Origin of the sequence: Mycolicibacterium septicum DSM 44393, assembly GCF_000455325.1 — a bacterium.
GTDB lineage: Bacteria > Actinomycetota > Actinomycetes > Mycobacteriales > Mycobacteriaceae > Mycobacterium > Mycobacterium septicum.
In genome coordinates this window covers 2,258,347-2,316,017 of sequence record NZ_HG322951.1, presented here as the reverse complement: position 1 = coordinate 2,316,017, position 57,671 = coordinate 2,258,347, and the positions used below count along the sequence as shown (strand labels likewise).

The following is a 57,671-nucleotide window of genomic DNA, read 5'->3' as shown; positions in this document are numbered from 1 at the left end:
GCTCAGCGCGGCGTTGGCATCGGCGCCCAGGAGTTCGGCCACCCCGTCGGTGGTGAATCCGGCCGAACGAAGATCGGCACCGATCGCATCGACAAGACCAGGGTCGACGACTCCCCCAGTCCCGCTCAAAACAGCCCCATCTCTTCGGGTTCGGCCGGCTCGATGAGCTCCGGGCCGTTGTTGCGGACACTGTTGACCAAGCGCGACACCTCGCGAACCGCGATCCGGTCCAGATCGCCGTGCCCGCGCAGTAGGCCCTCGTCGATCGGGGCGTCGGGATCCATCCAGCGGTCCCAGTCCGGTGCGCTGATGGTCAGCGGCATCCGGTCGTGGATGTCGGCGAGCGGACCGGCCGCGTCGGTGGTGATGATGGTGCAACTGAGCAGCGGCGGCGCATCCTTCGGCGCGCCCTGGGGGCGCCACGTGGTCCACAGTCCGGCCATGAACAGCAGCTCACCGTCGGCGCCGTACATGTAGAACGGGGTCTTGGCAGTCTTCTTTCCGTCGCCACCGGGATTCGGTTTCCACTCGTACCAGCCGTCCATCGGGATCAGGCAGCGCTTGTTCTTCGCGGAGTTGCGGAATGCCGGCGAGGTGGTGACCTTCTCGGCGCGCGCATTGATCAGCAGCGGGCCCTTGGTGTCCGGGCCGCCACCCTCGGCGGTTTTCACCCACGGTGGGATCAGCCCCCAGCGCATGGAGCGGACCCGCCGCGTCGACTCGTCCTCGGGTTCGGAGTGCCGTTTGACGACGCTGCTGATGGTCGTCGTGGGCGCGACGTTGTAATTGGCGCCCGTGACGTCCTTGTCCCCCGAACTCGACGCGCTCTCGTCAATCGCCTGGATTTTCTGCGCCAGCAGCGCCGGATCGGTGGTCACCGCGAAACGTCCACACATAGTGCCCATGGTTGCAGAGTCCGCGGACAAGGCAGGATGTACAGCGTGAGCGGACGTCAGGAGCAATTGGAGCACTGGCCGGCGCCGTCGGCGACAACCCCGGTCGATGCCACGGTGACGGTTCCCGGTTCGAAGTCTCTGACCAACCGCGCGCTCGTGCTGGCCGCGCTGGCCACCCCGCAGGGCCCCTCGACGGTCCGGGGCGCGTTACGCAGCCGCGACACCGATCTGATGATCGACGCGATCCGCGGCCTGGGCGTCACCGTGCAACCGGCCGAACACGACGACACAGAGTTGACCGTGAGCGGCGGTATCGCGCCGGCGGCCGATGCCCGGATCGACTGCGGACTGGCCGGCACGGTGCTGCGGTTCGTACCGCCGGTCGCCGCGCTGAGTACCACCTCGGTGACGTTCGACGGGGACGAGCAGGCCCGGTCCCGGCCCATCGCCCCGCTGCTCGACGGGCTGCGCGGTCTGGGCGTGGATGTCGACGGCGACGGGCTGCCGTTCGCGGTGCGCGGCCGCGGCGCCGTGGCCGGCGGCACGGTCGAGATCGACGCGTCAGGTTCCTCGCAGTTCGTCTCCGGGCTGTTGCTGTCCGGTGCGACATTCGCCGACGGGCTCACCATCGTGCACACCGGCACCTCGGTGCCCTCGGCCCCGCATGTGGCGATGACGGTGGCGATGTTGCGAGACGCCGGCGTGCAGGTGGACGACTCGGTCCCCAATCGCTGGCGGGTGTCCCCCGGCCCGGTCGCCGCACGGGACTGGGACATCGAGCCGGATCTGTCCAACTCCACGCCGTTTCTGGCCGCCGCGATCGTCACCGGCGGAACGGTGCGGATCGCCGGCTGGCCGACCGTGAGCATCCAACCGGCCGACACGATCCTCGACCTGATCACGAAGGTGAATGCGACCGTCCACCAGCGTGATTCACATCTGGAAGTCAGTGGCGCCGAAGGCTACGACGGGTTTGACGCCGACCTGCACGATGTGGGCGAGCTGGCCCCCACGGTCGCGGCCCTGGCTGCGCTGGCCCGCGACGGCGCGACATCGCGGCTGCGGGGCATCGCGCATCTGCGCGGGCACGAGACCGACCGGCTGGCGGCGCTGACCACCGAGATCAACGGGCTCGGCGGTGATTGCGCCGAAACCGAGGACGGCCTGCTCATCACGGCGCGGCCGCTGCACGGCGGGACCTGGCGCTCGTATGCCGATCACCGGATGGCCACGGCCGGGGCGATCATCGGTCTGCGGGTGCCCGGTGTGGAGGTGGAGAACATCGAGACCACGGCCAAGACCCTGCCCGATTTCCCGCTGATGTGGGTGCAGATGCTGGCGGGCGACGCCCAGGCGAGGGGGAAGTAAACCACCTTGGGAGCGCGGGAGTACGACGAGTCCGACGTCCGGATCAGGCCGGGTAAAGGCTCGCGTCCGCGCACCAAGACCCGCCCCGACCACGCCGACGCCCAGTCGGCGATGGTGGTGACCGTCGACCGCGGCCGCTGGGGCTGCGCGCTCGACCGCGACCCGCACCACCGCGTGGTCGCGATGCGGGCCCGCGAACTGGGCCGCACCCCGATCGTGGTCGGCGACGACGTCGACATCGTCGGCGACCTGTCCGGGCGGCCCGATACCCTGGCCCGCATCGTGCGCCGGGGCGAGCGCCGAACCGTGTTGCGCCGCACCGCTGATGACACCGATCCGACCGAACGCGTCGTGGTCGCCAACGCCGATCAGCTGTTGATCGTGGTGGCACTGGCCGACCCGCCCCCGCGCACCGGGTTCGTCGAACGCGCACTGATCGCCGCGTACGCCGGTGGGCTGAAACCGGTGCTGTGCCTGACGAAATCCGATCTGGCCGACCCCGAGCCGTTCGCCGCACAGTTCGCGGATCTCGACCTGACCATCGTGACCGCCGGCCGCGAGGATCCGCTCGACGTGGTCGCACCCATGCTGAGCGATCAGGTCACCGTGTTCCTCGGCCATTCCGGGGTCGGCAAGTCCACCCTGGTGAATCGTCTTGTCCCAGAGGCAGACCGGGCAACAGGTGAGGTTTCCGGGGTGGGCAAGGGCAAGCACACCTCCACCCAGTCGATCGCGCTGCCGCTCGACGGAACCGGCTGGGTGATCGACACCCCCGGGATCCGCTCGTTCGGCCTGGCCCATATCCAGCCGGACGACGTGATCCAGGCGTTCTCGGATCTCGCGGAGACCATCGACGACTGCCCCCGCGGCTGCGGCCACATGGGCCCGCCCGCCGACCCGGAGTGCGCCCTGGACACGTTGTCCGGCCCGGCAGCCGGCCGCGTCGGCGCGGCTCGGCACCTGTTGGCGGTCCTGAACGAGAGCTGACCGTTTCCCGCGTACCGCTGGGCGGCACATCGCGTCGATCGGCGACCGCGCGGCGCTAGGGTCGCTGATTATGGCTACTTACGTTCTCACCGGCAGCGCCTCGGGACTCGGCGCTGCGACCAAGAAACGGCTGGAGTCCGACGGACATCGGGTGATCGGCGTCGACCTGCGCGATGCCGACGTGAACGTGGACCTGAGCACCCCGGACGGGCGCGCCGAGGCGATCGCGAAGGTCACCGAGCTGGCCGACGGCGGCATCGACGGCTTCGTCCCGTTCGCCGGGCTGGCCGCCGCAACCGGCCGTCCCGCGCATCTGCTGATCGCCGTCAACTACTTCGCCGCGATCGAGCTGCTGGAAGGCCTGCGCCCGCTGCTGGCCAACCGCGAGAACGCGTCGGTGGTCCTGATCAGTTCGAATTCGACCACCACTCAGCCCAATTGGCCGGTCGAGCTGGCAGACGCCTGCCTGGCCGGCGACGAGGTGGGCGCCAACACCGTCGCCTCCACCTACGGCGACTTCGCGGCACTGCAGGCCTACCCGGCGACCAAGGCCGCACTGGCGTACTACGCGCGCACCAAGTCCGCGGAGTACATCGCCGAGGGCATCCGGCTCAACGCGATCGCACCGGGGCTCATCGATACCCCGATGACCCAGGAGGGCCGCAAGGATCCGTTGACCGGTGCGGGGATGGAGCAATTCCTCAAGACCATTCCGGCCGGGCGCGGCGGGCGGCCCGAAGAGGTGGCCGCACTGGTGGCGTTCCTGCTGGGTCCCGAGGCGAGCTACTTCGTCGGGTCGGTCATCTTCGTCGACGGCGGCATCGACGCCGCGGTCCGCGGCAGGGACTGGCCGAAGGTCTGGGAGCTGAACATGTGACGCGAAGCGTCAGTGCTTGGCCTTGGCCTGATCGGCCTCCGCCTGCTGTTGCTCCTCCTCGGCTTGCTGCTTGGCCGCCGCGATCGCGGCGCGGCCCTCGGGGCTGGCGGCCGAGTTGCCCGGTGTCTTCGCCGATGCCACACCCGCGCTGCAGTTGAGGTTGAGCAGCACGGTGTCGGTGACCGGCGAGAAGTTGTCGCCCTTGAGCCACGGCGCCTTCTCGGAGCTGGCGACGACGCAGTCGTCGTCGGCCTCCGAGTCGCCTGAGCGGGTCGCGACGACACCCTTCATCCCGGCGTCTGCCAATGCCGATTGCGCGTCGGAGTACTTCTGGCCGGCATAGTCGTCGGCTGCGGCGACCCCGGTGGCCAGCACACCGATCGGTACGGCGGAAGCGCCGAGCACCATGGCAGCCGCGAGCAGCTTCCTCATAACAACCTCCGATTCGCCTGTCCCCGCCCTGTGAGGCAGAAGGTTATTGGCGGCGTCTGCGAGGACCCTGGGAGTACGGCGGGTGGTTGCTTGGAATTCGGGCAATCGGCCCACGAACGAATGTGGGCTTGTGTTCTCAGATCTCGGCGGATCCTCGGACACAAGCCCACATTCGTTTGAAAAGCCGGGTGAGACTACTTGCGGCGCCAGCCCCGCACCGTCTCGATGGCCGTCTTCAGGCCACGTCGACGCCCGGTCGCGGGATCGGTGACCCCGTACCCTTCGAGCTCGGTGAACATCCGCTCACTGCGGGTCTCGGGTGCGTTGTCTGCCGTGTCCTTCAGGAACTTGTCGGGAAGCGACAGTTTGGCGATGGTGCGCCACGTCTTGCCGTACTGCACCAGGAACGGTCCCGTGGTGTAGGGCAGGTCGTACTTGTCGCACAGCGCCCGCACCCGGACCGCGATATCGGCGTACCGATTGCTCGGCAGATCCGGGAACAGGTGATGCTCGATCTGGAAGCTCAGGTTGCCGCTCATGAAGGCCAGCGCCGGACCCGAGTTGAAGTTCGCGCTGCCCAGCATCTGCCGTAGGTACCACTGGCCGCGGCTCTCACCGACCATGTCGGTCTTGGTGAATTTCTCTGCGCCATCGGGGAAATGGCCGCAGAAGATCACCGCGTTGGCCCACACGTTGCGGATGACGTTGGCCACCGCATTGGCCTTCAAGGTGGACTTGAAGGTCGCGCCCGGCGACAGCGACGTCAGCGCCGGCCACACCACGTAGTCCTTCGCCAGCTGATGCCCGGCCTTGACGCCGAACTCACGCACGCGGACGAGCGTGGCGTTGCGGTTGTCGCGGCCCTTGAAGATCTTGCCGAGCTCCAGGTGCTGCAGGCCCACGCCCCACTCGAAACCGATCGCGAGGAGGGTGTTGAACAGCAGGTTGCCGTAGAGGTTGAACGGCTTCCACTTGGCATCCCGGGTCACGCGGATGACGCCGTAGCCCACGTCGTCGTCCATGCCGAGGATGTTCGTGTACTTGTGGTGCATGAAGTTGTGGGTGAACCGCCAGTGCTTGGACGCCCCGCTCATGTCCCACTCCCACGACGAGGAGTGAATCTCGGGATCGTTCATCCAGTCCCACTGGCCGTGCATGACGTTGTGGCCGATCTCCATGTTCTCGATGATCTTGGCCACGCCCAGGGTTACGGTGCCTGCCCACCACGCGGAACGCTTGGAGCTCGCCGCGAGCATGACGCGGCCGGCGACGTCGAGCGCACGCTGTGCCGCGATGGTGCGGCGGATGTAGCGCGCATCGCGCTCACCGCGGGAGTCTTCGATGTCCTGCCGGATCGCGTCGAGCTCTATGCCCAGGTTCTCGACATCGGCATCGGTGAGATGCGCGAATGCAGGAACGTCGGTAATTGCCATCGTCAGCCTCCTCTCTCAATTACCTACGGTAGCGTAACCTACGATACCGTAGGTTACTAGCCAGTAAAGTCTATACGTCCAGAACACAGTCGCCGGAAGCGGCGGAAACACATGTCTGGATCCGGGTGCCCGGGTCGTGCTCGACACCGGTGCGCAGGTCGCGCACATGGCCGTCGACCAAGCCCACCACACACGACTGGCAGATCCCCATCCGGCAGCCGAACGGCATCCGGATCCCGACCTGCTCCCCCGCGTCCATCAACGGCGTCGCGCCGTCGACGGTGACCTCCTTGCCGCTGCGCTCGAATGTCACCGTGCCCCCGGCGCCGTGCGGGGCAGCCCGCGACACCGCGAACCGTTCCAGGTGCAGACTGTCGGCGACACCCGCGCCCGCCCATACCCGTTCGGCGTCATCGAGCATGCCTTCCGGCCCGCACGCCCAGGTTTGACGCTCACGCCAATCCGGGACGACGTCGCCGATGTGCGCCAGATCCAGCCTGCCTTCGGTCCGGGTGCTGCGCAACAGCAGCCGGTAGCCGGGGTGCTCGTCGTGCAGCGTGGCCAGCTCCTGGCCGAACATCACATCGGATTCCGTTGGCGCGGAATGCACATGCACGATGTCGGTGATCTGGTCGCGGCGCACCAGGGTGCGCAGCATCGACATCACCGGGGTGATCCCCGAGCCGGCCGTCACGAACAACACCGTCGCGGGCGCCGGATCGGGCATGACGAAGTTGCCCTGCGGGGCCGCCAACCGCACCACGGTGCCGGGCCGCAGACCATCGACCAGGTGCGTCGACAAGAACCCCTCGGGCATCGCCTTGACCGTGATCGCGATGGTGCGCGCACCATCGGCGGAGGTCTTCTCCGGAGTCGAGGTGAGCGAATACGACCGCCAGCGCCAGCGCCCGTCGATCAGCACCCCGATGCCGACGTACTGGCCGGGCTCGTAGTCGAACGAGAATCCCCAGCCCGGTTTGATCACCAGCGTCGCCGAGTCCGCCGTCTCCCGCCGCACCTCCACCACCCGGCCGCGCAACTCTCGCGCCGACCACAACGGGTTGGCGAGTTTGAGATAGTCGTCGGGCAGCAGCGGTGTGGTCACCTGGCCGACGATCCGTCGGACAACATTCCACGCGGGACGCCGCTCGGCGCCGGCAACGGCGGGACGGAGCGTGTCGGCCACATTGGCCGAGACCTTGATATCGTTCTTGGCCATAAACCTACGGTACCGTAGGTTACTGCCACGTAGCTAGTCGCACGTCTGCTGTAGCAGGTCAGGAAGCCAAAGTGTTCTTGAAAGTTTTCCCGTCCTTCATGATCACTTTGAAGTTTCGTTCCGGATCGGCGACCAGGTCCAGCCGTGCCAACGGGTCGCCGTCGACCAGCAGCAGATCCGCCAGAGCACCCTCCTGAACCACACCCAGCTTTCCGGCGTACGGGTTGCGCTTGCCCGACATCGCCAGCAGTTCGGCATTGGTTCCGGTGGCCATCGTCAACGTCTCGGCGGGCGAGAACCACTTGCCGAGCCCCGCCAGCAACGCCCCCTGTTTCGGCGCCAGTTGCGGCGAGAACAGGATGTCCGTGCCGAAGGCCGTCTTGAGCTTGTACTTGCGGGCCAACTGGTAGACGTTGTTGACGCCGTCGACGATCTCCTTGGCCTTGGCGGCCTCGTCGGAGCCCGGCGGGAACGCACCGATCATCTCGGCCGGGATGGGCTGCGTGCTCAGCCAGATGTTCTTGTCCGCCATCTCCTTTGCCGTCGCCTCGTCCATCAGATGAGCGTGCTCGATGCACGTGACGCCGGCGCGGATCGCCTGCTGGATGGTCTGCGGGGTGTAGGCATGCACCGCCACGTACGTGCCCCAGTTGCCCGCGGCTTCGGTGGCCGCCCGCAATTCGGGTTCGGTGAAGGTGGTGACGTCGAGCGGGCTGTGCGGGGAGGACACCCCGCCCCCGGCGGTCAGCTTGATCTGCGACGCGCCCTGGAACAACTGCTCGCGGGCGCGCATCCGCACCTCGTCGGGGCTGTCGGCGACCATGGCGGCGCCGAGCTCCTCCTGGCGCGACTGCGGGCCACCCGGATTGCGCGGAAGGTCCGCGGGCGTGCGGAAGTCACCGTGGCCGCTGGTCACCGTGATGATCGCGCCGGACGGGTAGATGCGCGGTCCGTCGATGACGCCTTCGTCGATGGCCTGCTTGAGACCGAAGCTCGGGCCGCCGAGATCGCGGACCGTGGTGAACCCGCGCATCAGGGTGTCGCCGGCCTCGGCGCCGGCCAACAGGTTGAGGTACCCCGGGTCCAACGTCGTCAACTGTGTCACCGGCGGCCTCACCAGCATTGTGTGCCAGTGGTTGTCGATCAGCCCCGGCATCAACGTCCGGCCGCCGCCGTCGATCACCGTGGCCCCCGGCTCGTCCGGCAAGGCCTCGGTGGAGATCCGCTCGATCCGGTTGCCCTTGACCCGCACGTTCGACGGCGCCGACAGCCGATCACTGTGCCCGTCAAAGATTTTGACGTTGCGGAAGTCCGTGGTGGCCACCCCGCCGGCGGGAGGTACCGGAGGCGGCGGAGCCTGCGCGGAGTCCGCGGGGCGGCCGGGCTCTGACGAGCCGGCCGATGAGGTGTCTCCGTCGCCGGCCGAACACGACACACTGGCCAGGATCACAGCCAACGACGCCAACAGCCCGAATGCGCGCATCAAGATCCTTGTCTGGTCGGTCAGAGCAGTTCGAGCAGGAACGGCAATTCTTGCGGGGCGTACCACGCGAGGTCGTGATCCTGGGCGTCGCCCACCGTGAGTTCGGCGTCCTCGTCCCCCAGATCCGCGTCGTCGATGGCGTCGACAGCGGCCAGCACCGCCGGCTCCGCGTCGGCGTTGTCGACGTACACCGCGACGACCGTGTCGAGCGGCAACGGCCCCGACAACCGCACGACGGCGTCGTCGAGGTCGGGCCGGATCGTCACCTCCACGTCGGCCCCGGTATCGGCCACCACCACGGCACGGCGCGGCGGCAGGCCGGAGCCCGGCTGCAAATCCGTACCCCCGAGCAAGCGCAGCGAGGCCAGCGCGGCCTCCCGCAACGCCACCTCGGCGAGTTCGTCGTCGTCGCCCTCGGCGTAGGCCTCCCGCAGCGTCGGGGTGACCGCGAAAGCGGTCCCGTTCACGACGAGCAGGTGGCGGTCGGCGACAAGCTGCTGCAGGGCGACCAGGGTCGTCGGGATGTAGACGCGCACACCGCGACACTAATCGGCTTCGGCGTCCTTTCGGTCGTCGGCTTGCGGATCCTTCTCCACCGAAATGACGAAGTCGTCGCCGTGCTGGGTGACACCGGCGACCACGGCATCGTTGACCGCCTCCACCGCGTACTGGCGGCGGACCACCAACGGGTCGTTTCGCAGGTCCCGGACCAGCGCCACCGCCAACCCGATCATCACCAGCACGAACGGCACCGCGACGATGATGGTGATCGACTGCAGACCGTTGAGCGCGTCGGCGCCGCCGACCAGCAGCATCACCGCCGCGACCGCACCGGTGGCGACACCCCAGAAGATCACCGTCGGGCGGGTCGGTTTGATGGTGCCGCGCTCGGACAGCGAACCCATCACGATCGACGCGGCGTCGGCGCCCGACACGAAGAAGATCGCGACCAGCACCATCACCACCACACTGGTGACGGTCGCGATCGGATACTCGCCGAGCAGGCTGAACAACTGCCGCTCCTGGCTGCCCATACCGGCCAGATCCACACCGTTCTGTTGCTCGAAGATCGCCGCACCACCGAACACGCAGAACCAGACCACCGACACCACGCTGGGCACCAGCAGCACCCCGGTCACGAATTGCCGGATGGTGCGGCCGCGGGAGATACGGGCGATGAACATCCCGACGAACGGGGTCCAGGAGATCCACCACGCCCAGTAGAAGATGGTCCAGTCCTTCAGCCAGGCACTCACGTCGGGGCCTTCGGCGCCCGTCCGGGCTGCCATCTGCGCCAGCTGATCCACATAGCTGCCGATCGAGGTCGGGATCATGTTCAGCATGAACATCGTCGGGCCGACCAGGAAGATGAACAGCGCCATCGCCAGCGCCAGCACCATGTTGATGTTGGACAGCCACTGAATCCCGCGCGCCACGCCCGAGACCGCCGACAGCACGAACGCCACGGTGAGGACCGTGATGATGAGGATCAGAACGGTGTTTCCGACCTCGCCGATCCCGGCCACGATGTGCAGACCACTTCGGATCTGCAAGGCACCGAGCCCCAGCGATGCGGCCGAGCCGAACAGCGTGGCGAAGATCGCCAGCATGTCGATCACTTTGCCCCACCGGCCGTTCGCGTGTTTGCCCAGCAGGGGCTCGAATGCCGCGCTCACGAGTTGCAGCCGGCCCTTGCGGTAGACGCCGTAGGCGATGGTCAGGCCGACGACCGCGTAGATCGCCCACGGATGCAGGGTCCAGTGGAACATCGTGGTCGCCATCGCGGTCTCGGCGGCCCGGGGATTGCCCGGTCCCCCGGTTCCCGGCGGCGGCGAGGCGAAATGCGACAGCGGCTCTGACACGCCGAAGAACATCAGCCCGATGCCCATGCCTGCGCTGAACATCATCGCCACCCAGGACACGGTCCGGAACTCGGGCTCATCGTCATCGCGGCCCAGCGGGATGTTGCCGTACCGGCTCATCGCCAGCCAGATCACGAACACCACGAATCCAGACGCGGTCAACACGAACAGCCAGCCGACGTCGGCCATCACCCAGTCGAGGGCTCCGGCCGAGGCTGCGGCGAGCGAATCTGTGCTGACGAAACCCCAGATCAGAAATGCGACGGCGATCGCGGCGGTGACACCGAAGACCACCCAGTCCACACCCGCCCGGCGGGTGTAGGCCTTCTGCTCCACCGGCACATCGAGGATGGGATGGTGCGGCACCACTTCGCCGGTCGGCGAGGCGATGACCCGCTGCGTTTTCGACCCCGTATCCGTTTGCTCGTCGGACCCATTTTTTCGTATCTCAGAAGTCATGGTGAATTCATCAGACCGTGAATGGGTGCTGAGGTCAAATACCCCCGGGCCTTATTTGGCCGCCTCCAGGAGTTCATCGAGCGATTCGCGGAGCAGGCTCGGCAGGACGTCGACGTCGCTCATCGCGTCCCGGTCGGCGTTGATCCCGAAATACAACATGCCGTCGTACGACGTGACCCCGATGGCCAGAACCTGGTTCTGCAGCAGCGGCGGCACCGCGTAGGTTTCCAGCAACTTGGTGCCCGCGATGTACATCTGCTTCTGGGCGCCGGGCACGTTGGTGATCAACAGGTTGAACAGCCGCGCCGAGAAACCTGTCGCGACGCGAATACCCATGGCGTGCAACGTCGGCGGCGCGAACCCGGACAGCGTCACGATGGTGCGCGCGTCGACCAGGCTGGCCGCGGTGGAATGCGATTCGGTGGCATGGGCGATCTGCGACAACCGCACCACCGGGTTGCCCTCACCGACAGGGAGATCGACCAGGAACGGCGAGACCTCGCTGATGGCCTGCCCCGGACCCGAGGAGTCCAGTTCGGCGTCCGGATACACCGACATCGGCGCCATGGCCCGCACCGTGGTGGTCGGGGTCACCGGCTCGCCACGTGACAGCAGCCAGTTGCGGAGCGCGCCGGCCACCACGGCCAGCACGACGTCGTTGATGTCGCAGTTGTAGCGGGCCCGCACCAGCCGGTAGTCCTCCAACCGATGCTGGTCCACCGAGAACCTGCGGTTGCGCGAGACGGTGGTGTTCAGCGGGCTGCTCGGCGCGGTGCCGCGCGCCACCGTGCGGGCCACATCGGCGACCCGGCGGCCCACCGCGGCCAGTTCGCTGGCACTGGTGGCCACCTCGGTCACCGTGTCCCGCAGCGCGGCCAGTTGGCTGGTCGGCCGGGCGATCCACTCGCCGATCGCGCCGAGCACCAACTGGCGGTCGCTGGGTTCGCGCGCCGGAATCCAGATGTCCTCGCCGAACTCCGGCGGCTTCTGCGCGCGGTCGGCGATCACATGCCCGATCTCGAGTGCGGTCATGCCGTTGACCAGGGCCTGGTGCGTCTTGGTGTAGATCGCGAGGCGGTTCTTCGTCAGCCCTTCGACCAGGTACATCTCCCACAGCGGCCGGGTCCGGTCCAACGGCCGCGATCCGAGCCGGGCGATCAGGTCGTGCAGCTGGGCATCGTTGCCCGGAGACGGCAGCGCCGAGCGCCGGATGTGGTACGTGATGTCGAAATCCCGGTCGTCCACCCACACCGGCCGGGCCAGGCCCAGCGTCACCTCACGCACCTTCTGCCGGTAACGCGGAATCTGCGGCAGACGGCGCTCGACGGTCTCCAGCAGGCTCTCGTAACTCAACCCGGCACGCGGCTTGCGCAGGATCGACAAAGACCCGACGTACATCGGCGTCGCGGTGTTCTCCAAGTGGTAGAACGCTGCGTCAGACGCCGACAGTCTGTTCACCATGCGGCGCCAACCTCCCCTTCTCACTCCCCCTGAACCCCGTCACGTTAACCGGCGATTCGGCCACCGCGCATCACGGGTGCTGCCGCGCGTCAATTTCGTGCCGGCGCTCATGCCGGAGGTCCCGATCGTTCATGCCGAAATCGCCGAGAGCTCCCATCGCCCATCGCCCTCCAGGCTCAGCCGGGACCGGTGATGACGATCGATCGTGGACCTGTGCCCCACACTGACCACCACACACCCGGGTAACCGCTCACGCATCAACTCATACATGGCGTCCTCAAGTCCCTCGTCCAACGCCGACGTGGACTCGTCGAGGAACACCACCCGCGGGCACACCAGCAGCACCCGCGCGATCGAGACGCGCTGTTGTTCGCCCAGCGACAGCACCGATGCCCAGTCGGCCTCCTCCTCCAGCCGTTGCGTCAGATGTCCGAGGGCCACCGCGCGCAACGTGTCCCGGAGTTCGCTGTCGCTCACGTCGGCTATCGGAAGCGGGTACACCACCGCAGCGCGCAGGTCGCCGAGCGGCAGGTACGGCAGCTGGGGCAGGAACAGCGTCGCCCATCCGGGCGGATACTCCACGAGACCCGATGTTCGCGGCCACAACTCGGCAAGGCTCCGCAACAGGGTGGTCTTGCCGCACCCCGACGGACCCTTCACCACCACGCTGTCCCCCGGGTTCAGCATCATCGTGAGGTCGGTGATCAGCGGGCGCCCCTGCAGGTCACCGACCTGCACATCGGTCAGCCCGAGCGCATCTCGCGTGGCGCCCACCGAGATGCGGGGCAGCTCCCTGGCCCGGTGATCGCTGTCGAGCATCTGATCGATGCGCATCAGGGCGGCCCGGTACACCGTGAACTCGTCATAGCTGTCACGGAAGAACGCCATTGCGGCACAGACATTTCCGAACGCCGCGACGGTCTGCAGCAGACCGCCGAGAGTGATCTGGCCGGTGAAGAACCTGGGGGCCTGCACGATGTAGGGGATCATGCCGGTCGTCACGTCGCCGACGCCGCGGTTCCAGCCGTTGAGCCGGAGCTGGGCGAACACGATGCGCCACATGTTGGCGATCACCTCGGCGAACCGGGAGTGCAGCAGTTGGCGCTCCCGCTCGGAGCCCCGGTAGAAGGCCACCCGCTCGGCGCTGTCCCGCAGCCGCACCAGCGCATACCGGAAACTGGCGCTGAACCGTTCGTTGAGGAAGTTCAGCCGCACCAGCGGGCGGCCGATCCAGAAGGCGATGACGGTCACCGTGATCGAGAAGATGAACGCCACGAACACCATGGCCCGTGGAATCACCCAGCCGCCCAACTGCAATGGGCCGGATAGTTGCCACAGCACACCGGTGAACATCACGATCAGCAGTGACTTGCTCACCGCCCCGATGCTCAGGTCGACCGACTTGGTGGTGAAAGTCTCGACATCGGTCTGGATGCGCTGATCGGGGTTCTCCACCGGCGGGTCCAGAAAGCGGTTGCGGTAGAACGCGTCGCCGGCCATCCAGTCGTCGACGAGTCGGGCGTTGAGCCAGACCCGCCAACGGATCGAGAAGACCCGGCGCAGGAACAGGTCGACCACCGTATAGATCACCGTGAGCGCCACCAGGATCCCGCTGATCGCGAACGACGTCATGAACGCGCTGCGCGCGGCATCCAGTTTGGCCGGGTCGTGGGTGGCCAGCGCCTCCGAACCGGCCTGCACCGCATTCATCAGATCCGCGTACTGGTAGGTGAAGATCACCACCACCCGCGCCGCATACACGGTGTGCCACAGCATGAACGCCAGCAGCGCCCAGGTGCGCCAGCTGGCCCGCCCGCTGAAGAACGGTGCGTTGACCCGCCAGAACTGCCGTCCCCACCGGGTGAACCTCGCGACGAGCACCGCCACGGCGAGGAACACCACGAGCGTGATCACCCACGCCTGCAACGTCCACATCAGCGAGCGCAGCGGCTCGGCCGGCCAATCGATGCTGGGCTGAACCATGTGTCCCCCTGGTTCGACGACTCTCGCCACGCTAACCGGCGAAACTGGGTGCCCGATGATCCGTGCTTCCAGCACGCCGAACCCATGCGATCATGAGGAGGTCTGCACCTCTCCAGCAGATGTCGTCCGCAATGCCGACCGCTGGAGGTTGCCTGTGCCCATCCCGAAACCCGTCGCGCTGACCTCGCCGGTCATCGACTGCGAGCCACCCGCGCTGCCACTGGGAGCACCGCCGGCCGCCTGTCCGGCACCGACCGTGCTGCGCGGGCATGCCCCGCGCCGGTTGCGTCTGGTCGGCCCCGAACCGGAACGGCAACTGCAGCCCAGTGCCGCGCAGTTCGCCGACATGGCACTGCGCCGGGTCCTCGAAGTCGTCGACCGGCGCAGGCCGCCGGCCCAGCTGAGGTCGTTGATGAGCCAACTGCTGGTCGATGCGGTCGTCGCCGCTGCCGGGGCACGCCACCGGACCACGGCGAGCCTGCGCCGGGTGGGGCTACGCCCGGCAGCCTCGGCCGAGGCTGCCGAGCTGTTCGCCACCTACACCCGCGGGGCGCGGGTGCGCGCCATCGCCGGGCGTATCGAATTGCGCAGTGGCCGTTGGCAACTCACTGCGCTACAGCTGGGCTAGCTCTTACGGTGCGATTTCGCCGGCCGGCCGGTCTTGGCCTGCTTGCGGCCGCTTCGCGACGCTCACGCCGGGTGCCACCGGAGGAGGCGGAATGCCGTCCACTTCCGCCCGAGCGCTGCACCTCGGCGGTGCCGTCCTCGGACGGTCCGGTGTAGGTCAGCGGGGGCGCGTCGTTCTCGATGCCCTTGGCACGCAACGCAGGCGCCGGCCGCTCCTTGGTGGCCACCGCACCCGAATCCGCGTCAGCTGCCGTGGCCTCACCGGCCTTCGCCGCGGCGGCCGCGGCGAACTCGGCCAGACCACTGGGCGCGGCCACCGGTGCGACGGCAGGTGCCGGCGCGGCCTCGACCTGAACGTTGAACAGGAATCCGACCGACTCCTCCTTCAGCGCATCGAGCATGCCGACGAACATGTCGTAGCCCTCGCGCTGGTACTCGACCAGTGGATCGCGCTGCGCCATCGCCCGCAGGCCGATGCCCTCCTTGAGGTAGTCCATCTCGTAGAGGTGCTCGCGCCACTTGCGGTCGATCACGTTGAGCAGGACGTTGCGCTCCAACTGACGCATGGCGCCCTCGCCTGCCAGTTCTTCGAGCTGCTTCTCACGCTCGGCGTAGGCGCGGTCGGCGTCCTTGATCAACGCGTCGAGCAGTTCCTCACGCGTCAGCTCGCCGGGCTCGCCCACCGCATCGGTGTCGACCAGGTCGTGGTGATCGATGCCGACCGGGTACAGCGTCTTGAGCGCCTCCCACAGCTTGGCCAGGTCCCAGTCCTCGGCGTAACCCTCGGCGGTGGCACCGTCGACGTACGCGGTGATCACGTCGACCAGCATGTCGTGGGCCTGCTCCTGGAGGTTCTCCCCCTCCAGCAGCATCCGGCGTTCCTTGTAGATGACCTTGCGCTGCTGGTTCATCACCTCGTCGTACTTGAGGACGTTCTTACGGACCTCGAAGTTCTGCTGCTCGACCTGCGTCTGGGCGCTCTTGATGGCGCGGGTGACCATCTTGGCCTCGATCGGCACATCGTCGGGCAGGTTGAGCCTGGTCAGCAGCGACTCAAGCGTCGCGCCGTTGAACCGTCGCATCAATTCGTCACCCAGCGACAGGTAGAACCGGGACTCGCCCGGGTCGCCCTGGCGGCCCGAGCGGCCGCGCAGCTGGTTGTCGATACGCCGGGACTCGTGGCGCTCGGTGCCCAGCACGTACAGCCCACCGGCGTCGACGACCTTCTCGGCCTCCTTGCCGGCCTCATCCTTGATGGTCGTGAGGGTGTCGTCCCAGGCGGCCTCGTACTCCTCGGGGGTCTCCACCGGGTCCAGGCCCTTTTCGCGCAGCCGCTTGTCGGCCAGGAAGTCGGCGTTGCCGCCGAGCACGATGTCCGTACCGCGGCCGGCCATGTTGGTGGCGACGGTGATGGCGCCGAGCCGGCCGGCCTCGGCGATGATGTTCGCCTCTTGCTCGTGGTACTTCGCGTTGAGCACGTTGTGCGGAATCTTGCGCTTGGTGAACTGGCGCGACAGGTACTCCGAGCGCTCGACGCTGGTGGTACCGATCAGCACCGGCTGACCCTTCTCATAGCGCTCGGACACGTCGTCGACGACCGCGATGTACTTGGCTTCCTCGGTCTTGTAGATCAGGTCGGACTGATCCTGGCGGACCATCGGCCGGTTGGTCGGGATCGGCACCACGCCCAGCTTGTAGATCTCGTGCAGCTCGGCGGCCTCGGTCTCGGCCGTACCGGTCATGCCCGAGAGCTTGTTGTAGAGGCGGAAGTAGTTCTGCAGCGTGATGGTGGCCAGAGTCTGGTTCTCGGCCTTGATCTCGACGTGCTCCTTGGCCTCGATGGCCTGGTGCATGCCCTCGTTGTAGCGCCGGCCCAGCAGCACACGGCCGGTGAACTCGTCGACGATGAGCACCTCGCCGTCGCGGACGATGTAGTCCTTGTCGCGCTGGAACAGCTCCTTGGCCTTGATGGCGTTGTTGAGGTAGCTGACCAGCGGCGAGTTGGCGGCCTCGTAGAGGTTCTCGATACCCAGCTGGTCTTCGACGAACTCCACACCCAGCTCGTGCACACCGATGGTGCGCTTGCGGATGTCGACCTCGTAGTGGGTGTCCTTCTCCATCAGCGGGGCCAGCCGGGCGAACTCGCTGTACCAGTTGGACGCTCCGTCGGCGGGGCCCGAGATGATCAGCGGGGTACGGGCCTCGTCGATGAGGATCGAGTCGACCTCGTCCACGATCGCGAAGTTGTGGCCGCGCTGAACCATTTCCTCGACCGAGTGCGCCATGTTGTCACGCAGATAGTCGAAGCCGAACTCGTTGTTGGTGCCGTAGGTGATGTCGGCGGCGTACGCCGCGCGGCGCTCTTCGGGGGTGAGCCCGGACAGGATGACGCCCACGTCCAAGCCCAGGAACCGGTGTACGCGGCCCATCCACTCGCTGTCGCGTTTGGCCAGGTAGTCGTTGACCGTGACGACGTGCACGCCCTCGCCGCTCAGCGCGTTGAGGTAGGCGGGCAGCACCGCGGTCAGGGTCTTGCCCTCACCGGTCTTCATCTCGGCGACGTTGCCGAAGTGCAGGGCCGCGCCGCCCATGACCTGGACCTCGAAGTGCTTCTGGCTCAGCACGCGCCAGGCGGCCTCACGGGCGACGGCGAACGCCTCGGGCAGCAGGTCATCGAGGTCTTCACCGTCGGCGATCCGCTTCTTGAACTCGTCGGTCTTGGCTCGCAGCTCGGCGTCCGAGAGCTTCTCCACGTCGTCGGACAAGGTGTCGACATAGTCGGCCACCTTCTTGAGGCGCTTGACCATGCGGCCTTCACCGAGACGGAGCAACTTCGACAGCACGCTATTTCCCCTGTGGGTTCGATGGATCCCGTGGGTGGGATCGGTCGGGCTTGTTGGCCTCCATCGTAGGTGACCGGTCGAAGTCGCTGGTTCTGCTGGCGCGAAGAAACAAAAACGCACCCCGGAATGCTCCGAGGTGCGGTTTTGTTTCTTGGTCTCTGGCCGAGACGCGCTAAGCCAGGCGGATCAGCCCGTAGTCGTAGGCGTGGCGGCGATACACCACCGTCGGCCGGTCACTCTCCTTGTCGTGGAACAGGAAGAAATCGTGCCCCACCAGCTCCATCTCGTAGAGGGCGTCGTCGACGGTCATCGGCTTCGCCGTGTGTTCCTTGGTCCGTACGATCCGGCCCGGCTCATGGTCGTCCAGGCCGTCGGCCAGTCCGGCGTCGGCGGTCGCCGTCGGCTGGTTCTCGAAAAGAGTCTCGTGTGCCGTCGCTTCGGCCAGCGAGACCGGGGTTTTGTCCCCGTAGTGGATCTTGCGGCGGTCCTTGCTCTTGCGCAGCCTGCTCTCGAGTTTGCCGGCCGCTGACTCCAAAGCGGCGTAGAAGCTGTCGGCGCAGGCTTCGCCGCGCACCACCGGTCCGCGGCCGCGGGCCGTGATCTCGACGTGCTGGCAGTTTTTGCGCTGACGGCGGTTGCGTTCGTGGTCGAGCTCGACGTCGAACAGGTAGATGGTGCGGTCGAACCGCTCGAGGCGCGACAACTTCTCCGAGACGTAGATACGGAAGTGGTCCGGGACTTCGACGTTTCGACCCTTGACCACAACCTCTGCGTTCGGCTCCGGGGTGGCGTCGCCGACCTGCTCGTCGGGGTCGACCACCATGGTGGCGCTTGTTTCCGGGGAATGGGTTGACATACTCGGCAACTCGTTTCTCTCAGTTGTCACACGCGTTGCGCGTGCCCTACTTCTCAACGAATCGTGATTGGTGCCGATGGGCCGAATAGTTTGCTCCACCCATCGGCGAAAGGTGTCGGGTACTCACCTCCTACCGTTTGGCGGTGAAGTGGCGCTGCGTTGCGGGAGCGCCGCCGTGAGTCATTCACGGGTGGTTGCTGCCGACGGTAGTCCGTGTTCACCCACTCGTGCCACCAATTTCAAATACGTGTTTTCAGTTCTTCATGTGGGTTTGATCCCACCGAAATGACAGACGCGTCAGGCGTGCGAAATCGCCAGCACAGCAGACACCTGCGCCCCGGCGCGGATGAGCATCCGGACCGATTCGGCCGCCGTCGCCCCGGTGGTGACGATGTCGTCGACCAACACCACCTCGCCCGCGATCGGTCTGATCAGGCGGACCCGGCCGGCGATGTTGCGTTGGCGTGCGGCGCCCGACAGGCCCACCGAATCACGCACCCATGGCCGCAGGCGCAGGGCCGCCACGACGTGAACGCCCGGCAGCCCCGCGGCCGCCGAGGTCGCGATCCGGCCCACCGGATCACCACCGCGCCGACGTGCTGCGGCGCGCCGGGTGGGAGCCGGTACGACGGTCACCGGAGTGCCGATGATGCCCCAGGTCAGCAGGTGCCGCAGGCCCGTATTCAGCGCGCCGGCCAGCGGGGCGATGAGGTCGGTCCGACCGTGCTCCTTGACGGCCACGATGGCGCGCCTGCGGGCACCGGCGTGGCGCCCCAGCGCGAACACCGGGACTCCCGGATCAGCTCGCGGGGTGAACAGGTGCGGCTCGTCGTCACCGACCCGGAATTGTCCGGCGCACGACGCGCACCATCTGGTCGACGGCGCGCCGCAGCCGCCGCATTCCCGCGGCAGGACGAGGTCGAACATGCCGCGGCGCTCAGCGCGTCAGCGCGGTGAGCACATCGCCGAACGCCCCCTGGGCCAGTACCGAGATGGTCCGGGTCTGCGGGTCCAGCGAGGTGATCCGCTGCAGGTCACCGTTCCAGTGATAGAGGTCGCCGCTGATCGGGCCCGGGTTGCCGGCACTGAGCGTCTGGCACAGGTGCGCCATGGCGTTCACCGCCGCGAGCACCGGACCCGCGGCGTGTATCGGATGGACCATGAGCAGGTTTCGCGACGGCGCACCGACGATCACCCCGTGCGGTGTCACCGGTAGGTAATCGGGCACCAAGGCCCCGATGTCGAGAATCTTCGAGCCGACGAACACCGATTCGCCGGCCAGGATCGAGAATTCCGCATCATCGTCACTGCGGCGGATGACCTCGTCGATCGGCTCGGCGACGGTGTTGCACCGACCCGCCTCACGCAACCTGCCTGCGTCGCGGGCCGAGACCTGGTCGGTGTTGAGGTAGGCGACGACGTCCGGGTAGTCGATGCACAGCACCTCGGTCAGGCCGTCGGCGACAGGCCATCCGTACGACAGCATGTCCCCTGGTGAGGACTCGACCTGTTCGGCCGACAGCACCCTGGCCCGCACCCGTTCGAGCAGTTCGGAGAAGTCCATGTCCTCGACCCGGGGACGGTCCCGCGCGGCGAGCATGTCCGCGAAGTGCTTGTCCACCAGCGCGGGCCAATCCTGTTGCCCGGCATTGCGACACGAGCGGACCAGGTTGTCGAGACCGTAACTCGACCCGTCGGAAACCTTCACCGTGGCACCGTCCGCGTCGAACACCGCCTCGACCCGGCGCGCCGCCAGCACCTCCAGCGTGAGGCGCCGAATATGCGCCATCTCGTCGGCCGTCATCGCCGGATACGCGTCGTCACGATCTTCTGCCATGCCGCCCCCTCGGTCGGCCCCCAGCCTATGTCCGACCGTGAGCGGGTAGCGACACCTCTTTTGTGCAGAGCCTCAGGGCCTCAGCCGATTTGGCCCAGCGCCTCAGCCGGGCAGCACGGGCAGCGAGCCGGCAACCATCAGCGGGCGCACCTCGACCCACCCGGGGTTGTCCTCACTGACCGACGCGGAAAGCTGCATCACACCGCGTTGGTCGGCGACGTACACCGTCGACGGATTGGCGGCCACCGTGCCCACCGGGGCCACCAGATTGCGGCTGGGCCCGTCCGAATTCACCCCGTCGAGATTGACGTACGACACCGGGTGCGCCGGATCGGTGCGGCTGACCACGATGTCATCGCCGGTGCGCCAGGACAGCGACACCACGGTGTTGCCCAGGCCGAAGCCGAGGCGCCGCGGGTAGGTCAGCAGGAACTGTCCCTCGGGGGTCCGCTCGACCCCGGCCAGGATCACCTGTCCGCCGATCACCATCGCCGCGCGGGTGCCGTCGCGGGAGAGCTGCAGTTCGGTGATCGGGCCCGGAAAGCGGGTGGCCACCGCGGCCACATCGACCGGAATACGGGCCGGCACACCGGATGCGTCACGAATGGCACGCACCACGTTGGCATCGTCGACCACCACCCATACCGCCTCGTCGAGCGACCAGCTGGGCCGCGTCAGGGTTCGGCCCTCGATGGCCATGGCGGTGGGCCCGCCCAGCGGCCCCATCCACAAGGAGGCGGCGGTCGCCTCCGGGGCATCGGGCAGCACGACCACCGACGCCGCGTTCTGACCATTGCGCGACACCGCGGCCGACTTCTGATTGGGTGCCGAACCGAAGGCCCCGGGCACCCGGCTGGTGCTCTGCCCGTCCAGCGCCACCAGTGAGCCGCCCACCAACGCATGCAGGCCTGCGGCGGCACCGGGCACCGCACCCGGATCCGTGGCCGCGACATCGGAGGTTTCCCATCCGTCGGCGAACCGGTCGTCCAGCGGTGCGCCGTCGGCGTTGATCACGTAGGGCCCGCTGATCCCGGCCCGCGACAAGGTCCAGATGACCTGCGCGGCAAGCAGTTGACGACTGTGCGGATCGGTGGTCGAGAGGTTCTGCAGGTCGATCCGGGCACCGCCGTAACCACGGCCCACCCCGGTCTTGCCACCGTCGGCCCGGGTTACCGGGCCACGCAGCTGCAGCGGCGCTTCGAGCAGGTTGCGCACCGCCCTGGACATCTCCGGACGTGGTCCGGCCACCAGTTTGGAGATCAGCTCGGTGGCCAACTGGTCGGGATCGGAGACCGCGACGTAGCGCGGGTCGGGCACGACGGTGGTTCCGGTCGGGTCGACGAAGTAGAGCGTGTTGCGCTTGTAGGTCGACTGAAACTGCTGCCAGTCGAGGAAAACTCCGTTGGGCAGCTTGTCGATTCGCCAGCCGCCCGGGGTCTGGACGAGCTCGATGGGACCGGGGTCGGGCAGTGCCCCCTCCCCTGTCTCGAACACTCCCATATCGGACAGCGACCCGAGGATGTCTGCCCGCATGTTCACCGAAACCCGATCCGAGCCACGGGTTTCGACGAACACCACCCGGTCGAGCAGCAGCGCGCTACCGGCGTCGTCCCATGAGCTGGACGCCGACTCGGTGAGGAACTGCCGGGCCGCCAGATGACGATTCGCGGGATCGGCAGTGGCCTTGAGGAATTCACGCAGGAGCACGTCGGGGTCCATTCCCGGCGCCGGTTTGGGCAGGTTCGGTGGTGCCGGTTTGTCGACCGTGCCGATCGCCTGCGGGGAAGACGAATTCGGAATTCCCGCGCACCCGGACACCAGAACTACCAGACCGACGATCATCACCGTCAGCAGGCGCTTCACACGTTCTCCTCCGCATGCTCCCGGTCACGGTTGGGACGCTGCCGCTGCTTCTGCTGCGGCGCAACGGGTTTGAGTGGCAGCGGGCTGGTGGTCACCTTGTGGCCACGCACCAGCGGAAGCGTCAGGCGGAAGCAGGCGCCCTTGCCCGGCTCCCCCCAGGCCTCCAACCGGCCCTGGTGCAGGCGCGCGTCCTCGATGCTGATGGCCAGGCCCAGCCCGGTACCACCGGAACGCCGGACCCGCGACGGGTCCGACCGCCAGAAGCGGCTGAACACGAGCTTCTCCTCGCCGGGACGCAGGCCGACACCGTAGTCGCGGACGGTGACCGCGACGGTGTCCTCGTCGGCGGCCATCCGGATTCGCACCGGTTTGCGTTCGGCGTGGTCGATGGCGTTGGCGATGAGGTTGCGCAGGATCCGTTCCACCCGGCGAGGATCCACCTCGGCGATCACCTCGCCCTCGGGCATGTTGACGTCGAGCTCGACCTCGGCGTCGGCCGCCAGGTGCCCGACGTTGTCCAGCGCGCTCTGCACCGTGGAGCGCAGATCGACCGACTCCACCGACAGCTCGGCAACACCGGCATCGTGGCGGGAGATCTCCAACAGATCGGCCAGCAGGGTCTCGAAGCGGTCCAGTTCGTTGACCATCAGTTCGGTGGACCGGCGCAAGGCGGGGTCCAGATCCTCGCTGTGGTCGTGGATCAGGTCGGCCGCCATGCGCACCGTGGTCAGCGGGGTGCGCAGTTCGTGGCTGACGTCAGAGGTGAAGCGGCGCTGCAGGTTACCGAATTCCTCGAGCTGCTGGATCTGGCGTGACAGGCTCTCGGCCATGTCGTTGAACGACACCGCCAGCCGGGCCATGTCGTCCTCACCGCGCACCGGCATCCGCTCGGTCAGGTGGCCTTCGGCGAACCGCTCGGCGATCCGCGAGGCCGAGCGCACCGGCTGCACGATCTGCCGGGCCACCACCAGGGCGATGGCGGCCAGCAGACCCAACAGCACCACGCCGCCGGTCGCCATGGTGCCGCGCACCAGCGAGATGGTGCTTTCCTCGTTGTTCAGCGGAAAGATCAGGTAGAGCTCAAGATTGGGCACCGACGAGGACGCCGGGCTGCCGACGATCAACGCCGGTCCGGAGAACGCATCCGTGTGCACCGTGGCGTACTGGTAACTGACCTGCCCGGCTTTGACGAAGTCCCGCAACGCCTTCGGCACCTGCTGCACCGGCCCGGCCGCGGCGGCTTCGCGCGGGCCGTCGCCGGGAACGATGAGCACCGCGTCGAACGCCCCCGCCACGTCCGCACGGGCGTCGGCCTTGCGATCGATCAGGGTGTTGCGGGCCAGCTGCAGGCTGCTGTCGAGCGAGCGGCTCTCCTCACCGCCGACGATGCCGCCGACGGTGATGCGGGCGCGCTCGACCTCCTCGGTGGCAGCCTTGACCTTGACCTCGAGAATGCGGTCGGTGATCTGGCTCGTCAGCACGAAACCGAGAACCAGGATGACGGCGAGCGACAGCCCCAGTGTCAGGGTGACCACGCGCAGTTGCAGCGAACGACGCCACACCATGCTCAGCGCTCTGCCGAGCGTCCCCAATCCGCGCAACAGTGGGCCGGAACCTCCCCAGCGACCACGGATGCGCCGTCTGGAGCTGAAGATCACGGGGGTCCGGCCTTGTATCCCACTCCTCGAACGGTCAACACCACCTGCGGGTTCTCCGGGTCTTTCTCAACCTTGGCCCGCAACCGCTGGACATGCACGTTCACCAAACGGGTGTCAGCGGGGTGGCGATATCCCCACACCTGTTCGAGCAGCACATCACGAGTAAACACCTGGCGTGGTTTGCGTGCCAGCGCCACGAGCAGGTCAAACTCCAGCGGTGTCAGCGAAATCTGCTCGCCCTGACGGGTCACCTTGTGGGCCGGCACATCGATCTCGACATCGTTGATCGACAGCAGCTCGGCAGGCTCGTCCTCGTTGCGGCGCAGCCGCGCGCGCACGCGGGCGACCAGCTCCTTCGGCTTGAACGGCTTCATCACGTAGTCGTCGGCGCCGGATTCCAGGCCCAGCACCACGTCGACGGTGTCGGTCTTCGCCGTCAGCATCACGATCGGCACGCCCGAGTCGGCACGGAGCACCCGGCACACGTCGATCCCGTTCATGCCGGGCAGCATCAGGTCCAGCAGGACCAGATCGGGCCGCAGTTCGCGGACCGCGGTGAGCGCCTGGCTGCCATCCCCGATGACCGCCGTGTCGAATCCCTCACCACGCAAGACGATGGTGAGCATCTCGGCCAGCGATGGGTCGTCGTCGACGACAAGGATCCTTTGCCTCATGGTGTCCATGGTGTCACCCGATCGCGATAAAACCGGGGTACCACACGCGGGTTTCTCGGCTTTATCTGCGGCTTAGCCGACCCGCGAGGGCGTCCGGGTCCACATCCGGGCCCGCGATGGCCCATCGCCCGCACCAGTCGGCCGCGGCCAGCCCGGCGTAGACCTCACCGGTGCGCTGCTGCAGCCCGCCGTCGCGCTCGTACGCGTCTCTGGCGCGATCGGCTTCGGTGTTGGCCCGGTGCTCGGCCCGCTGTGCGGCCAGCTCGGTCGGGACGTCGAGCAGCACCTGCCAATCCGGCCTGGGGAGTTTGAGGCGGTCGAACTCGAGCTCGCGCACCCAGGCGACCACCTCGCCGTCCGCCCCCTGGTGCGACCGGGCCGCGCTGTAGGCGGCATTCGAGGCGACGTAGCGGTCCAGGATGACCACGTCGTAGGCGCCCTGCAGGTGTTCGATCTCATCCCGCGCACCGGCCCGGTCGAGCGCGAACAGGGTGGCCATCGCGTAGATCGAATCGGCCAGGTCCCCGTGCGCCCCGTGCAGCGCCTCGGCGGCCAGATCGGCGGGCACCGAGTGGTGATAGCGCGGGAACGCCAGGCTGCCGACGGACTTGTGGTCGGCCTCGAACGCCGCCCGCAGTCCGTTGGTCAACGTACGTTTGCCTGCGCCGTCGACACCCTCGATCGCTATGAGCACGCGGGCAGCCTAACGCCGGCGTACGTTCCCGCAAAGATAGCCATGCTTAGCATTTTCTTCCGGTACCGTCGCTCGGTGCCCGAGATCGCCGACGGACGAGGTAGTGGGATGTACCAGGAAACAGCGCCGACAGAGAAGCCGGCCGCTGCCACCTTGATGGACCTGCTGCGGCAGCGAGCCGAGACCTACCGGGACAAGGTCGCGTTCAGCTTCTCCTACGACGGCGACGGCGAGAACCTCACGCAACTGACCTACCGGGAGCTGGATCTCAGGGCTCGGGCGATTGCGTCGGACCTGCAACAACAGGGCGCCGCCGGTGAACGCGTCCTGGTGCTGTGCCGGCCGGGCCTTGACTCCATCGCCGGTTTCTTCGGCTGCATCTACGCGGGTGCTGTCGCCATACCGGTACACGAGCGACTGGCTCCGCGCCTGTCCTCGGTCGTGCCCGACGCGCACGCCCGCTTCGCCCTGGCCACCGCCGAGACGCAGTCGAAGATCAAGGCCGCGATCGACGAGCTTGCCGAAGGTCGCGACCTGCGGTGGATCCGCACCGACCGAGAAGATGACGGCGCCGGCCGGGCGGAGAACTGGGCGGCGCCCGATCTGCCCGCCGACACGATCGCCATGGTGCAGTACACGTCCGGGTCCACCACCACGCCGAAGGGCGTCGCACTGACGCACCGGAACCTGCTCCACAACATGGAGTCGATCCGCCAGGTGTGGCACGGCGACGACAGCGCGATCAGCGTGTTCTGGCTGCCATCGCATCACGACATGGGTCTGATCGGTGCGATCCTCTCGATGCTCCACGTCGGGTGCACCACCCACCTGATGTCGCCGTCGTCCTTCGTCAAGCGACCGATGGGATGGCTGGAGGCGATATCCAGGCATCGCGCCACCTTCACGGCCGCACCGAACTTCGCCTACGACCGGTGTGTCGAAGACAGCACCGCGGAGGAACGTGCGGCACTCGACCTGTCGAGTCTGGCCACCGCCATGAACGGTGCCGAGCCGGTACAGGCCGCCAGCCTCGACCGCTTCGCCGACGCGTTCGCCCCGGCCGGGTTCCGGCCGGAGGCGTTCTGTCCGGTGTACGGGCTCGCGGAAGCAACCCTGCTGGTCTCCGGCGGCTCGGACTCCGCGCTGCCGGTGGTCGAGCGCATCGATCGCATCGCGTTGCAAGCGGACCGCGTCGTCGACGCCGAACCCGGAGATCCCTCCGCCGTGGCGCTGGTGGGGTGCGGCCGGCCCAGGGGCGGCCAACAGATCGTGATCGTCGATCCGGTCACCCACCGGCCATGCGAGATCGACGAGGTCGGAGAAATCTGGATCGCGGGCCCCAGCGTGGGCTGGGGGTATTGGGCCAGGCCGGCCGAGACCGAGGAGACGTTCGCGGCGGTGCTGCCGGACACCCCTGCCGGTCCGTTCCTGCGTACCGGCGATCTGGGTTTCCTGCGCTCGGGCGAGCTGTTCATCACCGGACGCTGTAAGGACCTCGTCGTCATCCGCGGCGGCAACTACTACCCCAACGACATCGAGCGAACGGCACAGGACTGCCATCCGGTGCTGGTCTCCGGGCGTGGCGCCGTCTTCGCGTTCACCCCCGGCCTCGGGGCGGTCGAACAGCTGGTCGTCGTGCAGGAGGTGCATCGCGATCGAGACCCCGCGGTCGACCTCTCCGATGTCGCCGTCGCGATCCGTACGGCGGTGACCGACCGCTACGGGCTCGAGCCGAACTCGGTCCTGTTGGTGCAACACCTGTCGATCCCCACCACGTCGAGCGGCAAGATTCAGCGAGGGCAGTGCCGACGACAGTTCCTCGACGGCGAGATCGCGACCGTGGCGTCATCGCGGACCGCGTCGGCGCTCGACGATCTCGCCAAGGCCAGAGAACTCGAAGCCGCGGTCCAGATCGCCGAGCTCATCAAGGCCGAGGCAGCCCGTCAGCAGGCCGCCAGCCACGCCTGAGCCGGGTTAGCCCGTGTTGAATTATTTGCTGAATCCGTAGCCGCGGAGGCACCTGGGGTCGCACCCCCTGCGGATGCAGCGGCAAAGAACCAGCACATCGCCCGTCCATCCATCGCACCTGATTTCGTGGCGATGAATCGATAAGAGTGCGCTGACCCGACGCGTCCGCACCGGGCGCACCGCGGGCCAGCCCGGCCCTTCGCGCTCGGCATCGCCACATGCGCCTGCCATATCACGCGTGCACCGGCCGATGCATCTGGTCTGCGAATTACATTCTGGGACAAGCAATCTGTCCGTGCCTGCCACAATCGGCCCGCCGATCAGCTCCACCGCAGCAACATCGGCGGAGCGCACCAGGGCTGCGCGCTGCGGCGACCGCACTCGCCCGTTCTCGGACCCGATCCCAGTCGCACCTGAAACATTAGAAAAACTATAAATATTTGCCATCGCAAGCATCAGCAGCCGTGATCAGCGGGGACTCCCGCGGTCGGACATTGCTCGGCGGGCCGGACGGTTAAAGCAGCTAGGAAGATTGCCAAGTTCTTGCATTCTCAATCAATTCTCAGGCTATGGTCTGTCCCTGTTATTTACAGATGCGAAAGGAGATGCCGTGCATCTCGTTGCTCAGCCCCACACCGCTGTGGGTGCAAAGCAAGAAGTCAACCGTCATTGGCTCACCGCCGGTGCCGTCTTGGCCAGTGCCGCCGTGATCGCTGCCGCCCCGGGGATCGCCCCTGTCCCGGCGGGCGTTCAACACGACGTCCAGGCCGGCGCGGTCAGGCTCACCGCTGGTTGGGACCCCTTCGCCCCGTTGCAGGCGGCGTTCGACACCGCGAAGGCCAGCGGCACGATTCTGGCCGACAACTTCTTGTTGGCTCCGGGCGTCGGGTTGCAGCAGGCCATCGCCAACCAGCTGGGCTACGCCAAGCAGCTGTTCGACGACCCGTCGAGCTTCGAGGCGGTGTCACAGCAGTTCGCCGCGAACGTGATGAAGGTGGCGACGGGGCTCACGCTGATCGGCGCGGATGAGGCCACCAAGGACGCGGTGCTCAAGCACACCCTTGGCGGTCTGCACGGTATGGCGCTCGACATGTTCCCGTCGTTCCTGGCCGACGGCGTCGATGTCGACACCTTCTCGGCGGTCATGGGCATCTTGGCCTCGCCGCTGAGCGGCGTCCTCATCGGATCCATCGGCCCGGTGGTCAGCCCCGCCGTGGCGCTGCTCAACAGTGCCGTGGCGATCTCGAACGCGCTCCAGGCCGGCGATTCGACGACCGCGCTCTCCAGCCTGCTGGGAGTTCCGGCCGGCATGGTCGACGCCTTCCTGAACGGCGCCAATCTCAATCTCGACGCACTGGCGCCGATGATCAACAATGCGGGCCTGATCAAGGACACCGTCGCGATCGACGGGATCAACATCGCCTTCGGCGGTCTGCTCACCACGGGCTCCACCGACCGGAGCACGTACGAGTACACCGATGAAGACGGCAACAAGGTCACGATCCCCTCGGTCGGCGGATCGATCTTCAACAGCCTCGGTCTGGACATCAAGTTCGCCGGCATCCCCATTTCCGTCAAGGGCGAGGCGGTCGGCCCGATCGGGGCGCTGCAAGGCCTGTCGCAGACGGTCGGCGTGCTGCTCGGCAACGGCTGGGACGACTGGGACGGCAAGGGCAATGCCCCCGCCCCCAAGCCCCCGCTCTTCGGGCTGCAGCCGCTGGCGGCCGGTGACATCTTCAGCGACACCGCAGAAAGCGCCGGCGTCACCAAACTTCGCGACATGCTCAAGACCGCCGCCGTCAACGACATCGTCAAGAAGCTGCAGGGGTTGACCCCCGGCACCGAGGCTGCGGCTGACAGCGCCACTGCCGTCGCCGCGACGGTCGACGGCACCGACACCGCCGCTTCCACCGGCGTTGCCGCAGCCACCGAGCTGACACATGCGACCACGAACAAGACGGTCGCCGTGTCCGTGGAGAAGCCGAGCGCTCCGGCACCGGCCGAGGGCGCCACCACGACACCCGTCGCGGAGGAAACCGGTGCAACCGACGAGAAGGCCGGGGCACCAACGGAATCGGCCGACGATGCGACGGCTGCCGGGAAGACGACGTCGAAGGTCCAGACCGGGGTGAAGGCGCCGAAGACTCGGGCCGCCACCACGACGGACAAGACCCCGCGCAGCAACCTGGTCAAGGGCGTCAAGGATGCGGTGAAGAACGTCCGCAACGGATTGGGAGCGAACAGCGGCCGCAAGTCGGGCGAATCCACTTCCAGCTCAAGCGGTTCCAGCACCGGCTCGGACAGCCCGGCCAAGAAGGACGCCGGCAGCAACAGCAAGCACGACGACAAGAAGTAACCAAGCCGGCGTCACGACGGTGGGCCCCTCTCCGGAGGGGCCCACCTCGCGTTCGGACACCTCGCCCGAGACCGATCCTGGTGGTGACACCACCAGGCCGATGCGGGCGCCGAACCTGGCGGCACTTCTACCATCGATCTATGAAGCGCGAGCAGCTGAGCGATTTCTTGCGTACCCGTCGTGCCCGGCTCAAGCCGGCCGACGTGGGGTTGGTGGTCGGCGGCGCACGGCGGACCCCGGGACTGCGCCGCGAGGAGGTCGCCCTGCTGGCCGGTGTCGGAACATCCTGGTACACGTGGCTCGAACAGGGTCGCGACATCAACGTGTCGTCGAGCGTGCTGGACGCGATCAGCACTGCCCTACAGCTCTCGCAACCCGAACGCTCGCACCTGTATTCGCTGTCGGGGTTGAATCCCCCGCCGGCCGGCGAGCGCGCGACCGAAGTCACTCCCGAGCTGCTCCATCTGCTCGAGGCGTGGTCGCCGCGACCGGCCATGCTGCAGGACCGGTACTGGAATCTGCTCGCGGTCAACGAAGCGACCCAGCGGGTGTTCGGCTACGGCGCCACCGATCGCAACTGCCTCGTCACGTTCTTCACCAACAGCCGCTACCGCGACATGTACCTCCACTGGGCAGCGGCGGCGCCGGGGGTGGTCTCCGCGTTCCGCGCCGATGCGGCACGGTATCCCGACGATGTCCGGTTCGCCGAGATCGTCGATGATCTCGGCGCCGTCAGCCCCGACTTCGTCGAGCTCTGGGAACGGCACGACGTGGGTCACCATTCACAGGCGATCAAGGCCGTGCTGCATCCTCGGATCGGCGAGCTGGTGTTCGACAAGACAACCCTGGCCGTCACCGACCATCCGGGCCGGCACCTGGTGCTCTACAACCCGAGACCTGGGACCGGTACCGACGAACGGCTCGCTGCCCTGATGCAGGCTCAATCGCGGAACGGCCCGGTCAGCTCGGCAAGTTCGTCGAGATAGCGCAACGCCTCGGTCTCCGCGGCCGCGGCATCGCGGAAGAACACGCAGTGATCCACGCCGCCGTCGGCCAACACCTCGAGCTCGCGACGGGTCAACGGCGTGATGGTGCCCTGCCGGTCGGGCCCCAGGTAGCCTCGCTGGTCGGCACCGATCAGCGTCACCGGAATCCGTTCGCGTCCGCGCTCGTCGGCTCGGCGCCGAAGTTCCTTCACCCGGGTCACCAGTTCCTCAGGTGTGCCAACCAGATTCGGCGCCCACTGGTCACCGTATTCCAGCACCCGTTCCAATACGGTGGGACCGTTGCCGCCGACCAGCACCGGCAGGTGGGGCCGCCGGACCGGCTTGGGCCATGAGTAGATCGGGTCGAAATCGACGAACTCGCCATGAAACTCGGCTTTTTCGGCGGTCCAGATCTCCTTCATCGCCAGCACCCGCTCGCGCATCAACGCCAGCCGGGTCCTCGGCTCGGTACCGTGATTGCGCATCTCCTCACGCAGCCAACCGGCGCCGACACCGAGCTGGAAACGACCGCCGGAGAGGTGATCGACACTCGCCGCTTCCTTGGCGAGCGTGATCGGATCCCGTTGCACCACCAACGCAATACCGGTACCGAGGATCAGTCGATCGGTGACGACGGCGGCCGCCGACAGCGCAACGAAAGGGTCGAGCGACCGGTAGTAATCGTGCGGCGGCAGGTCACCTTCAGGCGGAACCGGCCCGGCCACCGGCAGATGAGTGTGCTCGGCGACGAAGAGTGAGTCGAATCCCCGCTCTTCCAGTGCTGTCGCCAGTTTCGTGGGCGCCAGGCCCCGGTCAGTGAGGAATGTGCTGACACCGAACTTCATGCCTCCACCCTGCCGCTCGGTCCCCGAGCCGGAAAGGGCGCAGTCAACATGGGACCGGCACCACCACCTACGCAAAAGTCCCCGAGATCCTTGGATCTCGGGGACTTTCGCATCTGCTCGCGCAGAAAGGGGTAACTCAGTAGCGGTAGTGCTCCGGCTTGTACGGGCCGTCGACGTCGACGCCGATGTACTCGGCCTGCTCCTTGGTGAGCTTGGTCAGCGAACCACCCAGTGCCTCGACGTGGATGCGCGCCACCTTCTCATCGAGGTGCTTGGCCAGGCGGTAGACCTCGTTGTCGTACTCGTCGTTCTTGGTCCACAGCTCGATCTGGGCGATCACCTGGTTCGAGAAGCTGTTGCTCATCACGAACGACGGGTGGCCCGTGGCGTTTCCGAGGTTGAGCAGACGGCCCTCGCTCAGCACGATGATCGACTTGCCCGAGTCACCGAAGGTCCACTGGTCGACCTGCGGCTTGATGTTCAGTCGCACCGCGCCCGACTTCTCCAGGGCCGCCATGTCGATCTCGTTGTCGAAGTGGCCGATGTTGCCAAGGATCGCGTGGTCCTTCATCGCCTTCATGTGGTCGAGCAGGATGATGTCGAAGTTGCCCGTGGCGGTCACCACGATGTCGGCGTTGCCGATCGCCTCCTCGACGGTCACCACGTCGTAACCGTCCATCAGCGCCTGCAGGGCGTTGATGGGGTCGATCTCGGTGACCTGCACGCGCGCACCCTGACCGGCCAGCGACTCGGCACAGCCCTTGCCCACGTCGCCGTAGCCGCAGATCAGCACCTTCTTGCCACCGATCAGCGCGTCGGTGCCGCGGTTGATGCCGTCGACCAGCGAGTGCCGGGTGCCGTACTTGTTGTCGAACTTGCTCTTGGTGACCGAGTCGTTGACGTTGATGGCCGGGAACGCCAGTTCACCCGCGGCGGCGAACTGGTACAGCCGCAGCACGCCGGTGGTGGTCTCCTCGGTGACACCCTTGACCGACGCGGCGATCTTGGTCCACTTGTCCTTCTCGGTCTCGAAGCGCTTGCGCACCAGAGACAGGAAGACCTTCCACTCGGCCGAGTCGTCTTCCTCGGAGGGCGGCACCACGCCGGCCTTCTCGTACTCGGCGCCACGCAGCACGAGCATGGTGGCGTCGCCGCCGTCGTCGAGGATCATGTTCGCCGGCTCGCCCTCCCAGGTGAGCATCTGCTCGGCGGCCCACCAGTACTCCTCCAGCGTCTCGCCCTTCCAGGCGAAAACCGGGGTGCCCTTGGGCTCTTCCGGGGTGCCGTTCGGACCGACGACGATCGCCGCGGCGGCATGGTCCTGGGTGGAGAAGATGTTGCAGGAGGCCCAGCGAACCTCGGCGCCGAGAGCAACCAGCGTCTCGATCAGCACCGCGGTCTGCACGGTCATGTGCAGCGAGCCGGAGATGCGAGCGCCTTTGAGCGGCTGCACGTCGTGGTACTCGCGACGCAGCGCCATCAGGCCGGGCATCTCGTGCTCGGCCAGGCGGATCTCCTTGCGGCCGAATTCGGCCAGCGAGAGGTCGGCCACCTTGTAGTCGATACCGTTGAGGCTGTCGGCCTTCAACTCGGTCATTTAGAGCCCTCTTTCAGTCGTGATTGCTTGCACGCGCACAGACGCGCCCAACGGCGACGCCACACGCAGATACCTCTAGCCTGCGGGCTCGCGGGACAGGCGCTCATGCGGAGTAACGGCGGCGGCGCTCTGACAGCTACGGGGTATCTATGACACCGTAGCGCTCTGCGAAAGGCGTCATGAGTCGGGCCAGGTCACCGGCCACGTCGTGGTCCGCCTCGGGCGGCATGGACACGTAACTCATCGCCAGCCGGACGATCGCCCGGGCCAGCACCCCGGCGTCCTCGTCACTGGCCTTCATCCAGCTGTTCTGAAAGGTTCCGGTCAACCGCGCAGAGCATCGGGAGATGATCGGGCCGCTGCCGGTGGTGATGATCTGGAGCAGGTCGGGCTTGGAGGCCCCGGTGAGCAACGAGATCACCAGCGGATCGGCGGCGGATTCCAGGAAGAACGCCCGGAAGCCCTCCAGGAACGCCGCGTGCACCTCTCCGACGTTGTTGTTGATGGCCTCGTCGACCGCATCGACGAGGCGGTCCGCCAGGCGCATGGCATATCCCTCGGCCAGGCCCTGGCGTGAACCGAACTCGTTGTAGATCGTCTGACGGCTGATACCCGCGACCTGAGCCACGTGCGAGAGCGTGATGGCCGACCAGTCGCGGGTCACCAGCAGCTCCCGCATGCCGTCGAGAATCGAATCGCGCAACAGCACTCGCGACGCCTCCGCATACGGGATGCGCTGCTTGTCTCGCGGCCGACTCACACGGGCGACAATATCGCTTTCCGGGCCGCTTTCGAGCGCGTCGCTCGAAGCCGTCAAGGCCGCACGACCTCGACCATGTCGAAATCGGCTTTCGCCGCACCGCAGTCCGGGCAGCTCCAGTCCTCGGGGATGTCGTCCCAGCGCGTGCCCGGGGCGATGCCGTCCTCGGGCCAGCCCTTGGCCTCGTCGTACTCGAATCCGCACTGCACGCAGACGAACAGCTTGTATGGCTCGCTCACGTCACTACTCCTATTGCCTCGAAATCGACCTTCTCCCGTACGGCACAGTCGGGGCAGCACCAGTCGTCAGGTACGTCATCCCATGCCGTGCCGGCCGGAAATCCTTCGCGCGGAGCGCCTTTGGTCTCGTCGTAGATGTAGCCGCACCCGGGGCACTGGAAGGCGCTCATCGCTGCGCCTCCGACTGTGCGCCGTACTTGGCCAAGACCTTCTCCCGCAGCCGCGGCTGGATGTTGACCTTGGTGATGTCACCGTCGTAGTGCTCAAGCACCCGGTGGTCCATCACCTTGCGCCACAACGGCGGCAGATAGGTGAGCCCGATCAGCGACGCATACCCGCTCGGCAGGTTGGGCGCGCCGTCGATGCTGCGCAAAATCTGGTACCGGCGTGTCGGGTTGGCGTGGTGATCGCTGTGTCGCTGCAGGTGGTACAGGAACAGGTTGGTCACGATGTGGTCGGAGTTCCAGCTGTGCACCGGCGCGCAGCGTTCGTAGCGGCCGTTGGCGGTCTTCTGCCGCAGCAGCCCGTAGTGCTCGAGGTAGTTCACCGACTCCAGCAGGCTGAAGCCGTAGATCGCCTGAATCACCATGAACGGCAGCACACCGACGCCGAAGATCGCGATCAGCGCGCCCCAGAACACCACCGACATCGCCCACGCATTGAGCACGTCGTTGGACCAGTGCCACGGCGAGCGGTCCTGCCTGCGCAACCGCTGGGCTTCCAACTCCCACGACGAGCGCAGGCTGCCGAACACGCTGCGCGGCAAGAACTCCCAGAAGTTCTCGCCGAACCGCGCCGACGCGGGATCCTCGGGAGTCGCCACCCGCACGTGGTGCCCGCGGTTGTGCTCGATGTAGAAGTGGCCGTACCAGGTCTGAGCCAGCGTGATCTTGGACAGCCAGCGCTCCAGCGAGTCACGCTTGTGCCCCATCTCATGTGCGGTGTTGATGCCCACCCCTCCGAGCACACCCACCGACAATGCGATGCCGATCTTGGCCGGCCAGCCCAGCCCACCGTCGAACCCGAGCCAGCTGAGGTCGGACGCGGTGAACAGGTACGCACCCATCACGACGCTCGCGTACTGGAACGGGATGTAGAGGTAGGTGCAGTACCGGTAGTACTTGTCGTTCTCCAGCTGCTCCATCATCTCGTCGGGCGGATTCTGGCCGTCGGGTCCGAACCGCAGGTCCAGCAGCGGCAGCAGAACGTAGAGCAGGATCGGGCCGATCCACAGCGGCACCTGCGCCGCGACATGCCAGCCGGCCTGATTGAGCGCCCAGACCAACGGCAGCATCACGAAGATCGCCGTCGGGGCGATCAGGCCCATGAGCCACAGACGCCGCTTCTTGTCCCGCCACTGCCCGACGTCTGCGACGTCCGGTCCGTTCGAGAGTTCCGCCACCACGATGAGCCTCCTTGTGTGAGAGCTATCACTGCAATGGCTTGACTATATGCGGCGACGTGTCGCCTGTCTAGACATTTGACTATGTTTTGTAAAGAGCCATGAGTGCGCGGGGTCACAATGCAGGTAGGGCCGTGTGCGACCTGCAAGCGAGATTCGAGGGGTGGAGGATGTCGCCGCATCGAAACTGAAGCCAGGGACAAAATCGGCGCTGTATTTGTCCCTGGCTTCAGTTTCGATGGCGTGGCTCCGCCGGGCGCCGTTGTCCTTAAACGGTGGCGACGTCCCGGTTGGCCAGGACCGAATGCCGGCGGCCGTATGCGAGGTACACCACCACGCCGATCACCATCCAGAGCAGAAACCGGATCCAGGTCAATCCGGTCAGGTTGAGCATCAACCACAGGCACGCCAGGATCGCCGCGATCGGCAACACCGGCACCCACGGCACGCGGAATCCGCGCGGCAGGTCGGGGCGGCTCCGCCGCAGCACGATGACGCCCGCCGAGACCAGCACGAAGGCGAACAGCGTGCCGATGTTGACCATCTCCTCGAGCCGGCCCATCGGGAACACCGAGGCAGCGATGGCCACCAGCACACCGACGATCACGGTGATGCGGACCGGTGTCCCATGACTGCCCGTGACGGCCAGTTGGCGCGGCAGCAGACCGTCGCGCGACATGGCGAACAGCACCCGGGTCTGCCCGAGCATCAGCACGATCACCACCGTGGTGAGGCCTGCGAGCGCTCCGATCGAGATGACCTTGGCGGCCCAGTGCACACCGTTGGCCTCGAAGGCCGTGGCCAGGTTGGCGTGGCCGTCGGGCGCGTCACGCAGCACGGTGTAGGACACCATGCCCGAGAGCACCACCGACACCGCGACATAGAGCACGGTGACGATGCCGAGCGAGGCCAGGATGCCGCGGGGTACGTCGCGCTGCGGATCGCGGGTCTCCTCGGCCGTGGTCGCGACGACGTCGAACCCGATGAACGCGAAGAACACAATCGAGGCGCCGGCCAGCACTCCGTACCAGCCGTAGTGACTGCCTGCGGCCCCGGTCAGCAATGAGAACAGCGACTGGTCGGCGCCGCTGGCACCCTCGCCGGCCTCGTTCGGCGGGATGAACGGGGTGTAGTTCGCGGCCTTGATATAGAACGCGCCGACGATCACCACCAACAGCACGACCGACACCTTGATGATCGTGATCACCAGGCTGAAGTGCGCTGACAACTTCGTGCCGACCACCAGCAGGACCGTCACCAGCGCGATGATCACCAACGCGCCCCAGTCGACGGCCAGACCGCCGAAGTCCGCGATCCCGCCGCCGAACCCGAACACCGTTCCGAGATAGCTCGACCAGCCCTTGGCCACCACCGCGGACGCGACGGCGAACTCAAGGATCAGGTCCCACCCGATGATCCACGCGGCGAACTCGCCGAACGTGGCATAGGAGAAGGTGTAGGCGCTGCCTGCCACCGGCACGGTCGAGGCGAACTCGGCGTAGCACAAGGCGGCCAAACCACAGGCCACGGCGGCGATCACAAAGGCGATCGAGATCGCAGGCCCGGTCAGATTGCCCGCCGTGGACGCGGTGATGGTGAAGATGCCCGCGCCGATCACGACCGAGACCCCGAACACCGTCAGGTCCCACCACGTGAGGTCCTTGCGCAGCCGCGTCGACGGCTCGTCGGTGTCGGCTATCGACTGCTCGACAGATTTCGTTCGCCGAAGGGCAGACATATGTGGTGTTGCCTCTCATCCTGTCCTGGGTCACGCAATGTTCCCACCACGGTGGCGGTGAAACAGGTAGGACTCTCAAACTTCGCCGAACCGTGCCCTGCGGCCCAAGTGGGGTCTACGTCATACTTGGCCCCGATCGTGATACGGTCCGCGCATGGCTGAGCTTCCCTACTTTGACCTGCTCATTAGTGAAAGGCAGGACGGTGGCGAATCCGGCCAACTGTGGGAAAACCAGGTGCACTGGGGCTACTGGGAGGACCCCAAGTCCGCCAAGGGCACCCGGGACGACTACATCGCCGCCATGGAGCAGATGAACGTCGTGCTGTTCGAGGCCGGAAAGGTGGCCAACGGACAGAAGCTGTTGGATGCGGGCTGCGGGTTCGGCGGAACCATCCAGCAGATCAACGGCACCTACTCCAACATGGACCTCACGGGCCTGAATATCGACCCGCGTCAGCTTGCGGCCGCCGAAGCCCAAACCAATCCGGTCAATGGCAACAAGATCGGCTGGGTCGAAGCCGACGCCTGCCAGCTGCCGTTCGAGGACAACTCATTCGACCGCGTCCTTGCCGTCGAGTGCATCTTCCATTTCCCGTCCCGTGAGAAGTTTCTCGCGGAGGCGGCGCGGGTGCTCAAGCCGGGCGGCTACCTGGCGGTGTCCGACTTCGTACCCACTCTGACCCTCTTCGGCAAAACCCCGTTCTGGATGGCGATCCGAACCCAGATCGCCAAGTCTTACGGCACGCTTGGGAATATTCCCCTGCGCGGCTACAAGTCCATGGGCAAACGTGCGGGACTGCAGCTCGAAACGAACCGCAATATTCGGAAGAACACGTTGCCGACGTACCCGTTCATACTCAAGTTCTGCCGCGAACAGGGCTCAGCTGATGCCCAACAAGTGCTGACTGTAGGCACCCGATGGATGAAGTGGCTGTCCAAGCTCGGCTTCATTCAGTACCGGGTTTACACGTTCCACAAGCCGGCCTGACGCCACCGGACTCAACGAAAATCCTTTACCAGCGGCGCTTGTCGCCGCTCAGTCATACGTGCGATCAGAGGGTGGGCATGAACTCGGCGACCGCAAGGATCGTGAACACCACCAAGGCGAGGCCGATCAGCCCACCCGCCGGAATCATGATCACGCATACGGCCACCCAGACGAACAGCCTTGGCCATTCAAAGGGCTGGTTGCCCATCACGCCGCCGCGACGTTCCTGCAGTGCGTGATACATCGCCCACACACACGCCCCTGCAGTAGCGACCGCGATGATCCGTAGCCCATCCGGCGTCGCCAGCAGTGCGACAGCCGCCATGATCGCAGCCGCCGTAACGCGTGCCCACATCGTTGTCCACATCTCGACAAGCTGCGCAGTCGTGGAGCCTTCAAGCAGCCGATTCGGCTCACCACGAAAACGTGGGAGACGCCCATCAATACCAAGCACCCGCCAGATCCAACGCGACCAGATGGTCCGAAGACCAAGACTGTCTGCCACCCGCCTGGCGTCCGCAGCGGACTCCGCCAGCATCTGGCGCGACTGATCACTCCGCCAGAATGCGGCTTTGAAAGTCTGGCGCGGTACTTGGAATTGCCGCGCAAATGACCTCGGCGGCGTGAGTATTTCACCCATCAGCCATCGAAGAAAGAGAGGGAACATTATTGCGTAAGCCGCCCGCTTGCACCTCCCCGAATACTGGATGCGCTCAGCCAGATGGTCATCGGCGAAAGTAATATGCCGGGCCTCTTCTGCCAAATGGATGTAGATAATCCTGTTCAGCAACGGAGGAAGGCGTTGCGTTCCCCGCAGAAGAAGGGTTTGTTGATAGTGTACTGGCTGCTCACCAGCCAGTACACCGATGAAGAGCAGCACGCCAAGGTATCCACTGAGGAAGCCTACGACCGGGCCCAAGATCCGCGACATCCGACGCATACCAGGAACGTCCTGGCCGTTTCGATTGATGAACTCCTGGAACATCTGGATGTGGTTACATTCGTCGGTGACCTCATGCATAAGATATCGGAACACCGGGTCAGAATTGGATAGCTTCCCGGCGTAGTGAACTACGCCGCGGATCAGTATCATTTCGAACTGAATTCCGACCTTGAATGTGTTGGCGGTAATCCACCGGCCGATATCCACACGCTTCTGCACCGGCTGCTCGGCATACCAATCGGTCGACGCGAGGGGATTGGTATCGGTAAGTAACTGCCAACGTGGATCGTTGTCGTCCAGAACGTTGTCAGGTGCATCCCAGTCAATATCAACGTAGGGGTCGAAACTGCGACGCACGGTCGCACGAGAGAGGGCCTCCACTGTATCGATGTAGAGGTCCTCTGGTGCGTCGTCCGACTCGCTGACCGTCGTCATTTCCCCATCCGTTGATGCGTGAGCTGCCTTGCAGAGGGTACCAACCTGAGAGCCATATCACGCCCTCAGCCACGGCATTGTGCCACGAGTTGTTGCAATCCCGTTCAGCCGCCGGCACCAAAGCCCCTCACCTGAGCTGCACGCACTCTCGCAGCTGATCGACGACCGAACGACAGGCAATTGACGTTGCCTCTCATTCCGACCCGGCTCACGCTTTGTTCGCAGTACCGTAGCCGTCATATGCGCAGAAATCACCAACTTTCGCCGAACCATGCCGTTGTCGTCGGAGGGAGCATCGCCGGGCTGTGCGCAGCCCGGGTGCTCGCCGACCATTTCGACCGCGTCACCCTCTACGAACGTGACGAGCTGCCGGACCAGCCGGTCAATCGCAGCGCCATACCGCAGGGCCAGCATGTCCATCTGCTGATGGCCCGTGGCGCTCAGGAACTCGAAGCGCTGTTCCCCGGATTGCTCCACGAGATGGCGGCCTCGGGCGTCCCGGTGATACGCAACCGCAGCGAGTTGATCCATTTCGACGCCGCCGGCCACGTCCTGGAAACCGGACTGGACGACAAGTACGTCGCCTATGTGCCCAGCCGCGGTCACCTCGAATGGCAGATCCGCAAGAGGGTGAGCGCGATGCCCGGCATCGAGATCGCGCACCGAGCCGTCGCGCATCCGCAGTACGACCCGGCAGCCGAGCGGGTGACCGGCGTCGTCCTCGACAACGGTGATGTCACGCCGGCCGATCTGGTGGTCGACGCGTCAGGCCGCGGCAGCCGGCTTCCGACGTGGTTGCAGCAGTGGGGATTCGAGCGCCCACGCGAGGATTCGGTACAGGTGGGAGTCACCTACGCCTCGCACCGCGTGAAGATCCCCGACGGCATGATGCCCCAGAAGATGGTCATCGTCGGCGCCACCCGGAACCGCCCACTGGGGATGGGCATGCTGTTCCACGAGGACGGCATCTGGATGGTGACGGCATTCGGGGTGGCCAAGGCCGAACCGCCGCGTGACTTCGCGGAGGTCTGCACGCTGGCCGACGAGCTGCTGCCGGCGGAGATCAGTGCCGCGCTGCGAGCCGGGACTCCCGTCGGTGAGATGAACGTGCACCGGTACCCGACGAGCAAGTGGCGCCGCTACGAGCGGATCGACAAATTTCCCACGGGAATCCTGCCGTTCGGGGACGCCATCGCCAGCCTGAACCCCACGTTCGGGCAGGGCGTGACGATGGCCGCACTGCAGGCCGGCAATCTGCGCCGGGCGCTGGCCGAGGGCATGGACAACGTGATGTGGCGGCTGGCGTTCCGCAACGCCAAGACGATCTGGCCGGTGTGGATGATGAACGGCGCGGCGGACCACACCGAACACGGGGCGCAGGGCGACCGCCCCTGGTGGTACCGGCCGGCGTACGAACTCTTCACTCAGTTTGTCTCCGCGGCCGAGACCGACCCCGTTCTGGCCGAATGGTTCTTGAGCAGAACCAGCTTGCTCGACAGCCTCTATCTGGTACCGACACCCCGCCTGATCGGCCGTGCGATGCGCAACAACGTCAAGCAATGGGTCGCCGGGCGCAAGACCCGAGACAGCGAGGTCGGCGTCCTCGACGCCGTGCCGTGACCGGTACCCGCTAGATCCCGATCGTCACCCGGAACAGCTTCGTCGGCTCGGCGGCGGTCAACCGGATGGGGCCGTCCTCGGCCGCCACCCAGGCCGCCGCGCCGCGCTGCATGGTCAGCTTGTCGTCGTCGGCATAGACCACCGCGGCGCCCTCGGTGCACAGCAGCAGCTGCGGGCCATCGTGGTGGGAGTGCACGTCGATCTCGGCACCGATGTGTTCACCATCGACCGCCAGCACCGACACCGCGAACTCCTGTGCGGGCGTCTGATAGATGGTTTCCGCCCCGTCCGTGACGGTTTCCGGGCGGAGCCGCTCCTCCGGGGTCGGGGTGAAGTCCAGCACCCGCAGCAGCTCGGGCACATCCACGTGCTTCGGGGTCAGCCCACCGCGCAGCACGTTGTCGGAGTTGGCCATCACCTCGACACCGACACCGTGCAGGTATGCGTGCAGGTTTCCGGCAGGAAGGTAGATGCCCTCCCCGGGGCCCAGGCTGATGCGGTTGAGCAACAAGGAGGCCAGCACACCGGCATCACCGGGATAACGCTCACCGAGCTCCAGCACCGTCTTGACCTCGGCGGCGAATTTCTTTGCCCCCGAACGGATGTAATGGACCGCCCCGTCGAGAACGGCGGGCACCAGCACGTCGAGGTCAGGCTGCGGCGCGGTGATCCAGGTGGTGAACAGAGCCCGCAACCCGTCGGCGTCGGACTGATCGGAGAGCAGGTTGATGAACGGGTCCAGATCCGAGACCGCAAGTGAGCGCATCAGCTCGACCGTGCGGTCCACCGTGCGGAATCCGGCGAGCGCATCGAATTGTCCCAGCGCGACCAGCAATTCGGGTTTGTGGCTCCGGTCGCGGTAGTTACGTATGGGTGAGGACACCGGGATGTCCAGACGATCCTCGCGGTCGAAGCCCTCCCGGGCCTGCGCGGCGCTGGGGTGAGCCTGCAACGACAACGGTTCGTCGGCGGCCAGCACCTTGACCAGGAACGGCAGTGCATCGCCGAACCGGCCGATCGCCACGCTGCCCAACTGGCCCTCGGGGTCGTCGTGAACCGCCTGAAGCAGCGACTCTTCACCGTGCTCGGTCTGCAGCCAGGCCGGGTCGCCCGGATGCGCCCCGAGCCACAGTTCGGCCTCCGGATGGATTGTCGGACTGGGCCTTCCGGTGAAATCGGCGATTGCCGTACGCGAACCCCAGGCATAGGTCCGCACCGCGCCCCGTAGCAGATGCACTTCTTATCCTCGAACCAGTTTCAAATATACGGCCGTCATCTCCAAGCGGACAGCCAGAATCGCCAGTTGTTGTTCCGGGCGCCCGACCGGCAGGGTCGTCTCCGCCGATTCCGGCACATCCTCGGCGCCGATCACCGCGATGTCGTCGAATCCGTTGACGCGTGCCCCCACCACCGGTCGCTCGGTGTCGGTGATCAACGCGAACGTACGCATGCGGCGTGGCAGCGGCCCGTCGATCTCCTCGTCATGGAACAGCGACCTGGCCGCGGACGGTCCGACCGCGCCACTGCCTATCGCAGCGAGCACGTCACCCAGTCCGGCTGCCGCCACCACTTCCCCGGCCAGGCGCAGCATCACGGTCGCCCCGTGCCGGGCCAGCGCCAGGGTGGCCGGATTGTCGCCGGCCAGCACGACCGCGCTGTCCGACATCCGCTCGGCCAGCGTCTTGGCCGGGTTGGTGAACAGCTCTCGCCCGACGCTGTTGCGCAGCGCCTCGGCGTCCAGTTCATCGGCCAGCGCGGACAGATCCACGCGCATCCCCGGATCCACGACATGCAGCGCGGCCAGTCCCGCGGCCAGATACCGGGTCAGCCCGAAGTCGTCGGGCACCCACAGCCGCGGCGCCAGCACCACCGCGCGCCCGGCCGCGATGTCACGCAACGGGCCCTCGTTCGGCGCCACGATCAGCACCCGGGCACCGCGGCGCACGCCGGTGGCCGCCGCGTTCACCAGGGCCGGATCACCCGGGTCGTCGCCGGCCACGATCAGCACGTCGAGTGCGCCGAGCCACGGCGGGGTCTCGGCCGCCACCACGATGGGTGCGGAGACCGACGCGCCGAGCGCGGCGGCCAGCATGGCCCCGGCATTCTCGGCAGTACCGCGGCCGGCAACCCAAATCACCGTGCGCGGTGGGTAATCGGCGCGCAGCGGGTCGAGCAGACCCTCCGCCAACGCGGCGGCGGTGGCCCGAACCTGGGCGCCCGCCATGGCCGCGGCCCGCAGCAGACCGTTGCGATCGGCGGCGACAAGTCCGTCGCCGTCGTCTAGATCGACCGTGGCGTCCACGGCGTTCACGGCACCGGCTCGCTCACCCCACGGATCTGTGCCGAAACTCTGTCGACGAGCGCGGCGACGTCCTCGGCGGTGCGCGCTTCCACGTTCAGCCGCAGCAGTGGCTCGGTATTCGACGTGCGCAGGTTGAACCAGCTGCCGTCACCGAGATCGACCGTGACCCCGTCGAGGTGGTCGATGGACTGGATCGAGCTGCCGAAGGATTTCAGCACGGCCTCCACGCATGCCGGGGCATCGGTGACGGTGAAGTTGATCTCGCCGGAGGCCTCGTACCGCTGGTAGTCAGCCATGAACTCCGAGAGCGGGCGGTCCTGCTCACCCAGTGCGGCCAGCACGTGCAGGGCCGCGAGCATGCCGGAATCGGCGCCCCAGAAGTCACGGAAGTAGTAGTGCGCCGAGTGTTCCCCACCGAAGATCGCGCCGGTCTCGGCCATCAGCGCCTTGATGTAAGAGTGTCCGACCCGGGACCGCACAGGGGTGCCGCCACGCTCGATCACCAACTCGGGAACGGCACGTGAGGTGATCAGGTTGTGGATCACCGTGGCACCGATCTCCCGCTTGAGCTCGCGGGCGGCCACCAATGCCGTCACCGCCGACGGCGACACCGGACGGCCGAGTTCGTCGACCACGAAGCAGCGGTCGGCGTCGCCGTCGAACGCCAGGCCGATGTCGGCACCGGTGGCCAGCACATGGGCCTGCAGGTCGATCAGGTTGGCCGGATTCAGCGGGTTGGCCTCGTGATTGGGGAAGGTGCCGTCGAGTTCGAAGAACAGCGGGAGCACGGTGGCGCCGGGAATCGGCCCGAGAACCGCGGGGGTGGTGTGGCCGGCCATGCCGTTGCCGGCATCGACCGCGATTCGCAGCGGCCGCAGCGTGCTCAGATCGACCAGGGACCGCAGGAAGCTGCCGTAGTCGTCCAGCACGTCTCGATCGGAGAGAGCTCCGGGCTTGCCGTCGTAGGCCGGCACCCCCGCGATCACCTCGTCGGAGATGACCGACAGTCCGGTGTCCTTGCCCACGGGCTTGGCCCCGGCTCGGCACAGTTTGATCCCGTTGTAGGCGGCGGGGTTGTGGCTCGCGGTGAACATCGCCCCGGGACAGTCCAACAGGCCCGAAGCGAAGTACAGCTGATCGGTGGAGGCCAGGCCGATGCGGACCACATCCAGGCCCTGGGCGGTGACACCGTCGGCGAATGCCGCTGCCAGCGTTGGCGAACTGGCCCGCATGTCGTAACCGATCGCCACCTGCGTGGCACCTTCGCCGCGGACCAGACGAGCGAATGCGCCGCCGACCTCGGTCACGAACGCCTCGTCGATCTGACTGCCGACCAGACCTCTGACGTCATAGGCCTTGATGACATCGTGAACAGCCGCCGCTGGCCTAGACATATAGCTCCTTGTGAAACGGAATCGTTGGCGCCAGCCTAACCGTCGGGCGGCGTCGACACGTTCACTACTCTTGGGCCGGTCGTCGTCTGTTCAGGGTCAATCGGTGGGATCCGGCAACACCCGCAGGTGCCCGCGACGACGTCCATTGGTCTCCGCCGGGCGCGCCTGCGGTGCCATCACCGCGCTGGTGCCCAGACCGGTGGCGGGATCGGAGAATCCGGCCACCACCCCGCCCCGGGGAACCGCACCGGGCTGGCCTTCGCGGACCGCATCGGCCAACGCCACCAGATCGTCTTCATCGGGATGAGTGGGCAGCGGCCCGGCGTGCCGGACCAGCTCCCAGCCCCGCGGCGCCGTGATACGGCCGGCGTGGCCGACACACAAATCCCAGGAATGAGGCTCAGACACCGTGGCCAAGGGTCCGACTACCGCCGTGGAGTCGGAGTAGACAAAAGTCAGCGTCGCCACGGCATAGTGCGGGCACCCGGGCCGGCAGCAGCGGACGGGGAACATTCACGCTCCAGAGATTACTTTGGACGATCGCTGTGCGCCGCCGGACACGCGGCCGTCGGGGCCCCGATCCCGAACCGTTACGATCATCGCCGTGGCCCAGCGGAACCCATGGCGATCGCGCCGCGGCCGCGATATGCGCGGGCCGCTACTTCCACGCTCGGTCCCAGGCTGGCGTAGCCGGGCCGAGCGGTTCGACATGGCGGTGCTGGAGGCCTACGAGCCGATCGAACGTCGGTGGGCGTCGCGCCTGCGAGAACTCGATGTCGCTGTCGACGAGATTCCGCGGATGTCTCCGAAAGATCCGGACAGTGTGCAATGGCCACCCGAGGTCATCGCCGATGGACCGATCGCATTGGCGCGGCTGATACCTGCCGGGGTCGATGTCAGAGGAAATGCGACCCGGGCTCGAATTGTCTTGTTCCGCAAGCCCATCGAGCGCCGGGTCAAAGGACCCGATGAGCTCGCGGACCTACTGCATGAAATCCTGGTGGCCCAAGTGGCCACCTATCTGGGAGTAGAACCGTCAGTCATCGACCCGACGATCGACGACGACTGACACCGAGCGCCACACCCTGCGGTGAGCGCTCCGTCGAGCTGGAGCGTCAGATGATGCCGCGTTTGAGCCGACGACGCTCCCGTTCGGACAGGCCTCCCCAAATACCAAAACGCTCATCGTGCGCAAGCGCGTACTCCAGGCATGCGTCTTTCACTTCGCAACCCAGGCAGATGCGCTTGGCCTCGCGGGTAGACCCGCCCTTCTCCGGGAAGAACGCCTCCGGGTCGGTCTGCGCGCACAGCGCACGTTCCTGCCATTGGTCGTCTTCGGTTTCCGGATCAACATCAATGTGCTCGGGAACCAAACTCAGCTGAGGACGTCCAGCTTCCCCCAGCGGTGCCGGTGCCGCATTGATGTGCGGTGCGTTGTCCAGTGAGCCGAGTAGCCGGTTGTCGAACCGGACCACACGATCGAAATCGCCGCTCTCATAAGACATTATCCCCCGCCTCCTCACTCGGTCTCGTAGATCCTAAGTGGAGCCCCACTATTGCGATATGCGGTCACCCCATTCGAACAAATGATCGAATCTCGGTCTGCGACACCGGAATCAGTCACCGACCGGGAAATGACACATCTGTGATTACACACGTGTTAGCTGCCAGGGTCAAGCGCCAGGACGCGAATTCATACCATCTCGTAATGTCAAATCGGCGCGTCGCGACATCGGCGTGTCCTGCCCGTGACGACGTCGTTTCCATCCGCGAGCCTGGAACGCTTAGGGTCGGACGTTGTGAAGATCACCGTTCTGGTCGGCGGCGTCGGAGGCGCCCGGTTTTTGCTGGGGGTGCAGCACCTGTTGGGCCTCGGCCAGTTTGCCGGGAGCGACAGCAAGCACGAACTCACAGCGATCGTGAACGTCGGCGACGACGCCTGGATGCACGGAGTCCGGATCTGCCCGGACCTCGATACCTGCATGTACACCCTGGGCGGCGGTATCGACCCCGAGCGCGGTTGGGGTCACAAGGATGAGACCTGGCACGCCAAGGAAGAACTGGCCGCATACGGCGTGCAACCCGACTGGTTCGGCCTGGGCGACCGGGACCTCGCCACCCATCTGGTCCGCACCCAGATGCTGCGCGCCGGCTACCCCCTGTCGCAGGTCACCGAGGCGCTGTGTAAGCGCTGGTCACCCGGGGCGCGGCTGTTGCCCGTCACCGACGACCGCAGTGAGACCCACGTGGTGATCACCGACCCCGGCCCCGGAGATCAGGCCGGCGCTCGTCACGCGATCCACTTCCAGGAGTGGTGGGTGCGCTACCGCGCACAGGTGCCCTCGCACAGCTTTGCGTTCGTCGGTGCGGAACAGGCAACCGCGGCGCCGGGTGTCGCCGAGGCCATCGCCGATGCCGACGTGGTGTTGCTGGCGCCGTCAAATCCGGTCGTGAGCATCGGACCGATCCTGCAGGTCCCGGGAGTCCGGGGCGCACTGCGCTCGACCGCGGCACCGGTGGTCGGCTACTCCCCCATCATCAACGGAAAACCGTTGCGCGGCATGGCAGATGAGTGCCTTTCCATCATCGGTGTGGAATCCACGTCACAGGCCGTCGGTCAGCACTTCGGCGCCCGGTCGGGCACCGGAATCCTGGACGGCTGGCTGGTACACGAAGGCGATGACGCCGAGATCGAGGGCGTGAAGGTGCGCGCCGTGCCACTGCTGATGACCGACCCGCCCACCACCGCCGAGATGGTGCGCGCCGGTCTCGATCTCGCAGGAGTGCCGTTGTGACCACCGACGCGAACACCGAGCACGGGTCCGCCGGCCGCGTCGAGATTCTGCCGGTTCCAGGGCTCCCCGAATTCCGGCCCGGGGATGACCTGGCCGCCGCGCTGGCCGACGCGGCGCCATGGCTGCACGACGGGGACGTACTGGTCATCACCAGCAAGATCGTGTCCAAGTGCGAAGGCCGCATCGTCACCGCCCCTTCCGATCCGGAAGAGCGGGATACCCTGCGGCGCAAGCTCATCGATTCCGAAGCGGTCCGGGTACTGGCCCGCAAGGGCCGGACGCTGATCACCGAGAACGCCATCGGCCTGGTCCAGGCCGCCGCCGGCGTCGACGGGTCCAACGTCGACTCGAACGAATTGGCGCTACTGCCGGTGGATCCCGACGGGAGCGCACGCGACTTGCGCGTACGCCTGCGTGAGCAACTCGGCGTCAACCTCGCCGTCGTGATCACCGACACCATGGGCCGTGCCTGGCGCAACGGCCAAGCTGATTTCGCGATCGGTGCGTCCGGGCTCACCGTCCTGCACGGATACGCCGGCGCACGCGACCGGCACGGCAACGAACTGCTGGTCACCGAGGTGGCCGTGGCCGACGAGATCGCTGCGGCAGCCGATCTGGTGAAGGGCAAGCTCACCGCGATCCCCGTCGCGGTGGTGCGTGGGCTGGAGCTGATCGACGACGGATCGAACGCCCGCACGCTGCTGCGGTCCGGCGAGGACGACCTGTTCTGGCTCGGTACCGCCGAGGCAATCGAGATGGGGCGCAACCAGGCTCAGCTATTGCGTCGCTCAGTGCGCACGTTCGCCGACGAGCCGGTCGACCACGCACTCATCGAAGCTGCCGTCAGCGAGGCACTCACCGCACCCGCGCCGCATCACACCCGTCCGGTGCGCTTCGTCTGGGTGCAGGACAACGCCACCCGCACCCGGCTGCTGGACCGGATGAAGGACCAGTGGCGGACCGATCTCACCGGGGACGGCCGGGACCCGGAGTCCGTGGAGCGGCGCGTGAACCGCGGTCAGATCCTGTACGACGCTCCGGAACTGGTGATTCCTTTCCTGGTTCCCGACGGCGCCCACAGCTATCCCGACGAGGCCCGCACCCAAGCCGAGCACACCATGTTCACCGTCGCGGTCGGCGCCGCGGTGCAGGCTCTGCTGGTGGCGCTGGCGGTACGCGACGTGGGCAGCTGCTGGATCGGCTCGACCATCTTCGCCGGTGACCTGGTGCGTGCCGAACTCGATCTTCCCGCGGACTGGGAGCCATTGGGCGCCATCGCGATCGGTCACGCCGCGGACCCGCAACCGCCGCGCGACCCGGTGCCCACCGACGGCCTGCTGGTCGTGAAGTGAGCGCCGAGAGCCTGCACGCCTCCGCCGTCGAGATGCTGACGCATTGGCAGACGGCCGATCCCGGTCAGGACACCCTGCGGCACGCGGTGCTGTCGTTCCTGGCCGCCCGCCCAGATGCCTGCCTGCGAGCGTGCGTGCCCGGCCACATCACCGCCTCGGCACTGGTCGTCGATCACACCGGAACCCAGACGTTGCTCACCCTGCATCCTCGCTTCGGCCGCTGGTTGCAGCTCGGCGGGCACTGTGAGGAATCGGATTCCGACATGGCTTCGGCGGCGTTGCGCGAGGCCACCGAGGAGTCTGGCATCGCCGGATTGACCATCGACCCGCACCTGGCGGCGCTGCATGTGCATCCGGTGACCTGCTCGCTGGGCGTTCCGACCCGCCACCTCGACATGCAGTTCGTCGTCCGGGCCCCGGCAGGAGCCGAGATCGCCTGCAGTGACGAGTCTTTGGACCTACGCTGGTGGCCCCTGGATGCGCTGCCCGATGGCACCGACTTCGGCCTTCAACAACTCGCCGACTCTGTCACCGGGACGGTCTAGTCTGGGCCGGTGAACCCGGAGCGCAGGACCATCGTCATCACCGGCGCCAGTGACGGCGTCGGTGCCGCAGCCGCCCGCCAGTTGAGCCGGCGCGGCGACAATGTCGTGGTGGTGGGCCGCTCACCCGCCAAGACCGCGGCGGTGGCGGGTCCGCTCGGCGCCGACCACCTCGTTGCCGACTTCGCCGAACTCGCCCAGGTCCGCGACCTGGCGACCCAGCTGCTGGATCGGTATCCGCGCATCGACGTGCTGGCCAACAACGCCGGCGGCCTCCTGGACCGGACCCGGCAGGAGACCGTCGACGGGTTCGAGAAGACCTTCCAGGTCAACCACCTGGCCCCGTTCCTGCTGACCACCCTGCTGCTGGATCGCCTGATCGAAGCCAAGGCATCGGTGATCAACACCTCCAGCGTCGGCAACCGGTTGTTCGGCCACATCGACATCACCGACCTCAACCACGAACGCGGGTTCAAGGCGCAGAAGGCCTACGGCGACGCAAAGCTGGCCAACATCCTGTTCACCAAGGAACTGCACCGCCGCCACCACTCGGACGGGATCTCCACGGCGGCGTTCCACCCGGGCTCGGTGGCCTCGAACTTCGGCGCCGAGGCCAACAACCCGGCGCTGGAACTCCTCTACCGCACACCGCTGAAGAAGCTCATCCTGGTCAGCCCGGACAAAGGGGCAGATCAGTTGGTATGGCTGGCCACGTCGACCCCGGGCACCGATTGGACCTCCGGACAGTACTACGCCCGACGCAAGCCCGGTCGACCGAACAAGCAGGCCAACGATCCTGTTCTGGCACAACAACTTTGGGACCGCAGCCTGGAGATGGTCGGCGCCTAGCCCGGGGCCTGCGTGCAGTACGCGCGGCGGGCAGCCCGTAGCGCGACCGCGGTCTGCTGCGGGGTGGCCGCGTACTGGCCGGACATCTGGTCGATCACCGCCTGTGCCGGTGTCCCCGTGTAGAGCAGGCGGCACATCTCACGGCCCACCAGCAGCAACTGGTCGTCATCGCCGGGAAAGACTCCGCGCGTGGCCTTGAGGTAGTTGGTGTCCTCCGCGGTCAGCGGTACCGGCCAAGCCGCCGCCTGAGGGGCGGTGACCCCAAAAAGCGTCCCCAGCACCATCGCCGCCGCGATCGACGCCAGTACATTGCGCCGCAATCCGTCGAACAGCCCGTTGACCATGGCCCCTCCCCCTTCGCCCATCAAAGCGTAAGGCGCGGAGAGGGCCGGCAAACACACTTTTTCACCAAAGTTAGGTAGTCGACTACTCAAGCGCTGCTGAGCGCGATCGCCCTACCGTGGGTACGCCACGGAAACTCGGGTAGGAGGCACCATGAGCCTGCAGATCGACTCCCCGGCCGAAGATTCCACCTCCGGCAAGAACGGCGACGGACCGTCGGAGCAGCAGAGCGCCCAAGTCGAAACCGCCGTGTCCAGCCTCTCCAGACCGGTGCAAGGGCTACTGCTGAGCTGGTTGACAGTGAACGCGGTAGTAGTGCTCTGGCTCGCAGTGTGGGACGCCACCCTGACCCGTTCGGCGTGGGATCTTTTGGGCGCTGCACTCCTTCTCGGTATCGGAATCACGTGCGCGCTCGCCATCGGCGCGATACTCAGACGATCGTCGAGCGCCTTCCTCACCGCGATGACAAGCCAGATTTTTGTGGTGTGTCTGGCCGCATATGTGTGGCTGGTCGATGAGCGCAGCCCGGTCCGGCAACTCATCGGCATCACCGGAGTGGCACTGCTGTTCGGTGCTATCGCGCTGTTCTGGGTCATCTATCTGGCCCGTTACGCCCATGGAGCGATCAACCGGGGCGCGGTGGTGATCGTCTCGTTGTTCCCGGTGCTGGGGCTGGTCCAGTTCTGGCTGCAATCGGACTACCTGCCGGCGCGCTCACTTCCACTGGTGGATGTACAGGCAGAACTGACGCCGGTGGGCTCCTCGGGTTCGATCATCCACCTGTCGGCCAAGCTCACCCTGCATAATCGCAGTTCGGTAGCAGTCGACATCCCGGCAGGTGTCATGCGTGTAAGGGCATACCCGTTCGGTGTGCCGGAAGAGCCTGCGACCACCAATACGGTTGCCTCGTACCTGGATCCGGTGGGAAGCATGCTCGGCGACTATCGCCAGATCCCAGTCGTGCCCAGCAACTCCAAGTTGCTGTATGCGGGGAGTATCGGCGCCGCAGGGAGGTTTCTGGCGCCCGGGTCCACCACAGGCGCCCAGATGATGATAGATATCAACCCGCAGACGGTGCGACTGGTCCAAATGGGCGTCAACATCGTCGCCGTAACGCGCCGCGCAGTGCAGGACACCCGCACTTGCTACGAACCCAAGAAGTCGTACACCGAGGACATTGCCGGGTTCATGGAAGAAGCACGCGGGCTGCATGATTGGGTGGGTGGTGGCAAGGCACTGTGCACCGAGACTCAGTTCGCCGCCAGGGGTTCGATCGAGGAATTGGTCGGCGACCACCCGGTGCTGAGGATTTTCACCGTAGTAGACCATCCCGCCTTCACGACACCGATGGTTGTACCGCTTTTGGGTACCAAAACCTCGATCGAAGATCCTGAGGGAGGGATGGACGAGGCCGCCACCATCGAAACAGCCACGCCCTCAGGAATATTCGGCGGGGGTGCCGAATACTCACCGTCCGACGTTGACTTGCATCAGACCGGCTGACCACGCCGAGACGACCCTTTATGGCGAATTTCCGCCAATTCTCGTCAGAAAGCGTGGTTTCGGCGCAGCAGCCGGAACCTAGACGTCGGTCGAGTACCGGATACCGCCGTCGGGAATGGCCACCCCGGGCCACACCCGCGCACCGCGCAACAGTTCGCAACGGGCACCGATGTCGGCACCGTCGCCGATCACGCCGTCGCGGATCAGCGCCCGCGGGCCGATGCGGGCCCCGAAGCCGATGATCGAACGTTCAATCACCGCACCGGCTTCCACGCGCACCCCGTCGAAGATCACCGCGCCGTCGAGGCGCGCGCCGGCACCGATCTCGGCGCCGCGGCCCACCACGGTGCCACCGATCAGCAAGGCGCCCGGCGCAACCGCCGCACCTTCGTGGACCAGGGACTCACCGCGACGGCCGTTGAGCGCAGGCGACGGTGCGATGCCACGGACCAGATCGGCCGATCCGCGCACGAAATCGTCGGGCGTGCCCATATCCCGCCAGTACGAGGCGTCGACGTACCCGCACATCTTCAGTCCGCGGGAGAGCACCTCGGGGAAGATCTCGCGTTCGACCGACAGGGCCCGGCCGCGCGGGATCTGGTCGATGACGTCGCGGTTGAACACATAACAGCCCGCGTTGATCTGGTCGGTCGGCGGATCCTGGGTCTTCTCCAGGAACGCCGTCACGAAACCGTCGGCATCGGTGGGCACGCAGCCGAACGCACGCGGATCACTGACGCGCACCAGGTGCAGCGTGACGTCGGCCTGGTGGGTGTCATGCGACTCGAGCACCGCGCCGAGGTCGGCGGCCGACAGCACGTCGCCGTTGAACACCATGGCCGTGTCGTAGCGCAGCTTGTCCGCCACGTTGGCGATGGCGCCACCGGTGCCGAGCGCCTCGGTCTCGGTGACGTATTCGATCTCGAGCCCGAGATCGGAGCCGTTGCCGAACGCCTCCTCGAAAACCTCGGCCTTGTACGAGGTGCCCATCACCACATGCTTGATGCCGGCCACCGAGATTCGCGCCAGCAGGTGGGTCAGGAACGGAACGCCTGCCGTCGGCAACATCGGCTTGGGCGCCGAGAGGGTCAACGGCCGGAGCCTGGTGCCTCGTCCACCGACGAGGACGACAGCGTCCACCTCCGCGGGATTGATCACGTCAGTGCCCTTTCGCCTGTTTACGTCGAGAACTACCGACCACCAGGCCCGCACGTGCTGCCAGCGCGCCCCGAATTGTCCACCGTAACGGCGCCTGCCAGGGCGCCGGGTATCGATCAGCCAAAAAAGTGTAGGTACTGCGGTGATGGGCGGCCAAGTTGCGCGCTGGATCGCGGCCCGTGGAGTGCCCCTTGTCGTGGAGCACCTCGGCCGACGGCACGTAGACGTTCTGCCAGCCGGCCTGGGCGATCCGGTCGCCCAGGTCGACGTCTTCCATATACATGAAGTAGCGCTCGTCGAATCCGCCGACGGCGTCGAAGGCGGCCCGGCGCATCAGCAGGCACGAACCGGACAGCCAGCCGACCTCGCGCTCACTGGGCTCCTGACGGTCCTGCCGGTAGGCCGCGGTCCACGGATTCGATTTCCAGAAGGGGCCGACGACGGCGTGCATGCCGCCGCGGACCAGGCTGGGCTGATGACGCGCCGACGGGTAGACCGAGCCGTCGGGATCGCGGACCAATGGTCCGAGAGCACCGGCCTGCGGCCACCGCTGGGCCGCGTCGAGCAGCAGGTCGATCGACCGAGGCCCCCATTGCACGTCCGGGTTGGCGACGATGAAAAATTCCGCGCAGTCGCCGTCGGAGATCTGTTCGGCGCCGCGGTTGACCGCGCTGCCGTAGCCGAGGTTGCTGCCGGTACGGATCAGGCGCACGTTGGGGTAGCGCTTTTCCGCTCGTTCGGGTGCCCCGTCGGTCGAGCCGTTGTCGGCCATGATGACGGTCACCGGCCGGTCGGTGGCCAGGGCGAGCGAGGCCAGGAAACGGTCCAGATGTGGCCCCGGCGAGTACGTCACCGTCACCACCACGAGCGGGCGGGCCGCATCCTCAGTCACGGCGTAGAGGGTAGCGGGCCGGACGGGCTCTCTTTTCCAACCGCTGCTGCCAGGGCTTCTCGCCAATCCCGCAGCGGGGTCAGGCCCGCCTCGGCGGACCGGAGCGCCGACAGCACGGTGTAGGCCGGACGCGGCGCGGGCCGCGGGTGACGGTCACTCCCGACGGGCCGAACCCGCTCCGGATCGGCACCGACGGCCGCGAAGGTCTCTCGCGCCTGGTCGAACCTGCTCGCGGCCCCGGCGTTGGCGGCGTGCAACACGCCGGGCCGCACACCGCCGTCGGCGATCTGCAGCAGCGCCGCGACCAGGTCGCCGGTATAGGTAGGCGACCCGACCTGGTCGGCGACCACATCGACCGGACCGTCCCCGGCCGCCAACCGGCGCATGGTCGCCACGAAGTCGGTTCCGTCGGCGCCGCGGTACACCCAGGCGGTGCGGACGACGTACGCGTCGGGTTTGGCGGCCAGCACCGCCTGTTCCCCTGCCAATTTGGTCCGGCCGTAGACGTTGACCGGTCCGGTCTGGTCATCGACCTCGTAGGGGGTGCGACGTTCCGTGGACGCACCGAACACGTAGTCCGTGGAGATGTGCACCAGGTCGGCGCCGGCCCGGGCACACACCGCGGCGAGGTTGCCGGGGCCGACGGCGTTGACGGCAATGGCCCTGTCCTGGTCCGTCTCGGCGGTGTCGACCTGCGTATATGCCGCGCAGTTGATCACCACGTCGCCGGGCTCGACGAACGCGCGCACCGTGTCAACGTTGGTGATATCACATTCCGCCGAGGTCAGGGCCAGCACGTCACGGCCCTCTCCACGGGCCTGATCAGCCAATACTCGGCCGACCATGCCGCCACCCCCGGTGATCACAATCCGTTGCGCCATGCGCCGAGTCTGGCACGCCGGTCTGCGTTACCCGGCTCACGTCCGAGCCGCAAGTAGCCTGGGCACGTGCCTTTCCCTGTCCTTCGCTCCCTCGCTGTCGCCACGGCGTCGGCCGTGGTGCTCGGAACCGGGGTGGCCTGGAGCCAGATCCGCTCCTTCGAATCCGGCATCAACCACATCAGCTCGGCGGCCCTCGGCGGCGGCGGCGAGGACGGTGCCATCGACATCCTGCTGGTCGGTATGGACAGTCGTACCGACGCTCACGGCAACCCGTTGTCGGCCGAAGAGTTGGAGACCCTGCGCGCCGGCGACGACGTCTCGACGAATACCGACACCATCATCCTGATCCGCATCCCCAACAACGGGAAGTCGGCCACGGCCATCTCCATCCCCCGCGATTCGTACGTGGAAGCACCGGGCTGGGGAAAGATGAAGATCAACGGCGTGTTCGGGGACGTCAAGCTCGACCGGATGAAACAGCTCGTCGAGGTCGAGGGTGAAGATCCCGCCGTCGCCGAGCCCAAGGCCACCGAGGCGGCCCGCGAGGAGTTGATCCAGACCGTCGCCTCACTGACCGGCGTCACGGTCGACCACTACGCCGAAATCGGACTCCTCGGCTTCGCGCTGATCACCGACGCCCTCGGCGGCGTCAATGTCTGCCTCAAAGATGCCGTCTACGAACCGCTTTCGGGCGCCGATTTCCCGGCGGGCTGGCAGAAGCTCAACGGCCCGCAGGCGCTGAGCTTCGTTCGGCAACGCCATGACCTGCCGCGCGGGGACCTCGACCGGGTGACCCGCCAGCAGTCGGTGATGGCGTCACTGGCCCACGAGGTGATCTCCAGCAAGACGCTGTCCAGCCCCGGCACGCTGGGGCGGCTGCAGGATGCCGTGCAGCGCTCCGTGGTGATCTCCGACGGCTGGGACATCATGAATTTCGTCGAGCAGCTGCAGAAGCTGGCGGCCGGCAGCGTCGCGTTCGCCACCATCCCGATCCTGCGTGAGGACGGCTGGAGCGACGACGGTATGCAGAGCGTGGTCCGGGTGGATCCCGACGAGGTCCACCAGTGGGTGTCGAGCCTGCTGCAGGACCAGGACGCGGGCAAGACCGAACAGCTCAGCTATTCACCGGAGAACACCACCGTCGAGGTGGTCAACGGCACCGACATCAACGGCCTGGCGGCCGCGGTGTCACAGACGCTGAGCAACAAGGGGTTCCTGCCCGGCACCACCGGCAACCACGAGGGCGCCCCGCCGGTGTCCAGCCAGGTACTGGCCGCCAAGAGCGACGACCTCGGCGCCCAGGCGGTGGCGAAGGACCTCGGCGGATTGCCGGTGAACGAGGATTCGTCGTTGCCGCCCGGCGCGGTGCGGGTGGTCCTGGCGGCGGATTACACCGGACCCGGTTCCGACGGCATGGATCCGTCCGCGGGCATCGTGGACCCGGCGTCGGTCGGCGACACCTACAGCGACACCGGCGAGCAGAGCCCGCCGCCACCGCCGTCGCCGATCCTCAACGCGGGTTCGGACGATCCCAAGTGTGTGAACTGATCACCCTCGAGTAGAACGAGGCTATGAGCACAGTCAGCGCTGCCGTCCTGGATCCGTTGTTGGCAGCGGACCCGGCCGGGCCACGGATCACCTATTACGACGACGCCACCGGTGAGCGGATCGAGCTGTCGACGGTGACCATGGCCAACTGGGCCGCCAAGACCGCCAACCTGCTGCGCGACGAGATGGGGGCAGGCCCGGGCACGCGGGTGGCAGTGCTGCTGCCCGCGCACTGGCAGACCGCGGCGGTGTTGTTCGGGATCTGGTGGATCGGTGCCGAGGTGGTTCTGGACGGGGAGGCCGACACAGCGCTGTGCACCCGAGAGCGCCTCGATGAGGCCGACGACGCGGTTTCCGGAGGCGAGGTCGCGGTGCTGTCGCTGGACCCGTTCGGCAAGCCGGCTCCGGACCTGCCCATCGGGGTCACCGACTACGCCACCGCGGTGCGGGTGCACGGCGACCAGATCGTGCCCGAGCGCGTTCCCGGCCCGGCCCTGGCCGGGCAGTCGGTCGCCGAGGTGCTGGAAGCTGCCCGGAATGCCGCGGCCGCACAGGGTTTCACCGCCGGCGACCGCGTGTTGTCCACTGCGGGCTGGACCACGCCCGAGGAGCTCATCTCGAATCTGGTCGCGGTGTTCGCCGCCGGGGCGTCACTGGTCCAGGTGGCCAATCCCGATGCGGGCGCACAGGAACGGCGTCGCACGACGGAGAAGGTCACCCGCGG

The 57,671-nt window shown here is 66.7% G+C and carries 50 protein-coding genes and 2 pseudogenes (1 of these 52 running past the window's edge); 17 read left to right on the top strand and 35 right to left on the bottom strand.

Annotation, left to right across the window (positions count from 1 at the left end):
• Nucleotides 1–129, bottom strand: partial view of a DUF7782 domain-containing protein gene (locus TX88_RS10985; protein WP_044516729.1) — the 5' portion only. It extends 1,386 nt beyond the left edge of the window; 129 of the gene's 1,515 nt are visible here — the first part of the coding sequence; it begins with the start codon at nucleotides 127–129; the stop codon falls past the left edge of the window.
• The gene (locus TX88_RS10980) at nucleotides 126–896 is read right to left on the bottom strand and encodes an SOS response-associated peptidase (protein ID WP_209447048.1); all 771 of its coding nucleotides are present in this window, start codon (nucleotides 894–896) and stop codon (nucleotides 126–128) included. The genes TX88_RS10985 and TX88_RS10980 overlap by 4 nt, the downstream gene beginning before the upstream one ends.
• Before the next feature lie 66 nt (nucleotides 897–962).
• On the opposite strand from TX88_RS10980, the gene aroA reads away from it, so the two are divergent.
• The 3 genes from aroA to TX88_RS10965 all read left to right on the top strand — a co-directional run bounded on the left by aroA (nucleotide 963) and on the right by TX88_RS10965 (nucleotide 4,128).
• Nucleotides 963–2,264: a 3-phosphoshikimate 1-carboxyvinyltransferase gene (gene aroA / locus TX88_RS10975; RefSeq protein WP_244438502.1), complete on the top strand. Its 1,302-nt coding sequence runs from the start codon at nucleotides 963–965 to the stop codon at nucleotides 2,262–2,264.
• A 6-nt stretch (nucleotides 2,265–2,270) separates the two neighbouring features.
• Nucleotides 2,271–3,251, top strand: a complete 981-nt coding sequence (gene rsgA, locus TX88_RS10970; RefSeq protein WP_044516724.1) for a ribosome small subunit-dependent GTPase A — start codon at nucleotides 2,271–2,273, stop codon at nucleotides 3,249–3,251.
• Between the two features lie 70 nt (nucleotides 3,252–3,321).
• Nucleotides 3,322–4,128 carry an SDR family oxidoreductase gene (locus tag TX88_RS10965; RefSeq protein ID WP_044516722.1) on the top strand — a complete coding sequence of 269 codons (807 nt, stop codon included), beginning with the start codon at nucleotides 3,322–3,324 and terminating at the stop codon, nucleotides 4,126–4,128.
• Nucleotides 4,129–4,137: 9 nt separating this feature from the next.
• Here the strand turns inward: TX88_RS10965 and TX88_RS10960 are convergent, their stop codons facing one another.
• The 8 genes from TX88_RS10960 to TX88_RS10925 form a co-directional block, all read right to left on the bottom strand.
• On the bottom strand, nucleotides 4,138–4,560 hold the full coding sequence (locus TX88_RS10960) for a PASTA domain-containing protein (protein ID WP_044516720.1): 423 nt from the start codon (nucleotides 4,558–4,560) through the stop codon (nucleotides 4,138–4,140).
• Between the two features lie 194 nt (nucleotides 4,561–4,754).
• A complete protein-coding gene (locus tag TX88_RS10955; RefSeq protein WP_044516719.1) occupies nucleotides 4,755–5,993 on the bottom strand; it encodes a fatty acid desaturase family protein in 1,239 nt (412 codons plus the stop codon).
• A 70-nt stretch (nucleotides 5,994–6,063) separates the two neighbouring features.
• Nucleotides 6,064–7,212: a ferredoxin reductase gene (locus tag TX88_RS10950; protein ID WP_044516717.1), complete on the bottom strand. Its 1,149-nt coding sequence runs from the start codon at nucleotides 7,210–7,212 to the stop codon at nucleotides 6,064–6,066.
• Nucleotides 7,213–7,270: 58 nt separating this feature from the next.
• Nucleotides 7,271–8,695, bottom strand: coding sequence for a metal-dependent hydrolase family protein (locus TX88_RS10945; protein WP_084621865.1), 1,425 nt, complete (start codon nucleotides 8,693–8,695; stop codon nucleotides 7,271–7,273).
• A gap of 20 nt (nucleotides 8,696–8,715) precedes the next feature.
• Entirely contained in the window at nucleotides 8,716–9,231 is a 516-nt protein-coding gene (locus tag TX88_RS10940; protein WP_044516716.1) for a DUF6912 family protein, read from the bottom strand.
• A 9-nt stretch (nucleotides 9,232–9,240) separates the two neighbouring features.
• Nucleotides 9,241–11,016 (bottom strand): BCCT family transporter, encoded by a 1,776-nt coding sequence (locus TX88_RS10935; RefSeq protein WP_044516714.1) that lies wholly within the window; start codon nucleotides 11,014–11,016, stop codon nucleotides 9,241–9,243.
• A gap of 51 nt (nucleotides 11,017–11,067) precedes the next feature.
• Nucleotides 11,068–12,477 (bottom strand): WS/DGAT/MGAT family O-acyltransferase, encoded by a 1,410-nt coding sequence (locus tag TX88_RS10930; RefSeq protein WP_044516713.1) that lies wholly within the window; start codon nucleotides 12,475–12,477, stop codon nucleotides 11,068–11,070.
• Between the two features lie 129 nt (nucleotides 12,478–12,606).
• Nucleotides 12,607–14,460: an ABC transporter ATP-binding protein/permease gene (locus TX88_RS10925; RefSeq protein ID WP_044516712.1), complete on the bottom strand. Its 1,854-nt coding sequence runs from the start codon at nucleotides 14,458–14,460 to the stop codon at nucleotides 12,607–12,609.
• 154 nt (nucleotides 14,461–14,614) lie between these two features.
• Here TX88_RS10925 and TX88_RS10920 point away from each other — a divergent pair, with 154 nt between their 5' ends.
• Nucleotides 14,615–15,088, top strand: a complete 474-nt coding sequence (locus tag TX88_RS10920) for an Rv3235 family protein (protein ID WP_244438403.1) — start codon at nucleotides 14,615–14,617, stop codon at nucleotides 15,086–15,088.
• Here the strand turns inward: TX88_RS10920 and secA are convergent.
• From secA to TX88_RS10880, 8 genes and pseudogenes are all read right to left on the bottom strand, one after another.
• Nucleotides 15,085–17,930 (bottom strand): annotated as a pseudogene (gene secA, locus TX88_RS10915) (preprotein translocase subunit SecA). The gene TX88_RS10920 and the pseudogene secA overlap by 4 nt on opposite strands.
• 172 nt (nucleotides 17,931–18,102) lie before the next feature.
• Entirely contained in the window at nucleotides 18,103–18,786 is a 684-nt protein-coding gene (hpf, locus tag TX88_RS10910; protein ID WP_044516707.1) for a ribosome hibernation-promoting factor, HPF/YfiA family, read from the bottom strand.
• Between the two features lie 297 nt (nucleotides 18,787–19,083).
• Nucleotides 19,084–19,713, bottom strand: a complete 630-nt coding sequence (locus TX88_RS10905; protein ID WP_044516705.1) for a ComF family protein — start codon at nucleotides 19,711–19,713, stop codon at nucleotides 19,084–19,086.
• A gap of 10 nt (nucleotides 19,714–19,723) precedes the next feature.
• Nucleotides 19,724–20,623 (bottom strand): hypothetical protein, encoded by a 900-nt coding sequence (locus TX88_RS10900; protein ID WP_044516704.1) that lies wholly within the window; start codon nucleotides 20,621–20,623, stop codon nucleotides 19,724–19,726.
• A gap of 102 nt (nucleotides 20,624–20,725) precedes the next feature.
• Nucleotides 20,726–22,486 (bottom strand): MtrAB system accessory lipoprotein LpqB, encoded by a 1,761-nt coding sequence (lpqB, locus tag TX88_RS10895; protein ID WP_044516702.1) that lies wholly within the window; start codon nucleotides 22,484–22,486, stop codon nucleotides 20,726–20,728.
• Nucleotides 22,483–24,144, bottom strand: coding sequence for an MtrAB system histidine kinase MtrB (gene mtrB, locus TX88_RS10890; RefSeq protein ID WP_084621864.1), 1,662 nt, complete (start codon nucleotides 24,142–24,144; stop codon nucleotides 22,483–22,485). Before mtrB ends, lpqB begins: the two co-directional genes overlap by 4 nt.
• The gene (gene mtrA / locus TX88_RS10885) at nucleotides 24,141–24,827 is read right to left on the bottom strand and encodes a two-component system response regulator MtrA (RefSeq protein WP_019343547.1); all 687 of its coding nucleotides are present in this window, start codon (nucleotides 24,825–24,827) and stop codon (nucleotides 24,141–24,143) included. Before mtrA ends, mtrB begins: the two co-directional genes overlap by 4 nt.
• Before the next feature lie 52 nt (nucleotides 24,828–24,879).
• Nucleotides 24,880–25,512 (bottom strand): dTMP kinase, encoded by a 633-nt coding sequence (locus TX88_RS10880; protein ID WP_044516698.1) that lies wholly within the window; start codon nucleotides 25,510–25,512, stop codon nucleotides 24,880–24,882.
• A gap of 75 nt (nucleotides 25,513–25,587) precedes the next feature.
• Here TX88_RS10880 and TX88_RS10875 point away from each other — a divergent pair, with 75 nt between their 5' ends.
• From TX88_RS10875 to TX88_RS10865, 3 genes are all read left to right on the top strand, one after another.
• Nucleotides 25,588–27,480, top strand: coding sequence for a fatty acyl-AMP ligase (locus tag TX88_RS10875; protein WP_322786856.1), 1,893 nt, complete (start codon nucleotides 25,588–25,590; stop codon nucleotides 27,478–27,480).
• 610 nt (nucleotides 27,481–28,090) lie between these two features.
• Nucleotides 28,091–29,836 (top strand): outer membrane porin GjpA, encoded by a 1,746-nt coding sequence (gene gjpA, locus TX88_RS32775; protein WP_162563118.1) that lies wholly within the window; start codon nucleotides 28,091–28,093, stop codon nucleotides 29,834–29,836.
• Nucleotides 29,837–29,976: 140 nt separating this feature from the next.
• Nucleotides 29,977–30,822 (top strand): helix-turn-helix transcriptional regulator, encoded by an 846-nt coding sequence (locus TX88_RS10865; protein WP_044516694.1) that lies wholly within the window; start codon nucleotides 29,977–29,979, stop codon nucleotides 30,820–30,822.
• Here TX88_RS10865 and TX88_RS10860 read toward each other — a convergent pair.
• From TX88_RS10860 to TX88_RS10835, 7 genes are all read right to left on the bottom strand, one after another.
• Complete coding sequence (locus tag TX88_RS10860; RefSeq protein ID WP_044516692.1) at nucleotides 30,777–31,667, bottom strand: LLM class F420-dependent oxidoreductase; 891 nt, start codon at nucleotides 31,665–31,667, stop codon at nucleotides 30,777–30,779. The two genes, TX88_RS10865 and TX88_RS10860, sit on opposite strands and share 46 nt — an antisense overlap.
• A gap of 136 nt (nucleotides 31,668–31,803) precedes the next feature.
• On the bottom strand, nucleotides 31,804–33,264 hold the full coding sequence (gene ahcY / locus TX88_RS10855) for an adenosylhomocysteinase (protein WP_044516691.1): 1,461 nt from the start codon (nucleotides 33,262–33,264) through the stop codon (nucleotides 31,804–31,806).
• Nucleotides 33,265–33,400: 136 nt separating this feature from the next.
• Nucleotides 33,401–34,024 (bottom strand): TetR family transcriptional regulator AlkX, encoded by a 624-nt coding sequence (gene alkX, locus TX88_RS10850; RefSeq protein ID WP_044516689.1) that lies wholly within the window; start codon nucleotides 34,022–34,024, stop codon nucleotides 33,401–33,403.
• A gap of 53 nt (nucleotides 34,025–34,077) precedes the next feature.
• Entirely contained in the window at nucleotides 34,078–34,263 is a 186-nt protein-coding gene (locus TX88_RS10845; RefSeq protein ID WP_044516687.1) for a rubredoxin, read from the bottom strand.
• Nucleotides 34,260–34,433 carry a rubredoxin gene (locus TX88_RS33260; RefSeq protein ID WP_084621863.1) on the bottom strand — a complete coding sequence of 58 codons (174 nt, stop codon included), beginning with the start codon at nucleotides 34,431–34,433 and terminating at the stop codon, nucleotides 34,260–34,262. Before TX88_RS33260 ends, TX88_RS10845 begins: the two co-directional genes overlap by 4 nt.
• Nucleotides 34,430–35,668, bottom strand: a complete 1,239-nt coding sequence (locus TX88_RS10840) for an alkane 1-monooxygenase (RefSeq protein ID WP_044516686.1) — start codon at nucleotides 35,666–35,668, stop codon at nucleotides 34,430–34,432. Before TX88_RS10840 ends, TX88_RS33260 begins: the two co-directional genes overlap by 4 nt.
• A 265-nt stretch (nucleotides 35,669–35,933) precedes the next feature.
• Complete coding sequence (locus TX88_RS10835) at nucleotides 35,934–37,403, bottom strand: amino acid permease (RefSeq protein ID WP_044516684.1); 1,470 nt, start codon at nucleotides 37,401–37,403, stop codon at nucleotides 35,934–35,936.
• 154 nt (nucleotides 37,404–37,557) lie between these two features.
• Here TX88_RS10835 and TX88_RS10830 point away from each other — a divergent pair, with 154 nt between their 5' ends.
• The gene (locus TX88_RS10830) at nucleotides 37,558–38,391 is read left to right on the top strand and encodes a class I SAM-dependent methyltransferase (RefSeq protein ID WP_044516683.1); all 834 of its coding nucleotides are present in this window, start codon (nucleotides 37,558–37,560) and stop codon (nucleotides 38,389–38,391) included.
• A 64-nt stretch (nucleotides 38,392–38,455) separates the two neighbouring features.
• On the opposite strand, the gene TX88_RS10825 is transcribed toward TX88_RS10830, so the two are convergent.
• Nucleotides 38,456–39,769, bottom strand: coding sequence for an AurF N-oxygenase family protein (locus tag TX88_RS10825; RefSeq protein ID WP_044516681.1), 1,314 nt, complete (start codon nucleotides 39,767–39,769; stop codon nucleotides 38,456–38,458).
• A gap of 240 nt (nucleotides 39,770–40,009) precedes the next feature.
• Between TX88_RS10825 and TX88_RS10820 the strand changes: the two genes are divergently transcribed.
• A complete protein-coding gene (locus TX88_RS10820) occupies nucleotides 40,010–41,389 on the top strand; it encodes an FAD-dependent oxidoreductase (RefSeq protein ID WP_044516679.1) in 1,380 nt (459 codons plus the stop codon).
• 10 nt (nucleotides 41,390–41,399) lie between these two features.
• Here TX88_RS10820 and manA read toward each other — a convergent pair whose 3' ends face one another.
• From manA to TX88_RS10800, 4 genes and pseudogenes are all read right to left on the bottom strand, one after another.
• Entirely contained in the window at nucleotides 41,400–42,626 is a 1,227-nt protein-coding gene (gene manA, locus TX88_RS10815; RefSeq protein WP_044516678.1) for a mannose-6-phosphate isomerase, class I, read from the bottom strand.
• A gap of 3 nt (nucleotides 42,627–42,629) precedes the next feature.
• Nucleotides 42,630–43,700, bottom strand: coding sequence for a hypothetical protein (locus TX88_RS10810; protein ID WP_044516677.1), 1,071 nt, complete (start codon nucleotides 43,698–43,700; stop codon nucleotides 42,630–42,632).
• Nucleotides 43,697–45,085 carry a phosphomannomutase/phosphoglucomutase gene (locus tag TX88_RS10805; RefSeq protein WP_044516675.1) on the bottom strand — a complete coding sequence of 463 codons (1,389 nt, stop codon included), beginning with the start codon at nucleotides 45,083–45,085 and terminating at the stop codon, nucleotides 43,697–43,699. Before TX88_RS10805 ends, TX88_RS10810 begins: the two co-directional genes overlap by 4 nt.
• A gap of 96 nt (nucleotides 45,086–45,181) precedes the next feature.
• Nucleotides 45,182–45,602, bottom strand: a pseudogene (locus tag TX88_RS10800) (DUF3499 domain-containing protein).
• A gap of 129 nt (nucleotides 45,603–45,731) precedes the next feature.
• Here TX88_RS10800 and TX88_RS10795 point away from each other — a divergent pair.
• Entirely contained in the window at nucleotides 45,732–46,154 is a 423-nt protein-coding gene (locus TX88_RS10795) for a metallopeptidase family protein (RefSeq protein ID WP_044516672.1), read from the top strand.
• Nucleotides 46,155–46,200: 46 nt separating this feature from the next.
• Here TX88_RS10795 and TX88_RS10790 read toward each other — a convergent pair whose 3' ends face one another.
• Nucleotides 46,201–46,590, bottom strand: a complete 390-nt coding sequence (locus TX88_RS10790) for a WhiB family transcriptional regulator (protein ID WP_044516671.1) — start codon at nucleotides 46,588–46,590, stop codon at nucleotides 46,201–46,203.
• 294 nt (nucleotides 46,591–46,884) lie between these two features.
• On the opposite strand from TX88_RS10790, the gene cofD reads away from it, so the two are divergent.
• The 4 genes from cofD to TX88_RS10770 are packed head-to-tail and all read left to right on the top strand — an operon-like array spanning nucleotide 46,885 to nucleotide 50,623.
• On the top strand, nucleotides 46,885–47,880 hold the full coding sequence (cofD, locus tag TX88_RS10785; protein WP_044516669.1) for a 2-phospho-L-lactate transferase: 996 nt from the start codon (nucleotides 46,885–46,887) through the stop codon (nucleotides 47,878–47,880).
• A complete protein-coding gene (locus tag TX88_RS10780; RefSeq protein WP_044516667.1) occupies nucleotides 47,877–49,232 on the top strand; it encodes a coenzyme F420-0:L-glutamate ligase in 1,356 nt (451 codons plus the stop codon). The genes cofD and TX88_RS10780 overlap by 4 nt, the downstream gene beginning before the upstream one ends.
• A 32-nt stretch (nucleotides 49,233–49,264) precedes the next feature.
• Nucleotides 49,265–49,777 carry an NUDIX hydrolase gene (locus tag TX88_RS10775; RefSeq protein WP_044519296.1) on the top strand — a complete coding sequence of 171 codons (513 nt, stop codon included), beginning with the start codon at nucleotides 49,265–49,267 and terminating at the stop codon, nucleotides 49,775–49,777.
• Between the two features lie 9 nt (nucleotides 49,778–49,786).
• Nucleotides 49,787–50,623 (top strand): SDR family NAD(P)-dependent oxidoreductase, encoded by an 837-nt coding sequence (locus TX88_RS10770; RefSeq protein WP_044516665.1) that lies wholly within the window; start codon nucleotides 49,787–49,789, stop codon nucleotides 50,621–50,623.
• Here TX88_RS10770 and TX88_RS10765 read toward each other — a convergent pair.
• Nucleotides 50,620–50,967: a DUF732 domain-containing protein gene (locus TX88_RS10765; RefSeq protein ID WP_044516664.1), complete on the bottom strand. Its 348-nt coding sequence runs from the start codon at nucleotides 50,965–50,967 to the stop codon at nucleotides 50,620–50,622. The genes TX88_RS10770 and TX88_RS10765 overlap by 4 nt on opposite strands.
• Before the next feature lie 151 nt (nucleotides 50,968–51,118).
• On the opposite strand from TX88_RS10765, the gene TX88_RS10760 reads away from it, so the two are divergent.
• Nucleotides 51,119–52,468, top strand: coding sequence for a hypothetical protein (locus tag TX88_RS10760; RefSeq protein WP_044516662.1), 1,350 nt, complete (start codon nucleotides 51,119–51,121; stop codon nucleotides 52,466–52,468).
• Nucleotides 52,469–52,546: 78 nt separating this feature from the next.
• Here TX88_RS10760 and manB read toward each other — a convergent pair whose 3' ends face one another.
• The 3 genes from manB to rfbD are packed head-to-tail and all read right to left on the bottom strand — an operon-like array spanning nucleotide 52,547 to nucleotide 55,399.
• Entirely contained in the window at nucleotides 52,547–53,626 is a 1,080-nt protein-coding gene (gene manB / locus TX88_RS10755) for a mannose-1-phosphate guanylyltransferase ManB (protein WP_044516661.1), read from the bottom strand.
• Nucleotide 53,627: 1 nt separating this feature from the next.
• The gene (locus tag TX88_RS10750; protein ID WP_044516659.1) at nucleotides 53,628–54,518 is read right to left on the bottom strand and encodes a glycosyltransferase family 2 protein; all 891 of its coding nucleotides are present in this window, start codon (nucleotides 54,516–54,518) and stop codon (nucleotides 53,628–53,630) included.
• Nucleotides 54,515–55,399: a dTDP-4-dehydrorhamnose reductase gene (gene rfbD, locus TX88_RS10745; RefSeq protein ID WP_044516658.1), complete on the bottom strand. Its 885-nt coding sequence runs from the start codon at nucleotides 55,397–55,399 to the stop codon at nucleotides 54,515–54,517. The genes TX88_RS10750 and rfbD overlap by 4 nt, the downstream gene beginning before the upstream one ends.
• A 66-nt stretch (nucleotides 55,400–55,465) precedes the next feature.
• Between rfbD and TX88_RS10740 the strand changes: the two genes are divergently transcribed.
• Nucleotides 55,466–56,947, top strand: coding sequence for an LCP family protein (locus TX88_RS10740; protein ID WP_044516656.1), 1,482 nt, complete (start codon nucleotides 55,466–55,468; stop codon nucleotides 56,945–56,947).
• 23 nt (nucleotides 56,948–56,970) lie between these two features.
• Nucleotides 56,971–57,671 (top strand): TIGR03089 family protein (locus TX88_RS10735; protein WP_044519295.1); only part of this gene is annotated, 701 nt, incomplete at its 3' end.

What these genes read in the sequence shown, in the direction of transcription:
- TX88_RS10760 (WP_044516662.1), top strand. Translation starts at nt 51,119, where the DNA reads ATGAGCCTGCAGATCGACTCCCCGGCCGAAGATTCCACCTCCGGCAAG.
- TX88_RS10980 (WP_209447048.1), bottom strand. Translation starts at nt 896, where the DNA reads ATGTGTGGACGTTTCGCGGTGACCACCGATCCGGCGCTGCTGGCGCAG.
- TX88_RS10935 (WP_044516714.1), bottom strand. Translation starts at nt 11,016, where the DNA reads ATGACTTCTGAGATACGAAAAAATGGGTCCGACGAGCAAACGGATACG.
- TX88_RS10775 (WP_044519296.1), top strand. Translation starts at nt 49,265, where the DNA reads ATGCTGACGCATTGGCAGACGGCCGATCCCGGTCAGGACACCCTGCGG.
- TX88_RS10950 (WP_044516717.1), bottom strand. Translation starts at nt 7,212, where the DNA reads ATGGCCAAGAACGATATCAAGGTCTCGGCCAATGTGGCCGACACGCTC.
- TX88_RS10865 (WP_044516694.1), top strand. Translation starts at nt 29,977, where the DNA reads ATGAAGCGCGAGCAGCTGAGCGATTTCTTGCGTACCCGTCGTGCCCGG.
- TX88_RS10820 (WP_044516679.1), top strand. Translation starts at nt 40,010, where the DNA reads ATGCGCAGAAATCACCAACTTTCGCCGAACCATGCCGTTGTCGTCGGA.
- TX88_RS10905 (WP_044516705.1), bottom strand. Translation starts at nt 19,713, where the DNA reads ATGTTCGACCTCGTCCTGCCGCGGGAATGCGGCGGCTGCGGCGCGCCG.
- TX88_RS10765 (WP_044516664.1), bottom strand. Translation starts at nt 50,967, where the DNA reads ATGGTCAACGGGCTGTTCGACGGATTGCGGCGCAATGTACTGGCGTCG.
- TX88_RS10825 (WP_044516681.1), bottom strand. Translation starts at nt 39,769, where the DNA reads ATGACGACGGTCAGCGAGTCGGACGACGCACCAGAGGACCTCTACATC.
- TX88_RS10945 (WP_084621865.1), bottom strand. Translation starts at nt 8,695, where the DNA reads ATGCGCGCATTCGGGCTGTTGGCGTCGTTGGCTGTGATCCTGGCCAGT.
- TX88_RS10790 (WP_044516671.1), bottom strand. Translation starts at nt 46,590, where the DNA reads ATGTCTTATGAGAGCGGCGATTTCGATCGTGTGGTCCGGTTCGACAAC.
- rfbD (WP_044516658.1), bottom strand. Translation starts at nt 55,399, where the DNA reads ATGGCGCAACGGATTGTGATCACCGGGGGTGGCGGCATGGTCGGCCGA.
- TX88_RS10860 (WP_044516692.1), bottom strand. Translation starts at nt 31,667, where the DNA reads ATGAAGTTCGGTGTCAGCACATTCCTCACTGACCGGGGCCTGGCGCCC.
- TX88_RS10960 (WP_044516720.1), bottom strand. Translation starts at nt 4,560, where the DNA reads ATGAGGAAGCTGCTCGCGGCTGCCATGGTGCTCGGCGCTTCCGCCGTA.
- TX88_RS33260 (WP_084621863.1), bottom strand. Translation starts at nt 34,433, where the DNA reads ATGAGCGCCTTCCAGTGCCCCGGGTGCGGCTACATCTACGACGAGACC.
- ahcY (WP_044516691.1), bottom strand. Translation starts at nt 33,264, where the DNA reads ATGACCGAGTTGAAGGCCGACAGCCTCAACGGTATCGACTACAAGGTG.
- mtrA (WP_019343547.1), bottom strand. Translation starts at nt 24,827, where the DNA reads ATGGACACCATGAGGCAAAGGATCCTTGTCGTCGACGACGACCCATCG.
- TX88_RS10955 (WP_044516719.1), bottom strand. Translation starts at nt 5,993, where the DNA reads ATGGCAATTACCGACGTTCCTGCATTCGCGCATCTCACCGATGCCGAT.
- TX88_RS10965 (WP_044516722.1), top strand. Translation starts at nt 3,322, where the DNA reads ATGGCTACTTACGTTCTCACCGGCAGCGCCTCGGGACTCGGCGCTGCG.
- TX88_RS10795 (WP_044516672.1), top strand. Translation starts at nt 45,732, where the DNA reads ATGCGCGGGCCGCTACTTCCACGCTCGGTCCCAGGCTGGCGTAGCCGG.
- TX88_RS10925 (WP_044516712.1), bottom strand. Translation starts at nt 14,460, where the DNA reads ATGGTTCAGCCCAGCATCGATTGGCCGGCCGAGCCGCTGCGCTCGCTG.
- TX88_RS10900 (WP_044516704.1), bottom strand. Translation starts at nt 20,623, where the DNA reads ATGGCAGAAGATCGTGACGACGCGTATCCGGCGATGACGGCCGACGAG.
- hpf (WP_044516707.1), bottom strand. Translation starts at nt 18,786, where the DNA reads ATGTCAACCCATTCCCCGGAAACAAGCGCCACCATGGTGGTCGACCCC.
- TX88_RS10930 (WP_044516713.1), bottom strand. Translation starts at nt 12,477, where the DNA reads ATGGTGAACAGACTGTCGGCGTCTGACGCAGCGTTCTACCACTTGGAG.
- TX88_RS10835 (WP_044516684.1), bottom strand. Translation starts at nt 37,403, where the DNA reads ATGTCTGCCCTTCGGCGAACGAAATCTGTCGAGCAGTCGATAGCCGAC.
- TX88_RS10830 (WP_044516683.1), top strand. Translation starts at nt 37,558, where the DNA reads ATGGCTGAGCTTCCCTACTTTGACCTGCTCATTAGTGAAAGGCAGGAC.
- TX88_RS10805 (WP_044516675.1), bottom strand. Translation starts at nt 45,085, where the DNA reads ATGTCTAGGCCAGCGGCGGCTGTTCACGATGTCATCAAGGCCTATGAC.